Annotated in this window: 51 protein-coding genes and 3 pseudogenes (1 of these 54 only partly in view); 17 read left to right on the top strand and 37 right to left on the bottom strand. The window is 51.9% G+C overall.

The window, feature by feature from the left end; all coding sequences use genetic code 11:
- The 5 genes in view from OGX95_RS16625 to OGX95_RS16610 are tightly spaced (at most 24 nt apart) and all read right to left on the bottom strand, a layout consistent with a single transcriptional unit that may run on beyond the window.
- A protein-coding gene (locus tag OGX95_RS16625) for a GNAT family N-acetyltransferase (RefSeq protein WP_286630234.1) crosses the window boundary here: on the bottom strand, positions 1-471 show its 5' portion. 39 nt of this gene lie to the left of the window's left edge; only the first 471 of its 510 coding nucleotides appear in the window; it begins with the start codon at positions 469-471; its stop codon lies off the left edge, out of view.
- Between the two features lie 10 nt (positions 472-481).
- Positions 482-1414 carry an ABC transporter substrate-binding protein gene (locus tag OGX95_RS23030; RefSeq protein ID WP_502872782.1) on the bottom strand — a complete coding sequence of 311 codons (933 nt, stop codon included), beginning with the start codon at positions 1412-1414 and terminating at the stop codon, positions 482-484.
- Positions 1415-1426: 12 nt separating this feature from the next.
- Positions 1427-2740: an LLM class flavin-dependent oxidoreductase gene (locus OGX95_RS23025; RefSeq protein ID WP_502872781.1), complete on the bottom strand. Its 1314-nt coding sequence runs from the start codon at positions 2738-2740 to the stop codon at positions 1427-1429.
- Between the two features lie 24 nt (positions 2741-2764).
- A complete protein-coding gene (locus OGX95_RS16615; protein WP_286630233.1) occupies positions 2765-3886 on the bottom strand; it encodes an amidohydrolase in 1122 nt (373 codons plus the stop codon).
- The gene (locus tag OGX95_RS16610) at positions 3886-4884 is read right to left on the bottom strand and encodes an MsnO8 family LLM class oxidoreductase (protein ID WP_286630232.1); all 999 of its coding nucleotides are present in this window, start codon (positions 4882-4884) and stop codon (positions 3886-3888) included. The genes OGX95_RS16615 and OGX95_RS16610 overlap by 1 nt, the downstream gene beginning before the upstream one ends.
- 531 nt (positions 4885-5415) lie before the next feature.
- Here OGX95_RS16610 and OGX95_RS16605 point away from each other — a divergent pair.
- Both OGX95_RS16605 and ansP read left to right on the top strand, forming a co-directional pair.
- Positions 5416-6957, top strand: coding sequence for a methyl-accepting chemotaxis protein (locus tag OGX95_RS16605; protein ID WP_286630231.1), 1542 nt, complete (start codon positions 5416-5418; stop codon positions 6955-6957).
- Positions 6958-7233: 276 nt separating this feature from the next.
- Positions 7234-8676, top strand: coding sequence for an L-asparagine permease (gene ansP / locus OGX95_RS16600; RefSeq protein WP_137381821.1), 1443 nt, complete (start codon positions 7234-7236; stop codon positions 8674-8676).
- Positions 8677-8720: 44 nt separating this feature from the next.
- On the opposite strand, the gene OGX95_RS16595 is transcribed toward ansP, so the two are convergent.
- The 4 genes from OGX95_RS16595 to OGX95_RS16580 form a co-directional block, all read right to left on the bottom strand.
- Positions 8721-8942, bottom strand: a complete 222-nt coding sequence (locus tag OGX95_RS16595) for a YgdI/YgdR family lipoprotein (protein WP_043016274.1) — start codon at positions 8940-8942, stop codon at positions 8721-8723.
- 136 nt (positions 8943-9078) lie between these two features.
- Positions 9079-10140 (bottom strand): 7-bladed beta-propeller protein YncE, encoded by a 1062-nt coding sequence (gene yncE / locus OGX95_RS16590; protein ID WP_286630230.1) that lies wholly within the window; start codon positions 10138-10140, stop codon positions 9079-9081.
- A gap of 300 nt (positions 10141-10440) precedes the next feature.
- The gene (gene curA / locus OGX95_RS16585) at positions 10441-11475 is read right to left on the bottom strand and encodes an NADPH-dependent curcumin/dihydrocurcumin reductase (protein WP_286630229.1); all 1035 of its coding nucleotides are present in this window, start codon (positions 11473-11475) and stop codon (positions 10441-10443) included.
- A gap of 69 nt (positions 11476-11544) precedes the next feature.
- The gene (locus OGX95_RS16580) at positions 11545-12120 is read right to left on the bottom strand and encodes a helix-turn-helix domain-containing protein (RefSeq protein ID WP_286630227.1); all 576 of its coding nucleotides are present in this window, start codon (positions 12118-12120) and stop codon (positions 11545-11547) included.
- 37 nt (positions 12121-12157) lie between these two features.
- Between OGX95_RS16580 and OGX95_RS16575 the strand changes: the two genes are divergently transcribed.
- Together OGX95_RS16575 and OGX95_RS16570 are read left to right on the top strand one after the other, a co-directional pair.
- On the top strand, positions 12158-12676 hold the full coding sequence (locus tag OGX95_RS16575) for a GNAT family N-acetyltransferase (protein ID WP_286630226.1): 519 nt from the start codon (positions 12158-12160) through the stop codon (positions 12674-12676).
- The gene (locus tag OGX95_RS16570; RefSeq protein WP_286630225.1) at positions 12673-13122 is read left to right on the top strand and encodes a DMT family transporter; all 450 of its coding nucleotides are present in this window, start codon (positions 12673-12675) and stop codon (positions 13120-13122) included. Before OGX95_RS16575 ends, OGX95_RS16570 begins: the two co-directional genes overlap by 4 nt.
- Positions 13123-13203: 81 nt before the next feature.
- Here the strand turns inward: OGX95_RS16570 and OGX95_RS16565 are convergent, their stop codons facing one another.
- Both OGX95_RS16565 and OGX95_RS16560 read right to left on the bottom strand, forming a co-directional pair.
- A complete protein-coding gene (locus OGX95_RS16565) occupies positions 13204-13437 on the bottom strand; it encodes a YdcY family protein (RefSeq protein ID WP_286630224.1) in 234 nt (77 codons plus the stop codon).
- Between the two features lie 17 nt (positions 13438-13454).
- Positions 13455-15053: an ABC transporter substrate-binding protein gene (locus tag OGX95_RS16560; protein WP_286630223.1), complete on the bottom strand. Its 1599-nt coding sequence runs from the start codon at positions 15051-15053 to the stop codon at positions 13455-13457.
- 282 nt (positions 15054-15335) lie between these two features.
- Between OGX95_RS16560 and OGX95_RS16555 the strand changes: the two genes are divergently transcribed.
- Genes OGX95_RS16555 through OGX95_RS16545 form a run of 3 tightly spaced genes read left to right on the top strand, consistent with a single transcriptional unit; the run spans position 15336 to position 21785 of the window.
- Positions 15336-16646 (top strand): SrfA family protein, encoded by a 1311-nt coding sequence (locus OGX95_RS16555; protein WP_286630222.1) that lies wholly within the window; start codon positions 15336-15338, stop codon positions 16644-16646.
- 4 nt (positions 16647-16650) lie between these two features.
- Positions 16651-19629, top strand: a complete 2979-nt coding sequence (locus OGX95_RS16550; RefSeq protein WP_286630221.1) for a virulence factor SrfB — start codon at positions 16651-16653, stop codon at positions 19627-19629.
- Positions 19626-21785, top strand: coding sequence for a virulence factor SrfC family protein (locus OGX95_RS16545; protein WP_286630220.1), 2160 nt, complete (start codon positions 19626-19628; stop codon positions 21783-21785). Before OGX95_RS16550 ends, OGX95_RS16545 begins: the two co-directional genes overlap by 4 nt.
- Positions 21786-21804: 19 nt before the next feature.
- Here the strand turns inward: OGX95_RS16545 and OGX95_RS16540 are convergent, their stop codons facing one another.
- On the bottom strand, positions 21805-21978 hold the full coding sequence (locus OGX95_RS16540; protein ID WP_286630219.1) for a GhoT/OrtT family toxin: 174 nt from the start codon (positions 21976-21978) through the stop codon (positions 21805-21807).
- 192 nt (positions 21979-22170) lie between these two features.
- Here OGX95_RS16540 and yncL point away from each other — a divergent pair, with 192 nt between their 5' ends.
- A complete protein-coding gene (gene yncL / locus OGX95_RS16535) occupies positions 22171-22266 on the top strand; it encodes a stress response membrane protein YncL (RefSeq protein ID WP_071828932.1) in 96 nt (31 codons plus the stop codon).
- 178 nt (positions 22267-22444) lie between these two features.
- Here the strand turns inward: yncL and OGX95_RS22950 are convergent.
- The 9 genes and pseudogenes from OGX95_RS22950 to OGX95_RS16495 all read right to left on the bottom strand — a co-directional run.
- Positions 22445-22649: pseudogene (locus OGX95_RS22950) on the bottom strand (helix-turn-helix domain-containing protein); the annotation flags it as partial.
- A 324-nt stretch (positions 22650-22973) separates the two neighbouring features.
- Positions 22974-24401 carry an aminobutyraldehyde dehydrogenase gene (patD, locus tag OGX95_RS16530; RefSeq protein ID WP_286630218.1) on the bottom strand — a complete coding sequence of 476 codons (1428 nt, stop codon included), beginning with the start codon at positions 24399-24401 and terminating at the stop codon, positions 22974-22976.
- Between the two features lie 21 nt (positions 24402-24422).
- A complete protein-coding gene (locus tag OGX95_RS16525; protein ID WP_005126751.1) occupies positions 24423-25229 on the bottom strand; it encodes an ABC transporter permease in 807 nt (268 codons plus the stop codon).
- Positions 25219-26163, bottom strand: coding sequence for an ABC transporter permease (locus OGX95_RS16520; protein WP_286630217.1), 945 nt, complete (start codon positions 26161-26163; stop codon positions 25219-25221). Before OGX95_RS16520 ends, OGX95_RS16525 begins: the two co-directional genes overlap by 11 nt.
- On the bottom strand, positions 26164-27180 hold the full coding sequence (locus OGX95_RS16515) for an ABC transporter ATP-binding protein (RefSeq protein ID WP_286630216.1): 1017 nt from the start codon (positions 27178-27180) through the stop codon (positions 26164-26166).
- Positions 27181-27196: 16 nt separating this feature from the next.
- The gene (gene ydcS / locus OGX95_RS16510; RefSeq protein WP_286630215.1) at positions 27197-28342 is read right to left on the bottom strand and encodes a putative ABC transporter substrate-binding protein YdcS; all 1146 of its coding nucleotides are present in this window, start codon (positions 28340-28342) and stop codon (positions 27197-27199) included.
- Positions 28343-28671: 329 nt separating this feature from the next.
- A complete protein-coding gene (locus OGX95_RS16505; protein WP_286630214.1) occupies positions 28672-30081 on the bottom strand; it encodes an aminotransferase-like domain-containing protein in 1410 nt (469 codons plus the stop codon).
- Positions 30082-30174: 93 nt separating this feature from the next.
- Complete coding sequence (locus tag OGX95_RS16500; protein WP_286630421.1) at positions 30175-30591, bottom strand: type II toxin-antitoxin system HicB family antitoxin; 417 nt, start codon at positions 30589-30591, stop codon at positions 30175-30177.
- Positions 30592-30637: 46 nt separating this feature from the next.
- Positions 30638-30813 (bottom strand): annotated as a pseudogene (locus tag OGX95_RS16495) (type II toxin-antitoxin system HicA family toxin).
- Positions 30814-31076: 263 nt separating this feature from the next.
- On the opposite strand from OGX95_RS16495, the gene OGX95_RS16490 reads away from it, so the two are divergent.
- From OGX95_RS16490 to OGX95_RS16475, 4 genes are all read left to right on the top strand, one after another.
- On the top strand, positions 31077-32480 hold the full coding sequence (locus tag OGX95_RS16490) for a cytochrome ubiquinol oxidase subunit I (protein ID WP_286630213.1): 1404 nt from the start codon (positions 31077-31079) through the stop codon (positions 32478-32480).
- Positions 32480-33490 (top strand): cytochrome d ubiquinol oxidase subunit II, encoded by a 1011-nt coding sequence (gene cydB, locus OGX95_RS16485; protein WP_286630212.1) that lies wholly within the window; start codon positions 32480-32482, stop codon positions 33488-33490. The genes OGX95_RS16490 and cydB overlap by 1 nt, the downstream gene beginning before the upstream one ends.
- A complete protein-coding gene (locus tag OGX95_RS16480; RefSeq protein WP_124021191.1) occupies positions 33490-33615 on the top strand; it encodes a DUF2474 domain-containing protein in 126 nt (41 codons plus the stop codon). The genes cydB and OGX95_RS16480 overlap by 1 nt, the downstream gene beginning before the upstream one ends.
- A gap of 188 nt (positions 33616-33803) precedes the next feature.
- A complete protein-coding gene (locus OGX95_RS16475; RefSeq protein WP_286630420.1) occupies positions 33804-34034 on the top strand; it encodes a DUF2554 family protein in 231 nt (76 codons plus the stop codon).
- Here the strand turns inward: OGX95_RS16475 and OGX95_RS16470 are convergent.
- Entirely contained in the window at positions 34031-35992 is a 1962-nt protein-coding gene (locus OGX95_RS16470) for a peptidase U32 family protein (protein WP_286630211.1), read from the bottom strand. The two genes, OGX95_RS16475 and OGX95_RS16470, sit on opposite strands and share 4 nt — an antisense overlap.
- A gap of 78 nt (positions 35993-36070) precedes the next feature.
- Positions 36071-36607 carry a helix-turn-helix domain-containing protein gene (locus OGX95_RS16465; RefSeq protein WP_286630210.1) on the bottom strand — a complete coding sequence of 179 codons (537 nt, stop codon included), beginning with the start codon at positions 36605-36607 and terminating at the stop codon, positions 36071-36073.
- 104 nt (positions 36608-36711) lie between these two features.
- On the opposite strand from OGX95_RS16465, the gene OGX95_RS16460 reads away from it, so the two are divergent.
- Positions 36712-37878 (top strand): benzoate/H(+) symporter BenE family transporter, encoded by a 1167-nt coding sequence (locus OGX95_RS16460; protein WP_286630209.1) that lies wholly within the window; start codon positions 36712-36714, stop codon positions 37876-37878.
- On the opposite strand, the gene OGX95_RS16455 is transcribed toward OGX95_RS16460, so the two are convergent.
- Positions 37861-38730: a helix-turn-helix domain-containing protein gene (locus OGX95_RS16455; protein WP_286630208.1), complete on the bottom strand. Its 870-nt coding sequence runs from the start codon at positions 38728-38730 to the stop codon at positions 37861-37863. The genes OGX95_RS16460 and OGX95_RS16455 overlap by 18 nt on opposite strands.
- Before the next feature lie 184 nt (positions 38731-38914).
- Here OGX95_RS16455 and OGX95_RS16450 point away from each other — a divergent pair, with 184 nt between their 5' ends.
- Entirely contained in the window at positions 38915-39823 is a 909-nt protein-coding gene (locus tag OGX95_RS16450) for a DMT family transporter (RefSeq protein WP_286630207.1), read from the top strand.
- Positions 39824-39862: 39 nt separating this feature from the next.
- On the opposite strand, the gene OGX95_RS16445 is transcribed toward OGX95_RS16450, so the two are convergent.
- From OGX95_RS16445 to tehA, 3 genes are all read right to left on the bottom strand, one after another.
- A complete protein-coding gene (locus OGX95_RS16445; RefSeq protein WP_286630206.1) occupies positions 39863-40531 on the bottom strand; it encodes a DUF3313 domain-containing protein in 669 nt (222 codons plus the stop codon).
- A gap of 156 nt (positions 40532-40687) precedes the next feature.
- On the bottom strand, positions 40688-41284 hold the full coding sequence (gene tehB, locus OGX95_RS16440) for a tellurite resistance methyltransferase TehB (protein ID WP_286630205.1): 597 nt from the start codon (positions 41282-41284) through the stop codon (positions 40688-40690).
- On the bottom strand, positions 41284-42285 hold the full coding sequence (gene tehA / locus OGX95_RS16435; protein WP_286630204.1) for a dicarboxylate transporter/tellurite-resistance protein TehA: 1002 nt from the start codon (positions 42283-42285) through the stop codon (positions 41284-41286). Before tehA ends, tehB begins: the two co-directional genes overlap by 1 nt.
- A gap of 113 nt (positions 42286-42398) precedes the next feature.
- On the opposite strand from tehA, the gene ydcK reads away from it, so the two are divergent.
- Positions 42399-43379, top strand: coding sequence for a YdcK family protein (gene ydcK, locus OGX95_RS16430; protein WP_286630203.1), 981 nt, complete (start codon positions 42399-42401; stop codon positions 43377-43379).
- Here the strand turns inward: ydcK and rimL are convergent.
- Positions 43371-43916 carry a 50S ribosomal protein L7/L12-serine acetyltransferase gene (rimL, locus tag OGX95_RS16425; protein ID WP_286630202.1) on the bottom strand — a complete coding sequence of 182 codons (546 nt, stop codon included), beginning with the start codon at positions 43914-43916 and terminating at the stop codon, positions 43371-43373. The two genes, ydcK and rimL, sit on opposite strands and share 9 nt — an antisense overlap.
- 219 nt (positions 43917-44135) lie before the next feature.
- On the opposite strand from rimL, the gene alr reads away from it, so the two are divergent.
- The gene (gene alr / locus OGX95_RS16420) at positions 44136-45362 is read left to right on the top strand and encodes an alanine racemase (protein WP_286630201.1); all 1227 of its coding nucleotides are present in this window, start codon (positions 44136-44138) and stop codon (positions 45360-45362) included.
- Between the two features lie 66 nt (positions 45363-45428).
- Here the strand turns inward: alr and OGX95_RS16415 are convergent, their stop codons facing one another.
- The 4 genes from OGX95_RS16415 to OGX95_RS16400 all read right to left on the bottom strand — a co-directional run bounded on the left by OGX95_RS16415 (position 45429) and on the right by OGX95_RS16400 (position 50038).
- Positions 45429-45653, bottom strand: a complete 225-nt coding sequence (locus OGX95_RS16415) for an HP1242/YdcH family protein (protein WP_003020276.1) — start codon at positions 45651-45653, stop codon at positions 45429-45431.
- A 166-nt stretch (positions 45654-45819) separates the two neighbouring features.
- On the bottom strand, positions 45820-47475 hold the full coding sequence (locus OGX95_RS16410) for a glucan biosynthesis protein D (RefSeq protein WP_137381794.1): 1656 nt from the start codon (positions 47473-47475) through the stop codon (positions 45820-45822).
- Between the two features lie 193 nt (positions 47476-47668).
- Entirely contained in the window at positions 47669-49012 is a 1344-nt protein-coding gene (gene hglS, locus OGX95_RS16405) for a 2-oxoadipate dioxygenase/decarboxylase HglS (RefSeq protein ID WP_286630200.1), read from the bottom strand.
- A 123-nt stretch (positions 49013-49135) separates the two neighbouring features.
- Positions 49136-50038: a manganese-dependent inorganic pyrophosphatase gene (locus tag OGX95_RS16400; protein ID WP_286630199.1), complete on the bottom strand. Its 903-nt coding sequence runs from the start codon at positions 50036-50038 to the stop codon at positions 49136-49138.
- A 231-nt stretch (positions 50039-50269) separates the two neighbouring features.
- Here OGX95_RS16400 and OGX95_RS16395 point away from each other — a divergent pair, with 231 nt between their 5' ends.
- Complete coding sequence (locus OGX95_RS16395; RefSeq protein ID WP_286630198.1) at positions 50270-51193, top strand: LysR substrate-binding domain-containing protein; 924 nt, start codon at positions 50270-50272, stop codon at positions 51191-51193.
- A gap of 36 nt (positions 51194-51229) precedes the next feature.
- On the opposite strand, the gene OGX95_RS16390 is transcribed toward OGX95_RS16395, so the two are convergent.
- The 5 genes and pseudogenes from OGX95_RS16390 to tibA form a co-directional block, all read right to left on the bottom strand.
- The gene (locus tag OGX95_RS16390; RefSeq protein ID WP_286630197.1) at positions 51230-52918 is read right to left on the bottom strand and encodes a methyl-accepting chemotaxis protein; all 1689 of its coding nucleotides are present in this window, start codon (positions 52916-52918) and stop codon (positions 51230-51232) included.
- A gap of 169 nt (positions 52919-53087) precedes the next feature.
- On the bottom strand, positions 53088-54206 hold the full coding sequence (locus tag OGX95_RS16385; protein ID WP_286630196.1) for an S-(hydroxymethyl)glutathione dehydrogenase/class III alcohol dehydrogenase: 1119 nt from the start codon (positions 54204-54206) through the stop codon (positions 53088-53090).
- Positions 54207-54238: 32 nt separating this feature from the next.
- Positions 54239-54514 carry a metal/formaldehyde-sensitive transcriptional repressor gene (locus OGX95_RS16380; RefSeq protein WP_012132328.1) on the bottom strand — a complete coding sequence of 92 codons (276 nt, stop codon included), beginning with the start codon at positions 54512-54514 and terminating at the stop codon, positions 54239-54241.
- Between the two features lie 466 nt (positions 54515-54980).
- Complete coding sequence (locus OGX95_RS16375; protein WP_286630195.1) at positions 54981-55457, bottom strand: hypothetical protein; 477 nt, start codon at positions 55455-55457, stop codon at positions 54981-54983.
- A gap of 127 nt (positions 55458-55584) precedes the next feature.
- Positions 55585-57324 (bottom strand): annotated as a pseudogene (gene tibA / locus OGX95_RS16370) (autotransporter adhesin/invasin glycoprotein TibA); the annotation flags it as partial.

Here is a 57324-nt window from a genome sequence, read left to right as displayed (position 1 = left end):
GGTGAAGCGCAGCCGTCCATCAAAGGGCGGCTGGCTATACTCTTCTGGATTACGTGTTGTATCGAACTGCGGATCGTACCCCTGACTCAAATAAAGCCGGACGGCCTCTGGCTGGCGAAAGCCCGTGGTCAGATAGATACGGCTATAGCCTGCCAGTAATGCCCGGCGCTCCAGTTCCTGCACCACGTGTGCTGCCAGTCCCTGCTTACGCAGGCCGCTTTTAGTCCAGATACGCTTAATTTCAGCAGTGTCTTTGTCATAGGGTTTGTAGGCCCCGGTGGCGATAATTTCGCCGTCGCGCTCCAGCACCACAAAGATCCCCTGTGGGGCCAGATACCATTCGGTTAGCTCCACTTCCGCATCACGAGAAAAATAATCACCATAACGGGCGGCATATTCACCAAATAGTCCGTTGAGGATCGGCTGTAGCTCAATGGCTTCGGGCGAGACAACACGGAATTGATCGCTCACATTGACCTCCTTAGTCGCCTAAACCGGCCGGGTTAACTTCAGATTGTGGGATACGTTCTACCCCTTCCCCCCAGCGATTCAGCACCTTGTCATAGTCGCCATTGCCGATCACACCGTTAAGGGCAGTTTGTACCGGCAGCACCAGGCCACTGTCTTTTTTCAGCGTGACGGCAATATGTGCGGCTTTCGGCCATCCGCCATCGACGCTGCCCACCAATTGCGTTTTACCATTGAGCGCTGCTTTCCAGGCCCCAATGACATTCGGACCAAAGTAAGCATCTGCACGACCTGACTGTAGCGCCAGCGTCTGAGCCGCATCATCTTTGGTATACACTGGCGTAAACGGTTTTAATCCTTTCTTCAGGTTCTCTTCGTTCCACGCCAACAGAATGGCTTCCTGGTTAGTCCCTGAACCGACAATAATGCGCAGTCCGGCAATATCTTCCGCCTGGTTAATTTTCGTCAGCGTGCTGCCGGTTTTGACATAAAAACCAAGGGAGTCCTTACGATAAGTGGCGAAATCGAACTTCTCTTTACGCGCTTTAGTCACAGTGATATTGCTGATCGCCGCATCGTATTTCCCGGACGCCACGCCCAGTGGCCAGTCTTCCCATGAAGTGGGTACGACATTCAGCTCCAGCCCCAGGCTATCGGCAACCAGGCGAGCGATATCGGCCTCACTGCCGATGAGCGTTTTATTATCATCGGCAAATACCGTCAGCGGTGGCTGGCTCAGTCCGGCGATAGCGACCGTGAATTTACCCGGTACAGCCAGGTTCAGGTTAGCGGGTAACTGTGCAATCGCCTGTGGATTTTTGGCCGTGTGAATCGGTGTTTTATTGGCCTCCAGGCTCACGCCGGTACCGTTGATGGTGACGTCATTTGCCCAGACAGTCGCGCTGAAAGCCAGTGACAGCGCAAGAAGTAGTGATTTTTTCTGCATAGCGTTTTTCTCTTATTGTGTGAATTGATTTGCAGGTGTTGCCAACCCCAGGCTTGCGCGCAGCGTCGTGCCAGGATAGTCGTGGCGAAATAAACCGCGTGCCTGAAGCACGGGAATAACCTGTTCGACAAACCGTGGAAAGGTATCTGGCGTTCCCCCCTGAATGATGAAACCGTCGGCGGCTTTCTCCTCGAACCACTGCTGCAGCCCATCAGCTACCTGCGCCGGCGTTCCGCTAAAACGTGGACGTGGACTGGCCGCTTCCAGCGCCACCTGACGCAGGGTTAATTCCCGTTCCCGCGCATTGCGCTTGATCTCGTCAGTCGTACTGCGAAAACTGTTTTCTCCGAGGGTGCCAAGATCCGGGAACGGTGCGTCCAGCGGGTACTGGCTAAAATCGTGATGTTCAAAATAGCGTCCCAGGTAATTCAGCGCATCGGTAATCGACACCAGTGCTGCGGTATCCTGATACTGTTGCTCTACGTCAGTGTCACTGTCGCCAACAATAATGCTGACGCCCTGGAAAATATGCAGCTCATCGGCATGACGTCCGACAGCTTCAAGCTGACTTTTCACATCCTGATAAAATGCTTTGGCTTCAGACAGCGATTCCTGATGGGTGAAAATAGCGTCCGCATGCTGCGCCGCCAATTTTTTCCCATCATGTGATGCCCCTGCCTGAAATATAATCGGACGACCTTGCGGGGTTCGGCCAATATTTAATGGCCCTGCCACCTGGAAATAATCGCCATGATGGTTCAGGGTGTGCAATTTCTGCGGATTAAAGAACTCGCCACTTGTTTTATTGCGGACAAACGCATCATCTTCCCAGGAATCCCACAGACCTTTCACTACCTGTAAATATTCATCGGCAATGCGATAACGTTGAGCATGCTCAGGATGCTGGGCACGGGAATAGTTTTTAGCCGAACCCTCCAGTGGGGATGTCACCACATTCCATCCAGCCCTGCCCTGGCTAAGATGGTCCAGGCTGGCAAACTGTCGCGCGGTAGTAAACGGCTCGCTATAGGAAGTAGAAACCGTACCCACCAGACCAAGATGACGGGTGACGCTTGCCAGCGCAGATAATACCGTCAGCGGCTCAAAGCGATTTAAAAAATGTGGAATCGATTTTTCATTAATATACAGGCCGTCAGCGACAAAAATAAAATCCAGTTTCCCTTTTTCCGCAATATGCGCAGTCTCTTTTACAAAATCAAAATTAATACTGGCATCAGCACGCGCTGCCGGATGACGCCATGCTGACATATTCCCGGAGGCGCCATGCAAAATAGTGCCCAGACGTAGTTGCCGATTTTCAGCCATAGTAACCCCTACCCAACAGGTAAATTAAAGGTGTGTGAATGCCGTTTTTGCTAAATGTGCAAAGTAGTGGGCGGCAGGTTCAATTAACCGTTCATCCGGATTAAACCCCGGATGATGTAATCCATATTCACTGGCACTACCGATGCTAACAAACGCACCAGGCGTATTTTGCAAATAAACGGCAAAATCCTCCCCGCCCATGTGCAGGTCGGCATGATGCGTCGTGTAACCGGACTGTCTGGCGACTTTGGTCGCAATATCGGCCCAGTGCGCGTCATTGACCAGAGCCGTAGGCCCCGCGTGCCAGATAACATCGATCTGTGCGCCAAAGGCGTGGGCAAACCCAGCGGCAATATCACTGACCCGTGATTTGACCTGTTGTTGCACCTCAGCGCGATGTGTCCGCAGCGTCCCTTCCAGCTCAACGGATTCCGGTAGTACGTTCCATGTATTTCCCCCCTGAATTCTGGTTACGCTAAGCACCACCGAATCCAGCGTATTGACCTCACGGCTGGCGACACTTTGTAATACCGTCACCAGTTGACTGGCGAGCAGGATGGCATCTTTTCCCTCGTGTGGACGTGCTGCATGCGCGCCTTTTCCGGTAATACGCAGCACAAAGCGATCCACATTGGCGTAAAACGCCCCACCTCGGGTGGCAAAATCGCCTACCGCCAGTCCAGGCTCGTTGTGCATGCCAAAAATCGCGGCCACATTTTGCAGGGCTCCGGCACGGATCAGTGTTTTAGCACCCCCAAAACTTTCTTCTGCCGGCTGAAACAAAATACGCACACGTCCCGGTAGTGTGTTTTCCTCCTGCTTGAGTAACAGTGCGGCGCCGAGCATCACGCTGGTGTGAATATCATGTCCGCAGGCATGCATCACCCCCGGTGTGACGGAGCGAAACGGTACATCGGTGTTTTCTTCTATCGGTAAAGCATCGATATCCGCCCGCAGAGCGATGACATCATCTCCCTGACCAATTTCGGCAACGACACCTGTTTTCAGATTGAACGGCAATAGCGTGACATCTGCAGCATGCAACCAGTCACGAATACGTGCTGTTGTCGCGACTTCCTGGAGGGACAGCTCCGGGTGCTGATGTAACTCGCGACGCCAGTCGATAAGCTGTGAGGCTAATGACATCAGACAACCTCCATCGTACTGTGGGCCTGTGCCAACAGGCGTAACGATGTCAGGCGCGCATGACCTTCGGCCACCGGAGTATCGATAATGAATTCATCAATACCGTATTGCACCTGCCATGAACGCAGTGTTGCCACCACCTCCTGGGCACTCCCCTGCAGTAAGGCCTGCTCACGCCGGGCAATTGTTCGTGGTGCGCTGCCCGCCTGCGCGGCGAAAGCCAGCGCCTGCTCTTCGCTGGCAACGGTGACGCGTTGTCCATCCTCCAGTTCGACGCCCCAGATTTGTACATCTTCCGCCAGTTGCGCAGCCATATCACTGCTGTCAGCCACAATAACCTGCACTGCAACAATCGTTGGACGTGAACTGTTGGCCTGCCAGAAGCTCAACACCTCATGCAGTAACGCTTTATCTCCGTTCAGGTGCGCCGCGAAAATAAAGTTCCAGTCAGACTCTGCCGCCAGGCGTGCACTTTCTACGCTCGCGCCCAGCACAAATCTTTGCGGCGGCGCAGGCGGGAGCGGTGTCGGGAATACTGTCTGCCCGCTTTCTGTCCCGGTCAGCGTCAGCCAGGCGTTCAGTTGAGTAAGCTGGTCGGTAAAACTGCCTTTTTCTTCCTGATGAAGACCCAGCTGCAATGCCTGCGTTGACAGCGGTAAGCCGCCTGGCGCTTTCCCGACCCCAAGATCGACACGCCCCGGCGCCAGTGAGGCCAGAAGATTAAAGTTTTCCGCGACTTTGTAGGGGCTATAGTGTTGCAGCATGACGCCACCGGAACCCACACGAATGCGCTGGGTTTGTCCCAGTATCCAGGCGATCACCAGTTCCGGTGATGGGCTGGCAAGTTGCGGCGTATTGTGATGCTCAGCTATCCAAAAACGATGATATCCCCACTCTTCAGCATGTTGTGCCAGGCGCAGCGTGCGGGCCAGTGCGGTGACGGCAGTTTCACCTTCCCCGATGGGGCTTTTGTCCAGAATACTCAGGCGGTATGACATGTTGCAGGCCTATATTTGTTAACATGTCAGTATTATTAAATTATCAAATAACCATATAGAAACATTTAATTCACATTTGCTCAGCTAAAAAACAGATAACCAACCCCGCAGCTATCAGGGATAACGTTCGTACCAACAGGAGTCAAACTTCCGGTTTTGAATGCGGCACTATGCAGAAAAAATGGCTTGTATTTACATACTACAAAATATAATAGGTTTTTTATTGATACTGGAAAGACGGCAACATCCTTTTCCGTTTGAGTTATTTTTACGCACCCGTTCAGCAATGAATTTAATTTAAGTCAGACTAAACACCTGTCCGTGTTATGCGCTTGTATTGATTGTTTCATTTTTATGAAAGGGACATGGGTTCCACACCTTAATTTTTTTATTTTAAATACTTTCACAGAACTGATGATTAGTAGAGAATGCAGCGTTTCTTATTAAAATGGTTTAAAACAGCTTTTTAATATCCCCTGACATTATTACGGGGATCTTTGTATGAATTATACATACCATCATGGGGCCTTTATGAAAAGTAACATGCCCGTTACACAAATTGAGCACACACTTAACGGTAAAGCGACGCTGCTATCGACGACAGATAAAGAGAGTCATATTACCTATGCAAACTCCGCGTTTATCGATGCCAGTGGTTTTAACGAAAGTCAATTAATGGGTGAACCACATAATATTATTCGCCATCCGGATATGCCGCCTGCCGCGTTTGCTGACATGTGGTACACGTTGCAGCAAGGTGACAGCTGGACGGGAATGGTGAAAAACCGGCGTCAAAACGGTGATCACTACTGGGTACGTGCCAACGTCACACCTGTTTGGCACAATGAAAAGTTAACGGGTTACATCTCCGTGCGTACGGTTCCTTCGCGAGACGAAATATCTCAGAGTGAGCAGTTGTATGAAAAAATAAATAATCAACAACTTAGCGGGTTCCGTCTTTTTAAGGGTATTATCATTCGCCGTGGCATATTGGCATGGACTTCAATGTTTAAATGGTTGAGCATTAGTCAACGCGTCAATTATGCTTTGGGAGTCGTTGCCCTGCTCTCTTTGTTATTAATCTTCGCCCCCATAAATCACTTTATTCAATCCGGTGGTTTGCTGGCGTTATTTCTGTTATTTGCCATTTACCTTAAGTGCCAAATTTGTCAGCCAGTTAATACACTATTGACTCAAATGAAGAAAGTCGTATCCGGACGAAAACCCGATAACTGCCATTTAAATCGCGTAGATGAAATTGGCATGTTAATGCGACTGGTTAATCAATCTGGACTTAATCTAAATTCACTGGTTGATGACGTCAGTACGCAAATATCCGGAATTCGTGCCATCAGTCAACGCGTTTCAAAAGAAGGTAGCGCGCTACATACACGTTCTGAAGAAACATCCGCAGACCTTCAGCAAACAGCTGCCGCCATTGAAGAAATTGGTAGTGCAGTGCAGCAAACTGCAGAAACTGCGGCACATACCATGACGATGGCCGATAAAACCAGCACCAATGCCGCTGAAGGCGGCGATATTATGAAACAAACTATCGCCATGATGCAGGCAATCTCTCGTGATAATGGTCAGATTGTCGACATCATTGGCGTAATTGATAGCATCGCCTTCCAGACAAATATTCTGGCGCTCAACGCGGCTGTTGAGGCGGCGCGTGCCGGAGAATCTGGGCGAGGTTTTGCCGTCGTGGCAGCGGAGGTGCGCAATCTTGCACAACACTCGGCATCAGCGGCAAAAGAGATCAAACAGCTTATCGAGAAGAACGTCGCTAACGTCAATACCGGCGTAAAAATGGTTGAACAGACAGAAACGCATCTCACCGGGATGATCAGCGATGTGTTACAGATGTCGATGATGATTAAAGACATTAGTCTGGCAACGCGGGAGCAAACTCAGGCGCTGGATCTGATTAATGATTCAATTTCGCGTGTCGGTACCATGACGCACAATAATGCCGAGATGGTAGAGCGTGTCACTGACGCGACTGCCGATTTAACGCAACGCTCATCGCGATTGCAGCAGGCCGTACAGGTCTTTGGCGTGTCGGCATAAAGCAAACTGCGCTCATTCTGCTGACGATCAGGATGAGCGCATACCTTCACATTGCCCCCCTCATCTATTTTTACTGAATCGAGTTCACATCCCGTCAATTCAGGCCACAGAAAAAACCACTTCCCCGTGTCCAGGCTTTGCGTCACTTCTCAATTGAATGTAGGATGCTCGGCCGACAGTTTTCCCGCGGTAACACCATGAAGGGTAACGCTGTTTTCGCCGCAGCTGCTGCGGCAAAAAGGATTTTGTAAATTCGTCAGGTTAACAGGAAACGTAATGAACACACACAACACGCAAGCCGCGGAACAACACGCGGCGAAACGACGCTGGTTGAATGCTCACGAAGAGGGGTATCACAAAGCGATGGGTAACCGGCAGGTACAAATGATCGCCATTGGCGGTGCTATTGGTACCGGGTTATTTTTAGGGGCCGGCGCACGTTTACAAATGGCCGGACCCGCTTTAGCACTGGTCTATCTGGTCTGCGGTATTTTTTCATTCTTCATTCTGCGGGCACTCGGGGAACTGGTTTTACACCGCCCTTCCAGCGGCAGCTTTGTCTCTTATGCCCGCGAATTTTTAGGTGAGAAAGCGGCCTATGTGGCTGGCTGGATGTACTTCATCAACTGGGCGATGACCGGAATCGTGGATATCACGGCCGTAGCATTGTATATGCACTACTGGGGCGCATTTGGTGATGTACCGCAATGGGTGTTTGCCCTCGGCGCGTTGGCCATTGTCGGCACCATGAACATGATCGGCGTAAAGTGGTTTGCGGAGATGGAGTTTTGGTTTGCGCTGGTCAAAGTACTGGCTATCGTTATCTTCCTGGTCGTCGGGACGGTTTTTTTGGGAACGGGAAAACCGCTGGATGGTAACACCACGGGCTTTCATTTGATCACCGATAATGGTGGTTTTTTCCCACATGGGCTGCTGCCAGCGCTGGTACTGGTTCAGGGCGTCGTCTTTGCATTTGCCTCCATTGAGCTGGTAGGCACTGCGGCTGGCGAGTGCAAAGATCCACAAACGATGGTGCCAAAAGCGATTAACAGCGTTATCTGGCGAATTGGCCTGTTCTATGTGGGTTCAGTGGTGTTGCTGGTCATGCTGCTGCCGTGGAATGCCTATCAGGCAGGTCAAAGTCCGTTTGTTACCTTCTTTTCCAAACTCGGCGTTCCCTATATTGGCAGTATTATGAATATCGTGGTGCTTACCGCTGCGCTTTCCAGCCTCAACTCGGGCTTGTACTGCACCGGTCGTATTTTGCGCTCAATGTCGATGGGCGGTTCCGCGCCAAAATTTATGGCCAAAATGAGCCGTCAACACGTACCTTATGCCGGGATACTTGCCACGCTTGTCGTGTACGTCGTCGGGGTTTTCCTCAACTATCTGGTGCCTTCGCAGGTGTTCGAGATCGTGCTTAACTTTGCCTCGCTGGGCATCATTGCATCGTGGGCATTCATTATGGTGTGTCAGATGCGTCTGCGTCGGGCCATTAAAGATGGCAAAGCGGCAGACGTTCACTTCAAACTGCCTGGTGCGCCGTTTACGTCCTGGTTAACACTGTTGTTTTTACTGGCTGTGTTGGTGCTGATGGCGTTTGACTATCCGAATGGGACCTACACTATCGCCTCATTACCGCTGATTGCCATTCTGCTGGTCGCTGGCTGGTTTGGTGTACGTAAACGCGTCGCGGAAATCCACCGTACCGCGCCGTAACGCTTTAAGGTAGGTCAGATTTCTGGCCTACCCGTTTGAGCGACTTAGTTTGCTTCAATTAGCTGAGCAACATCATTGCTGTTAATTTCCCGCGCATTCCCGTCCTGATCGGTATAGCTGGTCATTCCCGTATCTTTATCCAGTTTCGGTTTGCCCTGGGTGGTAATAGTTTGCCCGCTTTTCGTCGTCATGACGTAATCGGTGGTACAGCCAGCCAGCGTAAACAACATTACGCCCGCACAAAGACAGATTAATGGCTTTTTCATGGTATTCCCGTGTTATTCAGTTAGCCGTTGAGGGCGTAGTGTAAGTCTCTGAAGTTTGTCAGGCTACCGATGGGGTGTAACGAGGCGTATCGTGGGGTATAGAGAAATGACAGGAGGGGTTGCCCCCTCCGAATAATTACAGGGCGATACGAATAACATCGTCCGGTTGCGTCGCTTCCTGCTCGCGTGTGGATTTCTGTTTCACACTCACGTACAGGGTTTTGCCATCGGCAGAGAGCGCCAGGCTGTTTGGGAACGTCGGGGTATCGAAGGTTTTAACCACTTTATAGCTTTTCGCGTCGATCACGCTGACTTTACCGGCCTGACGGTGGGTTACATAGGCTTCATTGCGTGTCGGGTTGAACAGTACGGCCAGAGATTCCGGCGCGGCAACTTTTGCCAGCACGTTGCCGTTACGGGTATCGATAACCAGCACTTCCGCTGCTTTGGAGTCAGTGACAAACGCACGATGACCTGCCGTATCAAGGCTCAGGTTAATGAAAAAGTGCTCTTTGCCATCGTCCAGCAATTTTTTGCGGCTGAGAATTTTGTTGGTGGCGGTATCGATGGTAATGAATTCACCATCGGCATTGGCGGTATACAGGCGTTTAGCTTTGCTGTCGACGGCCAGTGCAGTGCTCATTTTACCGGTATTTTGAATCGTGTCCTGAAGTGTGACAGTCTCACCGTCCACGACCCAAATCACGCTATCCTTACCAATTCCGCTGATGTATACCTTATTGGTGGCGTCATCGGCGACCAGTTCACGAGGTTGCAGCGGACGGACGTCTTCAGAACGTTTACGCGCATCCAGTACCAGACGCCCTTTCACCTCACCGGTTTTCGCATCAATCGCCGTCACCGCGCTATTCACGGTATTACCAAACCACAGCGTTTGCGTCGCGTTATTGATGGTCGCGCCAAACGGCTTGAGATCGTTATGAATAACCTGAGTCACTTCAAGCGTAACCGGATCAAGACGGTAAACTATCCCACCTTTATCCAGCTTACGACTCTGCGAGGTGGCCAGCCACAGTGCGTTTTCCTGCTGGCTGTACGCCATTTCGTAGGCGCCTTTACCTACGCCTTTGCGCAGCAGTTCTTCCGCAGCCTGCGTGCTAAATGATGATGCAACCAGCAGTGAACCTAACAGTAAAGAACCACGCAGGCGCGGTGAAAACAGATGACGTAAAGACATGACGACTCCCTTTGATAAATTCAGTTGTTACTGCTTCACAGTGCTTCAATGAGCAAAATCATGGTTTTGCTTTTTAAGAATGAGAATAGTAATCATTATTTATCGCAAAGTGGAGTGTTTATTCACTTTCGGTGAAAACCTTCTTATTTTCTCCATGAATACTCGTTTGCGGCGAACAGATTGGTTCTAAATCTCGTACCGGATGGCGGCATTGACGCCAAATCTGGCCTACATTGACGCACTATGCAGGCCAGATAAGCGAAGCGCCATCAGGCTGTTACCGTCTTTACCCCCTCGGTATCACTCTTCAGCAAGACGAATGACGACCTTGCCAAAGTTTTTACCAGTCAGCAGACCGATAAAGGTCTCCGGTGCATTTTCCAGACCCTCAGTGACCTGCTCGCGATAGTGGATCTTGCCTTCCTGAACCCAGCGCCCCATTTCTCTCTGAAATTCATAAATGCGGTGACCATAATCCTGACCAATGATAAAGCCCTGCAAGCGGATACGTTTTTTCAGTAACGTGGCCATAAGCAGCGGTAAACGGTCCGGGCCCGTCGGCAGTGATGTGGCGTTATAACCGCTCACCAGACCACACAGAGGAATACGGGCAGAGGTGTTGAGTAACGGCAAAACGGCATCAAAAACTTTACCGCCAACGTTTTCATAATAGATATCAATACCCTGCGGACAGGCTTGTGCCAGTTGGAGTGCGAAATCAGGGGCATGATGATCGAGGCAGATATCAAAGCCCAACACGTCGGTAGCATGACGACATTTCTCTGCCCCACCTGCCACACCAACGACCCGACAGCCTTTCAACTTGCCGATCTGGCCCACGGTTGCGCCAACAGGTCCGGTTGCCGCAGCGACAACCAGTGTCTCGCCGGCTTTTGGCTGGCCAATATCCAGCAGCCCCATATACGCCGTAAAGCCTGGCATACCCAACAGACCAAGCGCCCAGGAAGGATGCTCAGGGTGATCACCTAACGTTACCAAATCAGAACCATTAGAGATGGCGAAATCCTGCCAACCGCTATAGCTCAACACCCATTCACCGGGTTTAAAATCCGTATGATTCGATGCCACGACCCGACTGACCGTGCCGCCCACCATCACTGCACCAATCTCAACCGGGGGCGAATAAGACGGCTCGTCGCTCATACGTCCACGCATATAGGGATCGAGTGAGAGGTAGACGTTACGCAGTAATACCTCTCCGTCACCGGGGATCGCGATGGCCTCTTCTTCAAGACGGAAGTTACCGGGCACCGGTGCGCCATGCGGACGTGACGCCAGAACCCAGCGACGATTGCGTTGCATTTGTTGACCCATTGATGTTCTCCTCTGCTTTTAGCATGAATCCATCAATAGTAGACGCGCTATCTCTGTGATGCTTTCACATTAATTGCCGGCGTGATTTAACCGCACAACCAGATAAACGCAGGACTGTGCGGTTTCATTGATAAACCGACAGTCATTTGGCGGCCCCAGCTCCAGGCAGTCCCCGGCTTTCATTTCGTGGCGGGTATCACCTTCCACAAACACCAATTCTCCCTGCTGCAACCAGAGAAGCTGTCGGGCCTGCACGTAAGAAGAGGCGGGCATCGGGATATCACTGCCAGCCGGTAATTCGATTTGCACCAGATCGATAGGCAGATCGCTGCGCGGAGAAACGTGGCGGCGCAAATAGTGGCTTTGCGGATCGTGCCAGACCGGCTGGTCGGCGAAACGCAGCAGTTTACCCTCCTGCATTTCGGCTCGGGCAATCAGCGTGGACATGCTGATACCAAACGCACCGGAAAGCCGTCCCAGTAGCGTCGCCGTTGGACTGCTCTCTGTGCGTTCTATTTTATGGATCATCGCCCGCGACACCCCTGCACGCTCGGCAAGCTCCGTCAGCGACCAGCCGCGAGATTCCCGCTCAATGCGAATTCTTGCACTGATCCGTTGATTTATGCTGTCTTCAATAGTATTCATATTGTAATACTATAGTGAACAACCCCTGAGGTTCAACATGTCAATTCGATTTGCCAACAAAGACGACTGCGCCGCCATCGCAGAAATCTACAATCACGCCGTACTGCATACGGCTGCAATCTGGAACGATCAAACGGTCGATGCTGAAAACCGTATCTCCTGGTATGAAGCTCGCCAACTGATGGGGTATCCGGTGCTGGTAAGTGAAGAGAAGGGTGTCGTTACGGGGTACGCCTCTTTTGGCGACTGGCGCAACTTTGACGGTTTCCGTCATACCGTCGAACATTCAGTGTATGTGCACCCGGAACATCAGGGACAAGGACTGGGACGCAGGCTGCTCAGCAGACTCATTGAAGAAGCGCGCGCGTGTGGTAAGCATGTCATGGTAGCAGGTATCGAGTCACAAAATCAGGCATCGCTCCACCTGCACAGCACGCTGGGCTTCACTATTACCGCGCAGATGCCCCAGGTTGGGACGAAATTTGGTCGTTGGCTGGATCTGACTTTTATGCAGTTGCAGTTAGATGACCGCAGCGAACCGGATGCGCGTGGATGAACCAGACGCTGACCCTCTCCTTTCTGATTGCCGCAGGTATTGGTCTGGTGGTGCAAAATACCTTGATGGTGCGCATTACCCAGACGTCTTCGACAATCCTCATTGCTATGTTGCTCAACTCACTGGTCGGGATCGTCCTGTTTGTCAGCATACTGTGGTTTAAACAAGGTGCGGCGGGGTTTGGCGAACTGGTTTCCAGCGTTCGCTGGTGGACATTGATCCCGGGTTTACTGGGATCGTTCTTTGTTTTTGCCAGTATCAGCGGATACCAAAACGTAGGCGCCGCCACCACCATCGCGGTGCTGGTCGCCAGCCAGCTTATTGGCGGTCTGGTGCTGGATATTCTGCGTAGCCATGGTGTACCGCTTCGCGCGCTAGTGGGTCCGGTATGTGGTGCGATATTGCTGGTAGTGGGTGCCTGGCTGGTGGCAAGACGTTCGTTTTAATTGCTGCGTTTATCCGGCCTACAGATAACCTGCCCGTAGGCCGGATAAGGTGTTTACACCGTCATCGGGCAACGAAAAAAATCAGAGGATCGTGCCGCCCTGGGTCAGTTGCTCACGACGAGCGTCCATATCTTCTTTATGCTGGCGCCCATGATGTGCAATTGCCGTACGCAAACGTTGTTGCTGGGTGTATCGTTCTTCCCGGCTCAGCGCAACATCATCGCTCAGTTCAATCAGCAATTCATTCATATGCGTAATGACGCTGTCTTCAATGGCGGCATCAACACGTGCACTGACCTCATCCAGATGCGACATACTCCCTCCTTAACTCATTAATTTAATTTCGCTTTTGAAAAATCACTGCCCATCAGGCTAACGCTGTATCCGCTGACGTTGCTGCGTGTGGCATAGAAGGTTTTGCCATTCGCCAGCGCAATCCACGGAGCCTGCTGATAGAAAATTTCCTGCGACTGCTGGTAAAGCGCGGCGCGTTCTTGCGGTTTGCTCACCAGTTTCGCCTTTTGAACCAGCGAATTATACTCTTTATCACACCAGCGCGCGGCGTTTGATCCGGTTTTAATGCTGTCGCAACCCAGCAGAACATCGGCAAAGTTATCCGGATCACCGTTATCTGACATCCAGCCAAACAACGCAGTATCGTGCTCGCCTTTACGCATCCCGGAGAGATATTCCCCCCATTCCCAGGAGACGATTTTCGCCTTCACACCGACTTTTGCCCAGTCGCTTTGAATCATCTCAGCAATACGACGAGAGTTCGGGTTATATGGGCGCTGCACTGGCATAGACCACAATGTCGCTTCAAAACCGTTTTCCAGCCCCGCTTTCTTCAGCAGTTCTTTCGCTTTCTGTGGGTCGTAATCATAATCTTTCAGGTCTTTATTGAAGCCCATCATATTCGGCGGGATTGGCGATTTCGCCACCGTTCCGGAACCTAAAAAGACCGCATTAATAATGGCTTTTTTATCTGTCGCATAGTTCAGCGCCTGGCGCACCAGTACGTTATCAAACGGCTTTTTCTCCGTATTAAACGCCAGATAACCGACGTTCAGCGCGTCAACCGAATGCAGCGTCAGATCCTTGTTCTTTTTGATTTCATCAAACTGCACCGGTGCTGGCGCAGGAATAATCTGGCATTCGTTGGTTTGCAGTTTCGCCAGTCGTGTCTGTACGTTTGGTGTGATGGAGAAAATCAGATGTTTCGTTGGCACCGCTCCATCCCAGTAGTTCGGGTTTGCCAGATAGCGGATTTGTGAATCCTGCTTGTACTGTTGCAAGACATAAGGCCCGGTACCAATCGGCCAGTTATCGACGTTTTCCGGCGTGCCTTTTTTCAGCATCTCATCGGCATATTCTGCCGAAAGAATGGAGGCAAAATCCATCCCCCAGTCAGCAAGAAATGCAGCGTTGGGCTCGTTCAGGACAAACTGAACGTGATAATCATCAACCTTCTTAACCTCTTTAATCAGTTTGTCAAGGCCAACATCGTTGAAGTATTCATAGCTACCCTGTGAAACCTTATGGTACGGATGATCGGCATCTTTCTGGCGTAATACCGAGAAAACGACGTCATCGGCATTGAAATCACGGGTAGGTTTAAAGAACTTATTACTATTGAATTTCACGCCCTGACGCAGGGTAAACGTGTAGGTCTTGCCGTCTGGGGAAATTGTCCACTCCGTTGCCAGAGACGGGACCGGGGTATTTTTGACCGGATCGAAGTTGATCAATCGGTTGTACAACACCTGTGAACTGGCGACAAACGACGGACCTGAACTGGCAATTTGGGGGTTAAATGATTCCGGTGATGCTTCAGAGCAGTAAACAATGGTATCAGTACTGGCGGCATATGCCGCACCTGTTGGTAAAACGGCGCTGAGTGCCAGCGCGAGCAGCGTTTTCCTTGCAATCATGGTTATAAGCCTTCTTCTTTTATTATTTACTCGTCTATCAGAGCATAGCTGGCAAAGACGCACTAATAACAAATCTCTATCAGGTTATTCTAATCTGGTGGTTTTCGCTGATTAATTCATCATCGCAGGCGAAATAATTTACCTTAAGTCTTTTTCAAAACGTCAAGATTTTTCCCGATACTCTATGCCATGAAAATTCGCCCCTTTTTGCCTCTCTTCCGACGTTTGCTTACTTTTATTCCCCGTAAAGTAGATGTGTGAAGAAGTCTAAGGGGCAATTACGTGGCAAAAACTCTCTTGCGCAGCGGCAATTTGGATGACTATCAGGCCGTGGGTGGCGGTGGTCAGGCCGTGTTTGATTCAGCACTACAAATTCGTGAAACGCTTCGTCTGCGTAAACAACAGGCGATGGCGGATTGTCTGGCAATCCCACAAGTTAACGACAGTGGCGATCGGGTGGACTGGTATTCCCCGGTTGAAGGAAAGGCTGTCGCGTGGAAAGCCGCTGATGACGATGCGCGTTTTCGGGCTCTGCGCTATCTGTCCAGTACGCTGGAGAATGCCGCAGCTCTGAGTCGAAAAAGCCTGCAATCGGGTAAAACGTCCCTGCAACTGTTTGGTTCACTACTCGACAAAGCCATCCAGTTTCCGGGTGAGAACCACGTGTTCCTGGTTGATGGCAAACCCGTCATTACGTTCTGGGGCTTCGTCAATCTGAATGAAAACACCCGTGACGATGTACTTGATTGCCTGCGCCATACCGATGTTCCGCCGGTTGTATTGGCACCTGAACCGGAGCCGCAAGCCGAAGAAATCCCGGCGGAAATCACTTTCGCCGAGGCCGATACCCCGCTGCTGACAACGGCTATCGAGCTACCGAAACTCGCTGAACCCGAACTCCCTCCCCCGGTCATCGTGAGTGAGCCAGAGATCGCGCCGCCGCCAGTACAGCGTAAGCCCACGCGTCGCCTGCCGCTGTGGAGTCTGCCCGTTGCTGCGGCAGTGATTGCCGCCATTGCTGGGCCGCTATTGTGGAAACAGTACTCAGAATCTCCCGCACCTGCGGTTGCCCCCATTGAAGTGGCAAAGGTAGAGAGTAAACAACTGCCTGAACTAACACCTTCACTGCCGCTGCATCGGGCTGAAGTTATTCCACCGGTGAAAAAAGAGAAGCCCGTAGAAGGGCCGGTGGTGATTGCCGCCATCCCGAAAGATGCACTGGTAATGGATGCTAACCAGATGAAGGCAGGTACAACACGTTTTCTTAACGGCAACTGGCGTGTGCTGGTCGATATAAAAGATCCCGTCAGTGGTAAAGCCCCGTCGCTGCGTTATCAAATCCAGGCCAATAAGGGCACTGCCCGCGTCGTGCATGGCGACAATATCGTTTGCCGCGCCGAAATTTTCTCTGGTCTGCATCAATCGGGCGAATTAATGATTAAGAGTCGCGGGAATGCTCGTTGCACGGACGGTTCGCGGTACCCAATGCCCGAAATCACCTGTAAAGCAGGAACAAACGACGTCGCAGCTTGTACCGCGCGTTATGACGAACACGCGGAAGTCCCTTTGACGATCAAAAAGATAGGTGCCTGATTTTATGTTGGTGAATCTGTGTGATTACAAACAGAGCGTAACGCTCATCGCCAATAGCGGTGTGCAATTTCTGGATTTTGGGCTGACACCACAGGAATCTGCGCACCACGGTCGTTTTGTTCGTAAAACGGCAAACGGTCCCCTACTGCGTCTGGATTTCGATCTGGCGTCGGGACGCTATACCCTGCCGGGCAATACCGGTGGTCAACCCGAAGTAGTGAAACCGGAAAGCACGCAGACGCTGCATTATTCTCTGGACGTACTTGACGGTGTCTGGTTGCCCCTGCCGTTCCTGCGTTTTAACCCGCCGCGCACATTTGTTGAAGGCCCGGATAACTGGGCGCGCGTCCAGGTGCGAAAACTCGCGCAACCGGACAGTGCCGGCAATACTCACCGTGTCACAGTGGCGCTGGACAGTCAGTTGACTGAAGCCCCGGCAGCATTGACGCCAAATGAGAACGATCTGCTGAATGGCACGCGATTTGCGCTGGCCTGGCACGATAATGAGATCGCAGATTTCCTCGACCAGACGTGGATTGATGGTTGGCTACGCGAGTCCTTTTTGCAGCACGTCACGCAGCAAGAAAACCGTTCTGAGCAGGAGATCCAACAAGCTCTACGAAATTTTGAATACCAGGCGCACTGGCTGAATGTGTTGACCCTGTTAGGCGAACAACTTTCCGTCCCGGAAGTGAAGTTGGTGACCCATACGCTCAGCACCCCCGCTATTCCTGTCGATCTGATTCTGGATATTGGCAATACGCATACCTGCGGCGTGTTGATTGAAGATCATGGCGATGCCAATGACGGTCTGCGTCAGACGGCAGAATTGCAGGTGCGTTCATTAAGCGAACCCCAGTTCCTCAACGATCCACTGTTCACCAGCCGACTGGAGTTTTCCGAGGCGCGCTTTGGTAAGCAACATTTCTCCGTTGAGAGCGGTCGCGATGATGCCTTTATCTGGCCGTCGATTGTCCGCGTTGGGGATGAAGCCCGTAAGCTGGCGATGCAGCGTATGGGAACGGAAGGCAGCAGTGGGATCTCCAGCCCACGTCGGTACTTATGGGATGAAACCCCCGTGTTACACGACTGGCGCTTTAGCCAGATGAACAGTAAAACGCAGCGTGAGCCGCTGGCTACCGCCTTCCCGCTGATGAATCTGATGAACGATGACGGTCAACCGCTGTTCAGCCTGCCACAAGATGATCGGCTGCCGGTGTTCTCACCACAATACAGCCGCAGCACGCTGATGACACATATGTTGTGCGAGATTCTGGCCCAGGCGCTGGGACAAATTAACAGCGTAGCGACGCGGCTGCGTCTCGGTTTCCCGGCCTCTCCACGCCAGTTGCGCACGCTGATCCTCACTCTGCCGTCAGCCATGCCAAAACAGGAACGTGAGATCTTCCGTCTGCGGATGTTTGAAGCCATTGCTCTGGTCTGGAAAGCAATGGGCTGGCACCCGCAGGACGAAGACTTTACCACCCGCAAACAGCAGGAAAAAAGCGTCGTTCCCGTACCTGAGATCCAGATGGAGTGGGATGAGGCCAGCTGCGGACAGTTGGTTTGGCTGTACAACGAAGCGATTTCACACTATGACGGGCACACAGAATCGTTCTTTAACGCCCTCGCCCGTCCTGACCGCCAGCCAGAGCCCGGTGAAGTTAGAGGTCGTGCACTGCGCGTCGCCTCCATCGATATTGGCGGCGGCACAACGGATATGGCCGTGGTCCATTATCAACTGGATGACGGCGTTGGGGCGAATGTCAAAATTACTCCGCATCTGCTGTTTCGAGAAGGCTTCAAAGTCGCCGGGGATGACATGTTGTTGGATGTCATACAACGCTGCATACTGCCCGCCCTGCAAACCCGCTTACAACAGGCTGGCGTGACCGATGCCGCCGCCCTGCTGGCCACACTGTTTGGTGATTCCGGGCGGATCGATACTCAGGCTATTTTGCGGCAACAAACCGCATTGCAACTCTTCATGCCACTGGGTCATGCGGTGCTAAGTGCCTGGGAGCAAAGCGATATTAACGATCCCGTCGCGGGGTTACACGCCACCTTTGGCGAACTGCTTTCACAGCGTCCGACACGCAATGTGATGAACTATATCCAACAGGCTATCGATCATGCATTACCGTCTGGTTCACCGGCTTTTGATGTACTGAGCGTTCCGTTGCAGGTGCAGTTCAGACAGTTGCAAGAAGCGCTGCTGGCAGGGCAATTTACCCTGACCTCCCCTCTGCACGCCGTTTGTGAAGCGATTTCCCACTATCGTTGCGATATTTTGTTAGTCACTGGCAGACCCGCCTGTTTGCCGGGGGTTCAGGCGCTAATCCGCCATCTGCAACCCGTTCCGGTCAACCGCATGATCTGGATGGACAGCTATCGCGTACATGAGTGGTATCCGTTCAGCCAGCAAGGGCGTATTGGCAATCCAAAATCTACCGCTGCCGTTGGCGCGATGCTGTGTAGCCTGGCGTTGGATTTACGCCTGCCGCGCTTTAACTTTAAAGCTGCGGATATCGGCGCGTACTCGACGGTCCGCTACCTCGGTGTACTGGATAATACGGTTAATACGTTGCGCGATGAAAACATCTGGTATCACGACATCGATCTGGATAAACCTGGCGCAAAACTGGATACCCGTCTGCACTTCCCGCTGCGCGGGAACGTGACACTGGGCTTTCGCCAGTTAGCAAACAGCCGCTGGCCAGCCACCCCGCTGTATACGCTGAGTATCAATTCTGCTGAGCTGGCAAAAACGATTGCCGGTGACGGTGTATTAAATGTGCGGCTGCAACTGCGCGGCGGCAGCAAAGAGACGGGACCGGAATTTTTCGTTCTCAGCGATGCCTGGCTACAGGATGGCACGCCCGTTGCCGCCAATGCCCTGACGTTAAAACTGAATACGCTGGCAGATCGTCGCCATAGCGGCAGCCATTACTGGATTGATAGCGGGAGTGTGTACCTGAAATGAGTAAGATGTTTAACACAGCACAAGCCGCCACCAAATGGGTGAATGACACACGCCAGCGCGCAGCGCGTCTTGATGATGAAGCGGATTCTCTGCTCGCTCAGCTCACCATCGCCGCAGTGACTGAGTCTGCGCTGAACACGGCGTTTTCATCGCGTGGCTGTGTGGGGCTGTACGGTCATTCACAGCCAGCAAAAGCACATCTGTTGTCCGCACTGTGCAACAACACCAGTGGGAAATTGACTATTACCACACCGGATCGCAGCTTTGATTACTTTTCGCATATCAATCCGGGCCATGCGCCAACCAATATGGCGCTCCGTTTTACGCGTGAAGACAATTCCGTTGATAGCGAGTGGCCTCTGCGTCTGCGCTTACTGAGTGAAGCGGAACTGGTACAGCTGTTTATCACGCAGTTTTGCGCAATGCCTGACAACCGCCAGGTGGAAAAATCGATTATTGAAGCCCGGTTAGAAAAATGGCAAACGCTGCGTCAACGTCATCCAGTTCAGGGCATCACGGCACATGACGTAGCCGCCATCGGCCGTTTCTGGCGCTCTTGTGTTCCTGCAAACCAGCAGCAAATTGATGATGCGCTATGGCATCAATTTGCTACGTTGCTGCCGGCGCTGGATCTGACCACTCGCGCTCACGCCTGGGCGCTGTTGTGGGGAGAACAACCAGAGTTAACGCAGCAATGGCTGGCATTAGCGCACACTTTGCAACAAACCGGACAGGCACACGAGCTAGCCGCGCCGCTGAGTTTGCTGGTCGATCATTTTGGCTTGCCTGCCGAAAGCTTCCTGACCCAGGTCGCATTAACCGGGAACGACGCGCAAAGCGATGTGGTGGTTCATCCTGTTGAAAACCATCAGTTGCTTAACGCGGTCAGTCTGTCGCTGGAATCGCTGGCGCTGCTGACGCGTGAACTGGTGCTGACTGTTGAAGACTCAGTTTTGGAAGACGTCGACCTGCTCGATATTCCCCTCGCACCGGATGCCCACCCCAACCCGCTGTGGCGGGCCAAATTAGGCTGGATGTTGGAACATTACCGCCAGCATCTGCAACCCGACGTCCTGCTGATCTGCAACGCAGTGTCTTCACGCTCGCAGACACCAGCCATCACGCGTAAACTGATGAGCTGGGCCAGCGATACCCAACCCGTACATGATGCGGCATTACCGGGGGTTGTGTGGGCCATTACGCCACAAGATGCACGTTTTAGCACACAGCAAAACCTCGATGAGGCCGTGCAGCAATTAATGGGCAAGCCCGGGTTGCGCTGGGGGACATTACAGGCACTGGATAAACACAGCCTGTTGCGCCTTGCTGAATGGTTGTCGCAGGCGACATCAGCGCAACAACGCCAGTCACGGTTAACGTCCCTGCATGAACAGCATCAACAGCATGTTCGTGAGACGCTGATGAGTTGGCTTAACGATAGCGAAAGCGTGCCCGACGCCAGCGAGACAGTGATCCGCCAGCTTCAGGCCCAGGCAGCAAAACATGGTGAACTCCTGGAGGGGTTACTACCACCGATGCGCTGCTTTGAGTCGTTGCTGCGTATTCAGCAGCCACGCGAAGAACAAGTCAGTGGACTCTTTAATGAAGAGATTGACCTGTTTGCCGACGTCCGGGAGCCATCGCACTCATCCGAAAGCAAAGAGACCGGGTACCAGGCACACAAAATGTGGATCAACCATGTGCGTCAGTGGTGTCGTGATGACAATAACGCGCGCCGATTGCGGCTTGATCCGCGAACGCTTAGACAGGTAGCCGATATTCTTATCACGACCAGCTATCGGCTTGAGATGCCTCAACGACTTCAGCAGATTATGCAGCGAGAGAATGTCTGCGGGGCACAGTTACACGCCGATATTGGTGATTTTATTACCTGGCTTGGCTACGCCAACGTTGCAGAGGATCAACGGCCTGCCAGCAGGGTCCTCAAGGGTGCGGCTATTTTCAGTGCGCCAGCACAACAACCGATGTCGCGCCTGACTCAGCTGGATGAGCAGCCGCAGCACGGTGCAAGCCGACATGTTTACGACTGGCTGGTTGCTTTGTACACTCGTGCGAAAGAAAACGTGGGATACCAGCATCCTCTGGACGTAACCAAAGACGACAGACTGCGATTAGTCGCTCTGCTGACCCCCTGATACGGCATTGACAGCGCCATCAGAAAAGAGAAAACAGGAGTGCGACAGGAAAGCTCATCGGCCATGTCGCCCCGACTAATATCGCGCTCAGAAAGCGAATACGTTTTTTATCACGCGACAGAAACCAGGTGATGATTGCCGCAATAGCGGCCATCACCGCATAAAAAACCAACATTTTTTGGTACAGAGACATTTAGGGCTTCCAGGCCAGAAGGGAAAAACGCGCGCAATATGCTCTCTTTTATGATCCACATCAAGTTTTATTCACTTCTTTAAGAAAAACGCCTGAAAAACAGCCCACTTTCAATATGTTCAGATTTCGTACTATTGCGGATAGTTATAAGCCGTACTATACCCAAAGGGGTTAAAATGAAAGGTGGCAAAAATGAATGTTTCCAGTAAGACTGTGGTGCTGATAAATATATTTGCTGCTGTAGGACTTTTCAGCCTGATATCCGTAAGGTTCGGCTGGTTTGCTTGATGTGACTCTTTTTGATGAATTGCAGCGCCTGCTGGCAGAGAGAAAATCTTCTCTCTGCCATTAGTAAACGATCTTCCCACTCCGCCAGTGCCCGGTAAATTATCCTTAATATGTACCCCCCCTAATCCTTCCGCAGCATTATTTCTCCGTGATAGCGGGTCGGTGTTGTACCTGTTAGCTACCGAAAAAACACGATGAAAGCACTGTCGCTAACAAATTCCAGCTGTTGCGCCACCTGGCTGACTGAGTCCCCCCTCCGCCAGCATCTCCATAGCGTTTAATACCCGGAATTGCTGCCGCCAGGTCTGATAGTTCATCCCGGTATCTCTGATAAAAATGCGGCTGATTGTTCGTTCGCAGGCACCGACCTGGCGGGATAACTGCTGCGTTCAGATTATGCTACTACCTGTTACCGGGAATGATGTTAGGGTTAGCGGGTATCGTGCAACAACCGGGACGGGTTCTGACTGTCTGTGCGTTCATCGGCTGGCTATGTCGCCTGTGTCGTCGTCGTTTGAACAATCACCTAAATAATCAGGCCCCGACATTGTGCCGGGGCCTGATTGTGTGCAAATTAGCCTGACCTCGCGGATATTTCCAACTTACCGCCGTCCGATGGCGACGAGGCCAGTGGCGCGCATAGTATAGAGACACGTTTGCTGATATTTAGCTATCCGTGCTCCTTTTACCGTCCGCGGGTTACGATATTACTCATGCTTGATCATGACATGGCGAATCACCGTGTAATCTTCCAGTCCGTAGACCGACATGTCTTTGCCATAGCCGGATTGTTTTTGTCCCCCGTGCGGCATTTCACTCACCAGCGTGAAGTGGGTGTTGACCCAGGTACAGCCATACTGCAGGCGAGCGCTCAGTCGGTGCGCGCGACCAACATCCCGCGTCCAGACTGACGATGCCAGTCCATACTTCGAATCATTGGCCCACGCCAGGACCTGATCTTCATCATCAAAAACGGTAACACTGACCACCGGACCAAAGACCTCACGCTGCACAATAGCATCTTCCTGTTTCGCTCCCGCCAGCAACGTTGGCGCAAAATAGTAGCCTGAACCCTCCACTTTTTTGCCGCCGGTGATAACCTTGATGTGTCCGAGCGCTTTCGCGTCATCGACCGCTTTTGCTACCCTGTCAAGATGCGCCTGTGAGCTTAACGGTCCCAGTTCTGTCGTTTCATCATTCGGTGCGCCAATTTTCAGGCTGGCAACTGCGGCGCCGAGTTTTTCGACCAACGCATCATAGATGCCTTTTTGCGCGTAGATTCGACACGCAGCAGTGCAATCCTGCCCGGCGTTGTAGTACCCAAAGGTCCGTACACCACTGACCACCGCATCAAGATCGGCATCATCAAAAATAATCACCGGGGCTTTCCCACCCAGCTCCATATGCGTGCGTTTAATCGAAGGCGCAGTATGCTGGATAATATGTTCCCCGGTCACAATTGAACCGGTCAGTGAAACCATGCGTACTTTTTCATGCCCGGTCAGCGGATCGCCCACCGTTTTACCACGGCCAAACAGGACGTTAATCACGCCTGCCGGGTAAATATCTTTCGCATATTCCGCCAGTTTAAGTGCCGTCAGCGGGGTAATTTCTGAAGGTTTAATCACCACACAGTTGCCGGCGGCCAGTGCAGGAGCCAGCTTCCATGCGGCCATCATTAGCGGATAGTTCCAGGGCGCGATGGAGGCCACCACACCCAGCGGATCGCGACGAATCATGGAAGTATGCCCTTCCAGATATTCCCCGGCAGCCTGTCCTTGCAGGGTGCGCGCTGCCCCCGCGAAGAAACGGAAAACATCCACGATGGCCGGAATTTCATCATTAAGCACACAATGAAGTGGTTTACCGCAGTTGAGCGATTCCAGCTCCGCGAAGGTCTGTGCGTTATCGGCAATGGTATCCGCCAGCTTTAACAACAGCTCCGAACGCACTTTCGGCGTGGTTTGGCCCCAGGAGGAAAACGCGTGGTCTGCCGCGCGCACTGCGGCATCAACCTGCATGGCTGACGCCTCAGCAATCTCCAGAATAAGTTCACCAGTAGCAGGGTTATAAACTGGTTGCTTTTCACCTTCACCGCTGACCAGCTCACCGTTAATCAGTAATTGATGTTGCATAGCAATTTCCCATATCGTCGTTTATTTACCGTTTCCGGCGACGGTGTCGCCTTCACGCGTTAGCCACCAGGCCCCTAAAATTGGCAGTGTTGTTACCAGCATTACCAGCAATGCCACAACGTTGGTAACAGGCACATCTCGTGGACGGCCCAGTTGATTGAGCAGCCACAGAGGAAGTGTTCTTTCATGTCCGGCGGTGAACGTTGTCACGATGATTTCATCGAATGACAAGGCAAACGCCAGCATGCCTCCCGCCAGCAGTGCTGATGCCAGATTGGGCAGCACGACATAACGAAAGGTTTGCCAGCCGTTGGCGCCAAGATCCATAGACGCTTCAACCAGACTCCATGAGGTGCGGCGAAAACGCGCCACGACGTTGTTAAAGACAACCACCACGCAAAACGTCGCATGGCCCACCACGATCGTGAGAAAACCCGGTTCCAGGTTGATGGTTTTAAATGCCGTCAGCAGTGCCAGGCCGGTAATAATGCCCGGCAGCGCAATCGGCAATAGCAGCAACAGCGATATTGCGCTTTTACCGAAAAAGTCCCTGCGCCACAGCGCAGCCGCCGCCAGCGTACCCAGTACCAGAGCTATTGCTGTCGACAACGCGGCGATCTTAAGTGACAACGTCACTGATTCAAGAATATCGCTACGCTGCGCCGCCACGCTAAACCAACGCAATGTCAGTCCCTGAGGCGGAAAACTAAAAGCAGCCTCCTCTGTATTAAAAGCATAGGTGCCGATGATGAGGATGGGAAAGTGCAGAAAAAGAACCCCGCCCCATGCGGCCAGTTTGAGTAACCAGGGTGCGCGTTCAGAGTGCATCAAAAGCTCCCAGACGCTTCACGAACGCCAGATACAGTGCAATTAAGACAATTGGCACCAGAGTGAATGCCGCCGCCATTGGCATATTGCCGATAGCCCCCTGTTGCGAATACACCATGTTGCCGATGAAATATCCCGGCGGTCCCACCAGTTGCGGCACAATAAAGTCACCCAGCGTCAGTGAGAAAGTAAAGATAGAACCAGCGGCTATACCGGGTATTGCCAGCGGGAAAACCACATAGCGGAAGGTTTGGCGAGGACGCGCCCCCAAATCAGCCGATGCCTGCAAAAGCGAAGGTGGAAGCCGTTCCAGAGCAGCCTGAACCGGCAGGATCATAAAGGGAAGCCAGATGTAGACAAAAACCAGAAAGCGCCCTAATCCCGATGTTGACAACGTATTACCGCCGACAGCGGGCAAGGTGAGGAAAGCGGTCAACAGTGGCTCCAGCCCGAGATGGGTTAAAAACCACTGCGCCACGCCGTCTTTCGCTAACAGCAGCGTCCACGCATAGGCTTTGACGATATAGCTCGCCCACATCGGCAACATGACGGCAATGTAAAAAAAGGCTTTCATTTTGCCACGGGTATAACGTGCCATATACCATGCCATCGGGAACGCCAGAATGGCGCTGGCAATCGTCACCGCCACCGCCATTGTCAACGTTCGCACAATGATGTCGTAATTGGCCGGATTAAACAGCGCCTGCAGATTCGCCAGCGTCAGGTCTGGCGTCACCGACATAGTGAAATCGTCGAAGGTGTAAAAACCTTGCCACAACAGCGTCAGCAACGATCCAAAGTAGACGATGCCAAACCACATCAACGGCCCGAGCAGCAGTAAAAACAGCCCAAGCCCTGGATTACGCCAGAAGAACCCCGAGATACGGTTAAGCTTTGTCGGCTGTGCGGGCGAATGTATGACGTTCATAGCCATTCACCTCTCCTCTACCAACGGAACCATGACATCGCGTGACCACGATGCCATCACCTGCTGACCCGGTGACAGCGTCGACGGCAGCATTTCTCCCGTCAGGTTCGCCTGGCTAACCAGCAATTTTTCACCGCCAGCAAGTTTCAGCTCAAAACGCGTCGCCGCCCCCTGGTACTGCACCGCCTGAATGACACCCCGAGCCTGAACCTCGCCCCCCATATCATTTAGCCGAATGTGTTCCGGGCGCAGCGAGAACATACCCTGTAACCCACAGACGTTTGCTGACATCGCTTCGTCAAAGACGTTTGAAGTCCCAACAAAACTCGCCACAAACGGCGTGCGTGGACGCATGTAGAGTTCTCGTGGTGAATCCACCTGCTCAATACGGCCATTGTTAAATACCGCCACACGATCGGACATCGACAGCGCCTCACCCTGATCGTGGGTGACAAAAATAAAGGTGATGCCGAGAGACTGCTGGAGTTTTTTCAGCTCCAGTTGCATCTGTTCGCGTAGCTTGAGATCCAACGCACCGAGTGGCTCATCCAACAGTAAAACGCGAGGCTCATTAACCAACGCACGGGCAATCGCTACACGCTGACGCTGTCCACCAGAGAGTTGTGATGGCTTGCGCTCATGGACAAAACCGAGCGCAACCTTATCTAACGCTTCTCGCGCCCTGGCATGACGCTGCTTTTTATCAATGCCTTTCACCATCAGCCCATAAGCCACGTTGTCGAGAATCGACATATGCGGGAATAGTGCGTAATCCTGAAACACCGTGTTGACGTCCCGTTCCCAGGGCGGTAATTCACTGGCTTGCTTACCAAAAATTTTAATTGAACCGCCAGAAAGCTGCTCAAACCCTGCAATCATGCGCAGACAGGTCGTTTTGCCGGAGCCGGATGGCCCCAGCATTGAGAAAAACTCACCATCATTAATTGCAATACTTACCCCATCAACTGCACGAACATCCCCGTACAGACGCGAGACATTATGAAACTCCACTGCGTACGTCATAAAACCCCCAGCGGAATTAACGACCGCCCATAATGGCGATGTAATCCTGCGTCCAGCGACTGTAAGGAACGAATTTTCCACCTTCTGCGATTGGCGTTTTCCAGAAAGCAATCTTGTCAAAATAACTATAGCCGTTGGTTTCACAGCCTTTCTCACCCAGCAGCGGGCTGGCTTTACAGCCTTCAGGGACTACCGGCAGAGATCCAAACCAGGCAGCGACGTCGCCCTGAACTTTCGGGGTTAATGACCAGTTCATCCATTTGTAAGCACAGACAGGATGCTTCGCTTCGCTATGCAGCATGGTCGTGTCAGCCCAACCGGTAACGCCCTCTTTCGGGAAAACCGTGGCAATTGGCTGGCCTTCTGCTTTCAGGGCGTTAGCCTGATAAGGCCAGGCACTTGATGCCACCACACCTTCGTTTTTGAAGTCACTCATTTGCACAGTGGTGTCATGCCAGTAGCGATGGATCAATGCGTGCTGATCGCTCAGGACTTTGATGACCGCCTGATACTGTTTCTCGGTGAGCTGATAAGGATCGGTGATACCCAACTGCGGTTGAGTGGCTTTGACGAACAGCGCCGCATCGGCGATATAGATCGGGCCATCGTACGCCTGGACTCGCCCTTTATTGCTTTTTCCGTCCTCAAGTTTCTGCTCGACAAACACCACGTTCCAACTATCTGGCGGCGTTGGGAAAGTTTTGGTGTTATACATCAGCAAGTTGGGCCCCCATTGATACGGAGTACCGTAAACTTTCCCCCCGACGTTAAACCATTCCCCTTTGACGACTCGCGGATCGATAGTTTTCCAGTTTGGAATAAGCGCAGGATTAATAGGCTGGACACGTTTGCCCATAATCAGGCGCAGTGACGCATCGCCAGAAGCCGTCACCAGGTCATAGCCGCCTTTCGCCATCAGGCTCACCATTTCGTCTGATGTGGCCGCTGTTTTAACATTGACGGCACAACCGGTTTCCTTCTCAAACTGCGAAACCCAGTCATATTGTTTATCGGTTTGGCCGCGTTCGATATAACCCGGCCAGGCAATAATGTCCAAGCGCCCTTCCGGTTTATCTAATGATGTTGGGGGTTCGGCTGCCTGTGCTGTCATCAGCGTCATACTGAGTGCACACAAGCTACTGAGGGCAAATTGCTTGCTCATAACGTCTTACTCCTGTCGAAAAAATATTGAGCGGCAGCCTTGCCGTAAATATATGTCCTTTCCTAAAAATAGTCGGGGTGTTGAAAGCGTTCCTGCTGGCGCAAGGAAATTTAATCAGGTTGTGAGCTAACGCTCATTACGCCACGGGTTATAGCAAGGTGATTTAATCTTCTGGAGTATAGACAAGGAGTTAGGTGCCAGGGTGGCACCAGGAAGAACTATTGATATTTCGTATGGTGGCACCTGATATAAATAACATCAGGATTTAACATTTACTATTTCTAAAATAAGAATGCGCTATTCTTTTATATTGAATAGCACATTCAGTTTTATTTCATCATCTCGCGAATTAATTTTCCAAGCTGTTTAACCGCCAGTTCTTCACGTTCTCCCCAGTGCCATGCGGTATTAAAACGAAAGAAACGTGACCATGCCCCTGAGGTTGAAAACATCTTACCGGGTGCAATGCTGATGTGGTGCGCCAGCGCCTGGGTGCTGAGCTCCCCCGCATCCAACGGTTCTGGCAGTTCGAGCCACAGAAAATAGCCGCTGTCGTTATGGTGTATTTTGACCTCCGCCGGAAGATGACGCAGCAGCGTTTGCCAGGCCTGCTGTTTGCGTTCCGCCAGTTGACGACGCAGCCGTCGCAAATGCGCGTCATAACGCCGGGTCGACAGGTAGTCCACCAGCGCAAGCTGCATTGGGGAACTGGTGGATAAGGTGCTCATCAACTGGAGTCGCTGAATACGACGGGCATGTTTCCCGGCAGCAACCCAGCCGATGCGAAAGCCGGGGACCAGACATTTCGAGAAAGATGAACAGTGCAACACCCTGTCCCCTCGATCCCAGGCTTTAGCCGGCAGTGGTTTCTCCCGGCCAAAATAGAGTTCGCTGTAAACATCATCTTCAATCAGCATCACATTGTATTTTTCCAGTAATGCGACCAGATGGGCTTTTTTCTGTGCGCTGAGCGTAAAACCCAGCGGATTTTGGCTGTTGGTCATCAGCCAGCAGGCTTTGACCGGGTACTCCTGGAGTGCCTGCTCCAGTGCGACAAGGTCGATTCCTTCCTTCACGTCGGTGGCAACGGACAACGCCTTCAGGCGCAATCGCTCCAGAGCCTGCAATGCGCCGTAAAAACACGGGTTCTCGACAATCACCCAGTCCCCCGGCTCGGTGACGGCCTGCAGGCTCAGGTTAAGCGCTTCAAGTGCGCCGGTGGTGATTACAATTTCATCCGGGGAAAGGGTCATTCCCTGTTGCGCATAACGACGGGCAATAGCATGACGCAGTTCATCATTCCCTGGCGGCAGGTTTTCGATAACACTCATGGCGGTAGCTGTTTTACTCACCTGAGCCAGCGAACGATTAAGCTGCTGAAGCGGAAATAAACGTGGATCGGGGAAAGCGGATGCAAACGGCATCACTGAAGCATCACGACTGGCCTGCAGCATGTCAAAGATGTAGGTGTTGATATCCACGGCTTCATCGCGCATGACCTGTACCTGCGGCACGACGTTTTCGCGCTCGGGACGCGCAGCAACATAATAACCCGACTGTGGCCGGGCAATGATCCGCCCCTGGCTTTCCAGCAGTTGGTAGGCATGCCCCACGGTCATAAAACTCATCCCGCTGCTTGCCACCTGCTCGCGCAAAGAGGGCAACCGATCGCCCGGTTGCCATACGCCAGACGCGATTTGATCGCGAATTTGCTCCGCCAGTCGCTGGTACTTCTTCATTTTTTTGTCCTGATAACCGGTGTAGGCAATAGCCTCTGTGTATATCAGTTTACATAAATCATAAATTTTTGATAACTGTTATAGTTAACAGCTTTACAACATAGTCAACGAGAGTGCTTTCCCTAGCGCCCGTGCCGCTACCTGAACAGCATCAATTTTCGTTGCATGCTTTAAATCGAATAAACGCGTGATTTCCTGCTTTGGCCTGCCGATTCTGCTCGCCAGTTCCTGTTGCGTGATATTTGATTCGAGGAAGGCATTTAACAGAAGAACCTTGGACGCAACGCTAAGGGGAATTTCGACATAGTCATCAGCGGGATCAACCGCCGAAGGCAACGGGATGGGTTCATTGTCATCGAAGTAAAATTCAAATGCAGTGACCAGTGCCTCCTGTGCGGCCAGCAGCGCTTCATGGCGGGTATCGCCCTGAGTTAATGCTTCAGGAACATCAGGAAACGAAACCACAAAGCCACCTTCTTCCGCAGGGGTGATATTGACGGGATAGCGCATAATTTCTGTAAAATCTCTCATGTAATTAGCCTTATAACAGTGATGTTTAATACAAACCAAACTGCTTAAGAATGGCTTTTCGCAAGGCTTCTTTTATTTCATCACCAGGATGTCTGGGCATAACGCTTCGCTTTCCCTGTATCTCAGCTTCAAGTGATTTGCACCCTGCGTTACTTCAACGCCCTGAGATTCAAGCCAGCATCTGAACTCACTTTGCTTCACTGCGCCTCCCTATTGACCAGGATACATAAAAAGTAAACATTTATGTTTACTTTTCCGTTGTTTTGTTATTCATAGCGAAAAATCGATGTCATGGGGAGGATGGTGTGTCCGGATCGGAATGCACATTCCAGATCCCATATCAGGTCTGTTAACTGACACTATTGATGCAACTGTTATGGGTAAAAAGAACTGTTCTGTTTCTGCCCCCTTATGCTCCTCAGGCTTAGAATTGCGCTAAATCAATTTTGCCTGCGGAGTTAAGCATGTTCGGTCTTGACGCGTTTCACCTGGCGAGGATCCAGTTCGCGTTTACGGTATCCTTTCACATCATCTTTCCTGCCATAACTATCGGTCTTGCCAGCTATCTGGCGGTACTTGAAGGACTGTGGCTGAAAACCAAAAATCCGACCTGGCGTTCGCTGTATCATTTCTGGTCCAAAATCTTTGCCGTTAACTTTGGTATGGGTGTGGTATCAGGTCTCGTCATGGCCTACCAGTTTGGCACCAACTGGAGTGGTTTCTCCGAGTTTGCCGGGAGCATCACCGGGCCACTGCTGACCTATGAAGTGTTAACCGCCTTCTTCCTCGAAGCAGGCTTCCTCGGCGTAATGCTGTTTGGCTGGAACCGTGTGGGGCCGGGCCTGCACTTCTTCGCGACTTGCATGGTTGCGCTGGGGACAATTATTTCTACCTTCTGGATACTGGCCTCCAACAGCTGGATGCAAACCCCACAGGGCTATGAAATAGTCAATGGACAGGTCGTTCCTGTGGACTGGTTTGCCGTTATTTTCAACCCGTCATTCCCTTATCGCCTGCTGCATATGTCGGTCGCCGCCTTCCTGAGCAGCGCGCTGTTTGTCGCAGCGTCAGGGGCATGGCATTTATTACGCGGGAATAACACCCCGGCTATTCGCGCCATGTTTTCTATGGCGCTGTGGATGACGTTAATCGTCGCCCCGTTGCAGGCGTTGATTGGCGATATGCACGGGTTGAATACGCTTGAGCATCAGCCTGCCAAAATTGCCGCCATCGAGGGGCACTGGGAAAACCCGCCCGGCGAACCCACTCCGCTGCTATTGTTCGGTTGGCCAGATATGGCGCAAGAGCGTACCCGCTATGGGCTGGAAATTCCGGCGCTGGGAAGCCTAATCCTGACTCACAGCCTGGATAAACAGGTCCCGGCGCTAAAAGAGTTTCCTAAAGAAGACCGGCCCAATTCCACCATGGTGTTTTGGTCGTTCCGCATCATGGCGGGGCTTGGCATGCTGATGATCCTGTTGGGCACATTCGCCTTGTGGTTACGTTACAAGCAACGCCTGTATACCTCACGTCCCTTCCTGCGTTTCGCGCTGTGGATGGGGCCGTCTGGTCTGATCGCTATTCTGGCCGGTTGGGTCACCACCGAAGTTGGTCGTCAGCCGTGGGTGGTTTACGGTTTGCAACGCACAGCGGATGCGGTTTCCGCACATGGTGATTTGCATATGAGCATCAGCCTGCTGGCTTTCTTTGTGGTTTACAGTTCGGTCTTCGGCGTGGGTTATAGCTACATGATTCGCCTGATCCGTAAAGGGCCACAGGAAGATGATCCGACCCTTCCGCCAACCGGCACACCTGCACGGCCGCTTTCCGCTGCCGTCCTCGATTCTCAAGCTGAGGCTCATCGCTAATGGGTATTGATTTATCAGTTATCTGGTTCGTTATTATCGTGTTCGCCACGCTGATGTATATCGTGATGGACGGCTTTGATCTCGGGATCGGTATCTTATTCCCCGCCATTCAGGATGCTGATGACCGTGACGTGATGGTCAACAGCGTCGCACCAGTATGGGATGGGAATGAAACCTGGCTGGTACTGGGCGGCGCAGGATTGTTTGGCGCATTTCCTCTGGCCTATGCGGTCATTGTCGATGCCCTGACGATCCCACTCACCCTGATGCTGATTGGCCTGATTTTTCGTGGCGTGGCCTTTGAGTTTCGTTTCAAAGCCACGCCTGCACACCGACCGTTCTGGGATAAAGCCTTTCTGGGGGGGTCAATTCTTGCCACGTTTACCCAGGGCGTGGTTGTGGGTGCGGTTCTCAATGGATTTTCCGTTACTGGCCGCAGCTACAGCGGCGGTCCGTTTGACTGGCTAACGCCTTTCACGCTGTTTTGCGGGCTGGGGCTCGTCGTGGCCTACGCGCTGCTTGGCGCAACATGGCTGGTAATGAAAAGCGAAAACCCGCTACAGGATAAAATGCGCAGTGTGGCAATAAAACTGCTGCTGGCGCTGCTGGTCGTCATTGTCATTATCAGTTTGTGGACACCGCTGGCACACAGTGCGATTGCCGATCGTTGGTTTAGCCTGCCAAATCTGTGGTTCCTGATGCCGGTTCCGCTGCTGGTCGCACTCATCAGCCTGTGGCTGTGGCGTTCTCTGGGCCAGCAACATAGTCATGCCCTGCCATTTATGTTGACGCTGGGTTTAATTTTCCTCGGTTTCAGCGGGCTGGGGATCAGTATCTGGCCACATATTATTCCGCCGTCTATTACCCTTTGGCAGGCCGCGGCGCCAACACAAAGCCAGGGCTTTATGTTGGTGGGCGCGCTACTGATTATCCCGATCATTCTGGTGTACACCTTCTGGAGCTACTACGTCTTTCGCGGCAAAGTTCAACATGGTGAGGGGTATCATTGATGGAACAATCAATCTGGAAACGTCTGATGTGGTTGGTGATCCTGTGGGGGGGAAGCGTATTGGCTCTGGCCGCCGTCGGTATGTTCTTTCGCCTACTGATGACCGCAGCAGGCTTTAAGTCCTGATAAACATGAATAAAAGCCGGGCGGGGCCTGCACTTCCCGGCGAACTCACTGCCCACACTTATTAAACAAATGCGCAATAACTCTCGATTTTACGCAACGGACGATTGCCTTTACAGCGATTAAATTATTGAATAGTCACCCGGCGAAATTATCGCCACGTCCACAGCTAACGTGCCAGAGGGTGCATGATGTTTAAGAAAGGGTTAACGGTGTTATTGCTGGTCAGCGCGCTTTTCTCCGGCCAGCTTTTCGCTACTCATCAGGGACATGAATATCTTCAGGTACAGGATGCCGATCATTTATTACGCCATACGGCTGACAGCGATGAGCTGAGAGTGACGGCGGAAGAATCCGCCGCCGATCTTCGCGAACACCATCACTGGCAAAAATCACGCAAGCCAGATACACACCTGAGTTAGCCTTTCCGCTTCGGCAGTGTTTTCATCAGCTCATCAGGGCTGACAGAAGCCACTACGCTGCCCGGCAATGGCATTTTCAGAATGTGGTGTTTCATCTTGCCGATAACGTGCATTTCGCACGGTCGGCAATCAAATTTCAGCGTCAGCACTTCATCGCCATTCACCAATTGCATCGGTGTGGCTTTCCAGCTTTTGATATTCCCTTTTGCCTGTTTCGGACACAAATTGAATGCAAAACGCAGGCAGTGCTTGGTAATCATCACCGGAACATCGCCCTTTTCTTCATGCGCTTCATATGCTGCATCAATCAACTGGACACCATAACGGTGGTAAAACTCACGCGCTTTATGGTTATAGACGTTTGCCAGAAAACTCAGATGCGTCTGCGGATAGACCGGCGCCGGCTGGGCAACGGGTTTACGACTGCCACGCGGGTAGTTTTCCAGACGCGCAGTATCCAGCATGTCGATAGCTTCGCGGCGAAGTTGATTGAGTTGACCATTCGGAACAAACAGCGCACCCGGCAGATTCACCTGAATATCGCGGGCGTAGTACAGCGTCTGGCCAAGTTTTGCCAGACCCTCCTGCAAGTTACTCAACGCTTTTTCGGCATTGTTCGCTTCTGCAAACTGGCCATCCAGCGTATGGGTGATACTCACGCCATCTTCACTGGTCAACGTCAGGATCAATTGTTCCTGCCAGCCGCCCAATTCAATATCAACCGCGACACGGCGTTCGCTGGATGTCCTGGTTAACGCCTGCTGCCAGTTATGATCGAGATTGCGATTGAGCGGATGGTGCGGCCGCACTTTGTGCAGGTCCGTTGGCATTTCATTTGGCCATACCCGATAACGATTATTCCCCGTTTTCTCTACCGTATTGGCACGGAATCCAACCACATCACGCTTAATCAATACGTTCAGGCCATCCCCGTTTGCCAGTGGTTCCGTCACCTCGACATCAAGATAATCCTTCGCCACCTTCAGTACTTCACCCACTGGTAAGCCAATGAATTTAGGTGAGTCGAATGCCCCGATGTCGCCTTTACGGGCATTTACAAAATAGTCAGTGCTGCCGCGGTGGAACGTTTTCTCTGTAGATGGCGTGAAGAAATGCTCAGTGCGACCTGCAGATGAACGAGCCAGATCGCCGCGTTCTTCGATGATGGCATCCAGCATCTGCCGATAATGTGCAGTGATGTTTTTCACATAGCTCATGTCTTTGTAGCGTCCTTCAATTTTGAAGGAACGTACTCCGGCATCAATCAACGCACCGAGGTTGGCGGTCTGATCATTATCTTTCATCGACAGCAGGTGTTTTTCATACGACACCACCCGACCCTGATCGTCTTTCAGGGTATACGGTAGTCGGCAGGCTTGTGAACAGTCGCCGCGGTTAGCGCTGCGCCCGGTTTGCGCATGAGAGATATAACACTGGCCTGAATAGGCAACGCATAACGCACCGTGGATGAAAAACTCGATCGTCGCGTCCGTCGCCTGATGAATCGCGTGAATTTGCTCAAGGCTCAGTTCGCGCGCCAGCACAATCTGTGTGAATCCGACGTCAGAAAGAAACTTCGCCTTCTCGACGCTGCGAATATCACACTGGGTGCTGGCATGCAGTTCAATCGGCGGGATATCCAGCTCCATAATCCCCATATCCTGCACAATCAGCGCATCCACGCCAGTCTGATACAAGTCGGTAATTAACCGCTGAGCAGGTTCCAGCTCATCATCATGCAAAATCGTGTTCAACGTCACAAAGATTTTCGCCCCATATCGATGAGCGAATGGCACCAGTTCAGCGATGTCTTTCAGGCTGTTACTGGCGTTGTGACGCGCACCAAAACCGGGACCGCCAATATATACGGCATCCGCGCCGTGCAAAATGGCTTCGCGCGCAATGGCGGTATCACGAGCCGGGCTTAACAATTCAAGGTGATGAGGTTGCTGGCGCATACAGTTGTTACCATCCACAAGCGGTAAAATGGCGGCTATTGTAGTCAGAAGCGCGGCATTTCGGAATAGTTTTCCCGATTAACCGCGTGGGTAATGGATCAGGGAATGAAAGTGAACTGTCTGTTCGCTGCTGTTACGGTAACTATGTGCAGTATCACCCGCAAAACGGACACCCTCGCCTGATTTGATGGTTCGCCACTGCCCATCAATGCACATATCCAGCAGGCCACTAATCACCACGACGTGCTCAATCACACCGGTTTCATGCGGTGTAGATTCACTCAACGCCCCCGGTGCCAGCAATATTGAAAAATGGTCAAAGCAGAGTTGTGGATCCCATGGAAACAAGGGTGTCACTATCATTGCCTGCTGCTCGGGATCAAAAGTCGCTGTGCCTTCTGACTCTGGTGGTGAAATAAACGTCGAAAACGGCACGTTCAGTCCGGTGGCAATTTTCCATAGCGTCGCCACTGTTGGACTGGATTCATTGCGTTCTATCTGCCCCAACATGGCCTTGGATACGCCGGTTTCCTCTGCCAGACGCGACAGACTCCATTCCCGCTGGTGACGTAATGTCCGGAGCGTGGTAGCCAGATGGTGGGTTAAATTGTCCATTGTCGCCTTCCTCTATCTCCTGTTTCTGTCCATCAGCTTATCACTTGTACGCTATAACGCACAGTGCTACAGTGAATGACCGTTATAACGCACGCGGAGTCACTATGCGCACAGTATCAATCCCTTTGCCCACCGTTTTATCCGGTTTTGTTGCCGTGCTGGTCGGCTATGCAAGCTCAGCAGCCATCATCTGGCAAGCGGCGATAGCCGCAGGCGCAACGACCGGGCAGATTGCGGGCTGGATGACCGCACTGGGAATCGCAATGGGCGTGAGTACGCTGGCATTGTCAGTGTGGTATCGTGCTCCCATCCTGACCGCCTGGTCTACGCCCGGTGCTGCGCTGCTGGTTACGGGTCTGCAAGGCGTGACCGTTCAGGATGCTATCGGCGTTTTTATTGTTGCTAACGCGCTGATAGTCCTGTGTGGTGTGACGGGGTTGTTTGCACGTCTGATGCAGATAATCCCACACTCACTGGCGTCGGCAATGCTGGCCGGGATCCTGCTGCGTTTTGGTTTGCAGGCATTCAATAGCCTTAATAATGCGCTTCTCCTGTGCGGCAGCATGCTGCTGGCGTGGCTGATGTTAAAAGTTGTCGCACCCAGATACGCCGTCATTGCTGCAATGCTGGTGGGTATCGCCATCGCACGACTAAAAGGTGACATTGTCACCTATAACATTAATTTATCTCCGGTGATGCCTGAATTCATTGCACCCCACTTTTCTCTTGCACACAGTATAAGCATCGCATTGCCGCTCTTCCTGGTGACCATGGCGTCACAAAATGCCCCAGGCATTGCCACCATGAAAGCGTCAGGTTATTCCTTGCCCGTTTCACCGCTGATTATTTTCACGGGGCTGCTGGCGTTACTGTTTTCTCCCTTTGGCGTCTACTCCATCTGTATTGCTGCCATCACCGCCGCAATTTGCCAAAGTCCGGATGCGCATCCAGATCCCCAGCGACGCTGGTTAGCCGCTGCCGCTGCCGGGATGTTTTACCTTCTGGCCGGGGTGTTTGGTGGGTCGGTAACCGGATTGATGGCCGCTCTGCCGGCAAGCTGGATCCAGATGCTGGCTGGCCTCGCCTTGCTCGGTACGATTAGCGGTAGTCTGTATCAGGCATTGCTTCATGAAGCTGAGCGAGATGCTGCCATCGTCACCTTTCTGGTTACTGCCAGTGGTTTGACGTTATTGGGGGTTGGTTCTGCGTTCTGGGGATTAATCGCCGGAGGGATATGTTATGCCGTGCTGAGGTTATCGCGACGCACGTAATTGCGTTGGCGTCTTGCCCGTCACCTGTTTAAACCGATTGCTAAAATGGCTTGCTGAACTGAATCCGCAAGCCATCGCGATATCCGACAAACTACGTGAAGAATAACAGACCAGTTGCTGCGCCAGCGCCATACGACGTTGCATAACATACTGATGCGGGGCCATATTCATCGACTGGCGAAACATTCTGGCAAAGTGGAAATCGCTCAGTGCCGCTTCACCTGCCAAATCGCTGAGGGTCATTGGGTAGGCCAGATGCGCGTCAATATAGGCCAGCACGTTGCGCAATGTCGCTGGCGCAAGCCCACCGGTTACCACCGGCGGCCGCCATTGAACATTGCTGTAATGTTGAATCAGGTGCGTCAGCAACAGCGACGATGCCGCGCTGAGCGTTAGGTGATTAGCCGGTTGTTGCCAGTCATTACCCAGTAAAAACTGGCGATAAACCGCCGTGATCCCCGGATCGCTGCCGAACGTATGTTCGTCCAGCGTGAAGCGATAAGGGCTTTTGTCCCAAACTTTCTCACCCACTTCCCGTAGATGCGCGTCGGTACAATAAAGATGTACAAAGGAGAGATCGTCACGAATATCCCAACTGGATTCGCTCTCTTTCGGCATCAGGCAGAAGCGATCCGGGCCGCCGCCGTTTTTCCAGCCCCCAGCCGTCTTGTGATAGCTCTCGTAGCCATCCGCGACATATAAGCTGAGCGTGTGGTGATCGCAATATTGGGTAATGGTGTCGCGTTTGTTTGACCACGCCGCCAGTTGGATCCCTGAATGTAACGCAACCGACTCATGCAGCACGGCATTATGTTTGCGTAAGTTTTCAAAGGCGCCATAGGGCTGAGACATACCATCACATTCAGAATAAGTTAGCAGGCTTTCAGTCTATATCAGCTACATGTTGTTAACAGCCTCCTTTTCATGTTTGCGAGAAAAAAGCGCAAGATTTTGCAAGTCGACCGCAATCAGATGAAAGCCAACCCCGGCCAGCCATGACACTGTGTGCAATTAAATACCAAAATGAGAGAGATGTATGAACGCATTGTTGTACTGCCTGGTGGTCGTGATATGGGGAACGACATGGATTGCCATTTACCTGCAGCAAGGGCCTGTTGCTGCCCCGGTCTCTATCTTTTGGCGCTTTGCGGTCGCCAGCTCGGTGATGATCCTTCTCCTGCTGTTCAGCGGCAAATTGCGTAAACTCTCCGGACGCGACCATCTGTTTTGTCTGTTACAGGGCGGATGTGTTTTTTGCTTCAATTTCTGGTGTTTCTACACGGCAGCGGCCTGGATTAACACCGGTCTGGAGTCAGTAATTTTCTCGATGGCCGTGCTGTTCAATGCGGTGAATAGTTTTGTATTTTTTGGTCAAAAACCACCGCTACGCTTTTATTTCGCCGCGGCGCTGGGGTTGACGGGTATCATCACCCTGTTCTGGCAGGATTTGGCTAATAGCGGCCTGAATCACTCGCTTCTGCTGGGTATTGGTTTAAGCGCTCTGGGAACGTTTGGTTTTTCCCTGGGCAATATGATAAGCCTGCGTCATCAGAAAAAAGGGCTGGAGGTGATGACCACCAACAGCTGGGCCATGCTATACGGTACCTTGCTGATTGCCACCATTGCACTGGTTCGTGGTGATGACTTCACGCCACAGTGGACTTTTAGCTACCTTAGCGCGCTGTTGTATCTGGCTATTTTTGGCTCTGTGATTGCCTTCGGCGCTTATTTCACACTGGTAGGACGCATCGGTCCGAGTAAGGCCGCTTACAGTACGTTGCTTTTCCCTCTGGTGGCGCTCACGCTGTCAACACTGTATGAAGGGTATGTTTGGCAGGCTAACGCGATTGCCGGTTTAGTGCTGATTTTGCTGGGAAATCTGGTGATGTTTGCGCGACCGGAAGGCTTGATGGGAAAACTGTTGTACCGTCGGAGAGTGGCATAAAAAAAAACGCACCATCCGCAGATGGTGCGTCCTTCATTATTATTTTTTGTTCACATCAAACATGGAGGCATCTGTCGCCATGTCATCAACAACTTTCTTCAACGTTTCGAACGCCATCGGCGTACTTTCGTTGTTCAGGTCCTTGCCTTCACCCTGACGTACCACTTTAATCACAGGCTTATTGGTTGCCGCATCGATCAACTCACCTTCAAAATAGAGGTGAGTATCCATGGTACGGTGGCCTGTCGCCATTTGTGTGCCCGCTACGAGCAACGCAACCGGGACGACTTCATAGAATTGCAAACCTTCTTTACTGGTCGCAACACCGGTGATTGCCCCGCGGAAAATCAGACTGCGTGGCCCTGGCGTTGCCACCAGAGGTTTACGCTTGCTGATGGCGGTTTTCATCTGCGTATTGGTATAGATCAACAGTTTATCCAGCACCTGTTGACCAACCTGAGTCGTTGGTTTAGGGATCGGATAATAGGTTATAGGGTTATACACAATACTGTCATATTTGGACTCACTGAAGTTGGGGTCAACCCAACGCAGCACAGGCTGTCCTGTTGCCGATTTCGTTTCCTTCAGGCCAGAATAATCTTTTAAAAACCCAGAATATTTATCCGGCTGCGTCACTTTTGACGCACAGCCCGATAATGCCAACAGACCAGTAAGCACTGCAACTTTAAATAAAGTTTGAGTACGCATGAAACGATCCCTTTAGTTTTCGCAATGATGCCTATAAAGGATAGCAAAACAGTTTCATTTTGGATGTACGAAAAATGGTAACGACCGCACAATTCTTTCTCTGCGCTCAGCACCAAAAAATGCTGAACGCAGAACGAGTTAAGCCAGGCGGGATGTTCAGGCAGTTTTACGCGCCAGCATGGTGGCAAAGCGCAGTTTAATGCGGTTGCCATTTTCATCTGTACGATGAAGTTCACCCACATCCTCATTGTATTTCAGCAGATCCCATCCACTGTAATAGTGACGTAATTCACCTGCTTTAAATGCAAACGGGAAACCGACAGTGCACGGGAAATCTTCGGTATCCATTGCCGCTACGATTAAATTATATCCACCCGGTTTCGTGCAACGTTGCATATTTTCGATAAGCCCCGGGATCGTTTTCGCTTCCAGGAACATCAGCACCACGGTAGAAAGAATAAAGTCATATTCGCCGTCAAAGCTGAGTGCATTCAGGTCTGCGACGTTCGTGTGTAAATTGGTCAGTCCCTCAGCCGCTTTGATGCGCTCAAGATTAGCGATGCTCATGGGGTTTTTATCCCACGCGGTGACGTCATAGCCGTTTGCCGCCAGATACAAACTGTTACGGCCATTGCCACAGCCCAGATCCAGTGTTTTACCTGGCGGGACAATGTTGGCCGCTTCAACAACCTCGGAATGGGTCCGGGTGAGATCGTATTTTTCAGTAAAGTAGTTTTCGTCGCAAAGGGTCATTATTTATCCTCAGATTTCAGTAATGCAGCACGCTCCGTGCGGATGAGCAGTTTCCCCTGCATCAGCAATGCAAACGTACGTACCAGTAATAACGCAATGATAACATTGGTAAAAATAAACAGTGGAATCGACAGCGTATGGAAAAATCCCGATTCACTGGCATGTCCCAGATGTAGCCCTGTGGTTGCCAGTGCCGACACGCCGAACGAGAAACTCCAGAAAGACGCATTAAACGGCTGGGACAGATACCACGGCATCAGCCGAAGCATAAACAGCAGTTGCAGCAGGCCATAGCCGAACAGCATTTTCGCCAGCGTATCGCCCTCTCCGCCGTTGACGCTAAGCCATGCGCTACAGGCCACTAACGCGGGTGCCAATTGAATACCCAGCGACGTGCGTAATACCGCGGGCAACTCACCAGAACTGCGTAAACGCTGCAGGATCACGGGTTCAAGACTAAGCCAGGAGAAAACCCCGGCCCCGAGAAATACCAGTCCGGCATCGTTATAGCCGAGTGCACCACAGGCCATCGCGCTGATAAAGTTATTGGCGACGGTCGGCAGATACAACCCCGGCGTGGTGGCCTCCTCGGGATGCGAACCTCGCCACAGGCCTGCCGTTTGCCAGGCCGCATACGATAGCTGTATCACCACGCCAATGCTAAATAGCCCGACGGCTAACGGGCGGTACCAGGGAACAAAACCAATCGCCACCAGCATGGTTGTTGCCGGAAAAAGGCTGACAAAACTACTCATCACCGGGTGGCGAATCTCGGCCAGCACACTCTGGGGAAAACGCACTAAACGGGTCAGAAAAGCCAACGTTAACAGACCCCAAATAACCATCGCCAGGATGACTAACCCATCGCCAATCCAGTGGCTCACCGGCCACACCTGACTGGCATATCGCCAGGCGAATCCCATGCCGATGGTGCCCAGTACCATGCCAAAATAACCGGCCGGAAGATTAAGGACCCGATCACTATGCTTGTTATTACTCATTTTGTTTATTTTTTAAAGTATATTTGAAATGCATTTTATGGAAATTATGGCGATTTAGCCAGTACGGAAAACTTTGCTACGTTTAACTAAGGTGCGCAACACGGAAATGAGCTATGACCAAATACCGTCTGAGCGACGAACCCCGGTCCTTCAGTTATCAGGATAATGGCAACAAAAGGAGCGTATTACTACGCCAGATCATTGCACTGATTGATTTTAATGATGTTCCGGCTGGCACGTCTGGAGGCTGGATTGATGATGAAGCCGTACTGGCGCAGTGCGGTGATTGCTGGATTTACGATGAGAATGCGATGGCATTTGCTGGGGCAACCATCTCAGGAAATGCCCGTATTACGCAGGCCAGCGTGGTCAGAGATGGCGCACGGATTGACGGTGCCGTATGGATAGATCGGGCTGAAATTAGCCATGGCGCACAAATACGTGACAACGTCACCATCCAGGATTCTGTTGTGCGTGGCGAGTGTCTTCTGTCGGGTGATGCACGTGTTCTGGGAGGCTCTGAAGTCATCGCCGCCAAAGGGTTAACCTGTGAAAGCGACCAGTCCCTGCAAATATATGATCGCGCAACCGTAAACCATTCGCGCATTGTGCATCAGGTGCAGATCTATGGCGATGCGACCATTGACTACGCCTTTATTGAACACCGCGCCGAGGTTTTTGATTGTGCTCGCATCGAAGGTAATGAGGAAAATAACGTTTGGATCTGCGATTGTGCGAAGGTATACGGCAACGCCCGCATCATTGCTGGCACCGATGAAGATGCGATACCAACCCTGCGCTATAGCTCTCAGGTGGCTGAGCATGCGGTAGTTGAAGGTAACTGTGTCCTGAAACACCATGTGCTGGTCGGGGGGCATGCAAAATTACGCGGCGGGCCACTCCTGCTGGATGATCACATCCTGATTGAAGGCCACGCCTGTATTCTGGGTGAAGTGCTGATCGAGCATCATATTGAGATAACCGGTCAGGCCCACGTTGAAGCCTTTGATGGTGATGAGATCCATCTGCGCGGGCCAAAAGTTATCAACGGCGAACAACGTATTACGCGTACCCCCCTCGCCGGCTTATTCTGAAACGCTATCAATGATACGGGCATAGAGATTCACATCATGATAGCCATCATTGAGAAACTCGGCCTGCTTTAAGCATCCTTCCAGCTGAAAACCGTTGCGCAGCGCCACCTGGTTGCTTTCCTGGTTATCCACGCGGCATTTAATAATGAACCGACGGATCTCGCCACGCTGTGCATAATGATGAATCAATGCCTGTAGTGACCGGGACATAATGCCCTGTCCCTGATGCGCCTCATCCAGCCAATAGCCGATGTAGGCCGCTTTGTTCAACGGTTCTATTTGGTTAAACGAGATAACACCAACCACTTCACCTTGTTTGAAAATAAGGAACATTTTGGCGTAGCCACGCTGGTGCAACATCATATTCCCCTGCACATTCTTACGCGTATCGTCCTCAGATTCGACAAACTGCGGCCAGTTCAGCGACCGCTGGAGCCAAACTTTATTTTTGAGCACCAGCTGATGCAAAGGCGTGACGTGTTGTTCTTCCACTGCCCGCAGTTCCAGCGTGTTACTGACGGTAATAATTTCTGACATGTTTATCTCCTTTGCGATTGTAAACGGGGGATTTCTGACTGGCAGTAGCCGATATTAATCTGTTTATGGCCGGGGATGTCATATTTTTATGCTGTAACAGCAATCACTTAGAAACAATCTCTGGCGCGGAAGCCGTTACTCTGGATGTCCGGTTATCCCTGGCAGGGATAGGCCGTACTGATGACAACAACACTTTCATTTTATTGCTAAGGAGCAAGCATGGCAGCACCTTTGGGTCGTTTAGCACTTATTCCGCTTTTACTGATTACCGCCTGTCACCAACCCGTCCCCACCACGCAAGCGGGGCCTGTTCCCTTTGCCGTTAACAAACAACAGGTTGTGGATAATACTACGCTGGAAATTTCCCGTAGCGCGCTGGAATATAACATTCATAAAGTTCAGCAACTGCTGGGAGACAAAACCCGGATGTGCGCCATTCTTAAAGGCGATGCGTATGGCCACGATCTCTCACTGGTTACGCCGGTGATGATGCAAAACGGTGTGCAGTGTATTGGCATCGCCAGCAACGAGGAAATTAGCACTGTTCGTCAGTCAGGTTATACATCGCAGCTAATGCGCGTTCGCAACGCGACGGAAAAAGAGATGCGCCAGGCGGCGGATTTTGATACCGAAGAGCTGATTGGTAATCTGGATATGGCTAAACGACTGAATGCGATTGCCCTGGAGAAAGGGAAAACGATTCGTATCCATCTGGCTCTCAACTCTGGCGGTATGTCACGAAACGGTCTGGAAGTCAGCACGGCGGCAGGTCTGGAAGAGGCCCGCGCCATTTCCACATTACCCGGTCTGAAAATTGTTGGCATCATGTCGCATTTCCCGGAAGAAGATGCGGCGGTGGTTAAACGCGATCTGGCCCGTTTCAATACGCAATCGGCCCAGGTACTCAACATTACCGGGCTTAAGCGCGAAGAGGTAACCCTGCATGTCGCGAATACGTTTGCCACCCTGACCGTTCCTGAATCCTGGCTCGACATGGTGCGTGTTGGCGGTATTTTTTATGGCGATACGATCGCCAGCACCGAATACAAACGCGTCATGACGTTTAAATCGGCCATCGCGTCGGTAAACCATTACCCCAAAGGAAATACCGTCGGGTATGACAGAACCTATACCCTTAAACGTAATTCCGTTCTTGCCAATATTCCGACGGGTTATGCTGATGGATATCGCCGTGTGTTCAGTAACGTGGGGCACGTATTGATCCGCGGCCAGCGGGTTCCTGTGCTGGGTAAAACATCCATGAATACCGTGATCGTTGATGTGACCGATCTGCCGCAGGTTGCCTCCGGCGATGAAGTGGTGTTATTCGGTAAACAGGGAAATGCACAGGTGAGCGCAGAAGAAGTCGAAGAAATTAGCGGTGCGCTGTTCACTGAAATGTCGATCCTCTGGGGGGCAACAAACAAACGCGTGATGGTCGATTAACGCCTAAAACAGGAAGGGCTTCCTTTTCTCGCTGGAAGCCCTTTTACACAGTGAGCACAGTACTATTTAGCTCTCACTGACACTCTCTCTTTGCAAAATTTTGAGCAAATCTTCCTTCAGGTGGAGTTTCTGTTTCTTAAGACGAACAATGTCCAAACTGTATCCCCGACCATCCGAACCTTCCAGTCTGGAAATCTCATGATCAAGGCTGTTGTGTTTTTCGAATAAGGACAGAAAACGAGGATTCTCGGATTTCAGTCGGGAAATAAGGTCTCTGTATTCTGGAAACATACTTTCTCCCTGTTAGTGGTAAAGAATGTGTATATGAAATACACATGATCAGCTTACCCGGTTAGGTCAGGGAAAAATGCGAACAGGATCGAGTAAATAGTGTACAGATTGTTGCGATAGAGGTTTCAGCAATGGCTCCCCAGAAGGAGAGCCATCAGAAGATCAATTAACGCATTTCACGGTCGTCAACGTACTGACGTTTATCCGGTGCAGGCGGGAAATACTGATACAGCCAGGTTTCACTGATAGCATCGCCCTGGCAGCGCAGGAACATGCGCATATCGACCGGGTCGGTTGAATCAGACGTTGGATACCAGTCAAACTGGATACGGTAGCCGTCGATAGGCTCCACGTAGAGAATTTCAATCTGCTTCGCTTCGCCGCTGGAAAGCGTAATGACCGGTTCAATTCCCTTCGGCGCAGCCGCTTTCAGGTCCCCCCCCACGAAATCAACGGCAAAACGACGTGCCCATTTTTCCGGGTAATGCTCGCCCGGTGCCCATCCTTCCGGGAAGCCACCCATACCGGTGCGGGTTGCCATGACGCGTGCCAGCGGCGAACGTACCGGTGGTTGTGCGCTCCAGTACAGGCGATATTTGAATTCCAGATCGTCACCGGCTTTGATTGCTTTATCCGGCTGCCAGAAGCAGACGACGTTATCCAGCGTTTCGCCAGTCGTCGGGATCTCCATCAGGCCGATGGTCCCCTTGCCCCACTGGTTACGCGGCTCGACCCACAGGCTTGGCCGCTTGTTGTACCAGCCCATGATGTCCTGATAGTGGGAGAAGTCACGATCCAACTGCAGCAGGCCAAACCCGCGCGGGTTGTTATCGGTATAGGCATTAAACTGCAGTTTTTGCGGGTTGTTCAGCGGACGACAGATCCACTCGCCGTTGCCACGCCACATTGCCAGGCGATCGGAGTCGTGAATTTGCGGGTGAATGGTGTCGCACATCCGGCGTTCATTATTGCCACAGCTGAACATGCTGGTCATCGGCGCAATACCGAGTTGCTTGATGTCTTTGCGGGCGTAGACATGGTTCTGCACATCCATGATCACCTGCGTTTTCTCACAGTGGATCACAAATTTAAACGCGCCGGTTACGCTTGGGCTATCGAGCAGTGCATAAACCGTAAATGAAGTGGCGCCCGGTTTAACCGTTTCGAACCAGAATGCAGTGAAGTCAGGAAACTCTTCTTTGCTATCGGTATACGTATCAACCGCCAGACCACGCGCCGACAAACCGTACTGATAGGTGTCATCTACAGCGCGAAAATAGCTGGCTCCCAGGAAGGACACGACATCACGACGGGCCAGTTCAGGCGCTTTGAACACGCGGAAACCGGCAAAACCGAGGTCAGTTTGCCCTTCCAGTTGTTTGGTATCCACACCGGCATCGTTGTACTTGAAAAGCTCCGGGCGGAAATGGATCTCACGCGCCATATGCGTACTGTCATCAACCGAGAACATGCGTACGCGGCGACGGAAGCCCATTCCCACATGGAAGAACTGCGCGTCAAGCTGACGATTTTCAACGTTGTTCCACAGTGACTGTTCTGCGTCGTACTGAATACTGTTGTAAGCCTGCGGCGTCAGTTTAGCCAGCGTATCCGGCAATGCACGCGGTGCACCGCCCCACGGCTTCTGTGCTAAATCATGGGCCATCGATTGCAGAACGGAAAAATCAAAACGTACCGTTTTTCCGTCTGCAATGTCAGACTCTGCCGCATAGGCGGCGCGGGAAAAGAGTGATGCAATACCACTGGTTCCGCACACGGCGGCCACTGCCATTGAACCTTTAATAAATCGTCTGCGATTCATGCCTGAAAGTGAATCCTTCTGGTCGTGTAAATGGTCCCGCGCCGGTCAACATCTGCGGCAAGAGAGTGCACATTTCTGACCGCTCACTCTAGACAAAATTGATTAATAATCCAATTGTTGGTCGCCGATTATCTGTACAATATCGAAAATATTTTATGTCGATGAGAACAGGCCGAATCCCGTGTAAATTCAGTTAAAGTAAACCACACCGCCGTTTACTGCGTTCTTCTGCCTCCTGATACAACGCAAACTCATCATATACCGCGCAACCCAGCGCCTGTTCAAAGGCATCGCGGCTGGAATTACCGTGGCTGCGCGCCTGTGTTTCATTACCCAGATTAGACTGGAAAATCCCTGCGGCGCTCACCGGCAAGAAATCTTCATAGGTGATAGGTTGAGCAACCAGCCAGCCCCGCTCGATGAGCGGTTGTGGATCGTCATCCGGGCGAATAGCCTGGCGATGCGCTTCGCCCGACGGCGTCAGGCGATAACGGAACCAGGCCAGTCCCTGTTGGCGCAGCAGAAACTCGCTGTCCGGGAACGACTTAAACACGTCCTGAAGATGCAGCTGGTGTGTCAGGTTGTCTTTCCCTGTTCCCGCTATACTCAACAGTTCGTCGTACAACGCCCGTCCCTTTGGCGTCAGCGCCACACCACGTTGCTCGATTTCGCCAAAACGCGCAGTGTGAGTTCCACGCATTTCGCCGGCAAACAACACCGGCTCTTCCAGCGCCTTAAAGCTGGTCTGGCGCAGCAAGATGGGCACCTCTCGCCGTGGTGGGCCTTCAATGAGAATTTTCGGTGCAATACCGCACTCCGGCATCATCGACTGTACCCGATCAATATCCAGCGTGCGCGGCGTCAGGTGGTTGATATGGCAACCGGGAAAACAGACCACATCGGCAATCAGTCGATGCTCGTTATGCAAGGCATGATACGTTTGCTCATCAACAGTGGCGTGTTGATGCCAACGGAAGGTTTCCAGTGCTTCATGCACAAATTCCTGGGCCTGTGCGGGTGTGAAACTGCCCTGTGCATCAAACTCATCCAGCAATTCGTGACAACGACGCGTGAAAATATCACGCTTTGCGAGGATCTCCGCTGCCTGCTGGCGCAACACTACGTTCTCGATTAATTCGAGGCGTAATAGTGAAGTAAATACCCGAAACGGGTTGCGCGAAAGCGAGGCATCGTCGATGGGGCGAAACGCCGTGGAATGGACGGGGACGCCCGCCTGGGAGAGATCGTAATAGCTGACCGGATACATGCCCATAATGGCAAACATCCGCCGCAGTGTAGACAACTCCTGCGCAGTACCGACCCGGATTGCCCCATGGCGTTCAACATTGAGCCGTGCCAGTTCATCCGCATTGGCCAGTTTTTCATGCAGTGTCGGATTATTTTCCAGTACCGCCAGATTCACATCAGCGACAAGTTCCAGCAACGTGCCATACTGCGGGACTTCCTGCTGGTACATTGCTGACATTGCCTGCGAAAATTGTTCCCGAATCTCATCTGCCGTGATGGTGTTCGCCATAATGTCATGCCTCCAGTGAATATTACCTGGAGTGTAGAAAACACCGCTGAGTCCGGTGGGAAGAATTTACAAACTGTGATCCCGCATAAATTCCCCCCACCCACCAGGACAGTGAACTGAAACTTACTGACGTGGTTTTAAATGACTTTCCAGCCATGGCAGCATCTGTTTTTTACGACTGAGCATGCCTTCGACCTTGCAGGGTTGCGGGATATCTGACAACGCCGATCCAGCGAACCACAGACTGGTGTCGCCAAGATTGATGTCCGTCAGCATCAGTACCACCAGCGCGGCCTGATTTTCCTCAGCATAACGGGTCATCTCCTCGCGGAGATCGTCCAGCACACCGTCAACCTGGCGCAGTGCATACAGCTCGAGTTGCGCCACGCAGACTTTATGCCCATGAATAGTGAACGTTTTAATGTCTTTATGCAGCAGCTCACGGGCACTCATACCTTCGACGCTGGTTTTGGCCGACAGCAGATCACGGCTGAAAGCGTCCAGATCCACACCCGTTTTTTGAACCAGAGCCCCCACCGCCTGGCTGTCATCCGACGTAGTAGTGGGCGAACGAAGCGTGACGGTGTCACTTAGAATAGCCCCCAGGAGCAAAACAGCTTCCGCAGACGACAACTGACTGCGCTCGTCATCCGTCATCAGTTGCCACAACAGCGTTGCGCTGCTGCCAACAGGCTTAACCCAGACCTCTGGAGGAAGACGAGTCACTAATCCGCCGAGTCGATGATGGTCGATGATACCGACGACATTGCTCTCAGACAGCGATTCCGGTCCTTGTGTCGGTTCGGTGAAATCGACCACCCAAACATCCAGATCGGTCAGCGGAAACGTGAGTCGTTCGGGCATATCCAGTCCTGCATGCGCAAAGATAAATTGCGTTTCGCGGTTAGGTTCCCCCGCGCGCCATGCCGTCGCCTGCTGGCCTCGTAACGTAAGCCAGCGCGCTGTCATTGCCGCGGTGCAAATGGCATCGCTATCGGGGTTAAGGTGCCCTATTACATGGATCATTGGTCAGTGCCTTGTGATGATGAATGATGAAAAAGCGAACAATTGTCAGAGTATAACGACTGGCTACATTCCCTTCCATGATCCCACCACGCAGTCACACTGTACAAAACATAAGCAAAATAAATCAGTTGTAAGTAAAACGCGTTAAATGTTAATAATATTTTGCTATCAAGTTATCAAAAACAAACAACTTCACTTGTCACCGATACGGCTCTGTTTTTAACATCGCTTATGGAAAAAAATGTTCTGTTCAATCAGCGCATTCGCTTGCGCCATCTTCATACTTTTGTCGCCGTTGCCCAACAGGGAACGTTGGGGCGCGCGGCCGAAACCCTTAACCTGAGTCAACCAGCCCTCTCCAAAACCCTGAACGAACTGGAGCAATTGACCGGAACCCGACTCTTTGAACGCGGTCGTCTTGGTGCGCAGTTAACGTTGCCCGGCGAACAGTTTCTTACCCATGCAGTAAGAGTGCTTGATGCACTCAACACCGCCGGTCAGGCATTAAATCATCGTGAAGAATCTCAGAATGATGTCGTTCGTATTGGTGCCTTGCCAACAGCTGCATTAGGTATTCTGCCTGCAGTAATTGGTCAGTATCACAAGCAGCAAATGGAAACAACGTTGCAGGTTGCCACCATGAGTAATCCCATGATTCTGGCTGGCTTAAAATCCGGGGAGATCGACCTCGGTATTGGCCGTATGGCCGATCCGGAATTGATGGTTGGTCTGAACTACGAACTGTTATTTCTTGAATCGCTCAAGCTGGTTGTGCGACCTAATCATCCGTTGTTGCAAGAGACCATCACGCTGAGTCGGGTAATGGAATGGCCTGTCGTGGTGTCCCCCAAAGGGACCGCGCCACGACAGCACGCGGAAGCCTTGCTGCAAAGCCAGGGCTGTAAAATGCCCTCTGGATGTATCGAAACGTTGTCAGCTTCGCTTTCCCGCCAACTGACGGTGGATTACGACTATGTTTGGTTTGTGCCTTCAGGCGCAGTGCGGGAAGATTTACGCCAGGCAACGCTGGTGTCATTACCGGTACCTACGCATGGCGCGGGAGAGCCCATTGGGATACTTACCCGCGTGGACGTGCCATTGCCCTCAGCAGCGCAAGTTCTCATTGCCGCAATACGCAAAACCGTACCATTCTGAGGTAAAAAATAAGGGACCATTCGGTCCCTTATCTCATTAAAATGTTTCCCAGTTATCACCGCTGGTTCCCGCTGTCTTCGGCAGCGTATGTCCCGAGTTTTTGGCAAATGGCACACGCTTTACAGCACTTGCACCCTGTAAGCGGAATATACCGACCGCCTCCGTTAAGCGCGCAGCCTGTTCTTCCAGGGAGGCCGCTGCAGCCGAGGCTTCTTCGACCAGTGAGGCGTTCTGCTGCGTCACTTTATCCATCTCTGAAATCGCCTGGCTTACCTGCACGATACCCCGGCTCTGTTCATCAGAGGCCGCTGCAATTTCCAGCATAATATCGGTGACACGTTTTACCGCATCGACAATGTCCGTCATGGTATTACCCGCAGCCACAACCTCACCAGACCCCTGGTCAATCAACCGCACTGACTCACTGATCAATCCTTCAATCTCTTTCGCTGCCTGGGCGCTGCGGCTTGCCAACGTGCGAACTTCACTGGCGACGACGGCAAATCCACGCCCTTGTTCTCCTGCCCGCGCCGCTTCCACCGCCGCATTCAGCGCCAGAATATTGGTCTGGAAGGCAATGCTGTTGATGACAGCGGTAATTTCAGAGATTTTTTTCGAGCTGGTCGAGATATTGCCCATGGTTTTCACCACGCCAGAAACCATCTGCCCACCGCGACTGGCTTTGCCGGAGGCATCTTCCGCCAGTTTACTGGCATGGTGTGCGTTGTCCGCGTTTTGTTTCACCGTAGCAGTCAGTTCTTCCATGCTGGCCGCCGTTTGTTCAATCGCCGCGGCCTGTTCTTCAGTACGTGATGACAGATCGGTATTGCCCGCCGAGATTTCACTGGTGCCGCGATAGATTTCTTCCGCCCCCTGGCGTACCGTGCCTACGGTTTTCTGCAGTGAATGTTGCATCGTCTGAAGATGATGACTCAGACGACCAATCTCACTGCGTCCGGTTGGTTCATCCTGCATGGTCAGATCGCCTGCAGAAATTTGCTCAATACGCTGGGCCGCGCGCAACAGTGGATGAATCACGGTACGACGCAGGACAACAAACGTCATCATGGTTAACACCAGTGCCAGAATAAATGCACCCAGCATAAAGGCCATGCCGAGTTGCGTGCGCTGGTGAGCCTGCTCGCTGAGATGATTCGCCCTTGCAGTACGAATTTCAATGGCTTTCAGTAGCGCCTTGTTGTAGGCAGAATCCAGCGACCTGGCCTGTTCATTTTCATGGTTGATGATCGCTTCAAACATGCCGTTTTTGGCGTACTTGAGCATCGGTTGTAAACCGTCGACATATGCCTTAAAGCTTGCGCTCAGTTCAGCGTCTAAGGCTTCGTCCTCCGACGTTTTCACCACGCGAGACATATAAGCAGTAAAACCATCCTGAGATTGTTTAATGCGTTTTTCCGCCTCTGCGATATTGGCTTTCATATCGTCCATTTCGGCAATGCGACTCGCTGCGCCGGCGTGGATCATATTGATACGGGCTGTACGTAGGTGATTAGAACTGTTAGATAACCCCATCCTGACCTGAATCTCATCGGTCACGTCGCGCTGATCGCGATCGGCCTGCATAAGAAAATAGCCTGCCAGCCCGGAACTCAAAGCAAACAGCAGAAGGATGCCACCGAGAATGGAGGAAAACAGCGGAACCAGTCTGATTTGATGCAGAAAGCCCAGTTTATTCTGGGCTTGCATCGATATTGTATTGTCCATGACCGTCGACTCTCTTGTAGGGGTTATGCGTGAAAACACGCCCATTAGATAGTCATCGGCAATTCATAACGTTTGCTTACCGTGAAAAGCGCAAGATTCGTCACACTTTCACAACATCATTCAAAGAAATTCAGGAAAGTGCCAGCGGTGAATTCCGCTGGCCAATGAATCAGTTATCGCCAAAGTGGATAACGGTACGAATGGACTTACCCTGATGCATTAAATCAAACGCTTCGTTGATCTGCTCCAGCGGTAAGCGATGGGTAATAAACGGGTCCAACTGGATTTTCCCGCTCATTGCATCTTCAACCATTCCAGGCAACTGGGTGCGCCCTTTCACGCCACCAAACGCAGACCCGCGCCACACGCGTCCGGTTACCAGTTGGAACGGACGGGTTTTTATTTCCTGTCCGGCACCGGCCACACCAATGATGATGCTTTCACCCCATCCTTTATGGCAGCATTCCAGCGCCGCACGCATGACATTTACGTTACCAATGCATTCAAAGCTGAAGTCCACGCCACCGTCGGTAAGCTCGACAATCACATCCTGAACCGGTTTATCATAATCGGTCGGGTTGATGAAATCGGTCGCCCCCATTTCAGCCGCCAGCTTGAATTTTTCCGGGTTAGTATCAACCGCCAGAATACGCCCTGCTTTCGCCTGTACTGCCCCCTGGATCACTGCCAGACCAATGCCGCCCAGTCCAAATACGGCCACGGTATCGCCTTCTTTCACTTTCGCCGTATTATGTACTGCACCGATCCCGGTGGTTACGCCACAGCCCAACAGACACACTTTATCCAGCGGTGCTTGCGGGTTAACCTTTGCCAGCGAGATCTCTGCACAAACGGTGTATTCGCTGAAAGTACTGGTACCCATATAGTGATAGATGGGTTCGCCGTTATAAGAGAAACGCGTAGTGCCATCCGGCATCAGGCCTTTACCCTGGGTAGCACGTACGGCCTGACACAAGTTAGTTTTGCCAGACTTACAGAACTTACACTCACCACATTCTGCCGTGTACAGCGGGATCACATGGTCACCCGGTTTCAGACTGGTGACGCCCTCACCCACTTCAACCACGATACCACCGCCTTCATGACCGAGTACCGCCGGAAACACACCTTCCGGATCGTCGCCAGAGAGCGTAAAAGCGTCAGTATGGCACACGCCTGTGTGGGTAATTTTAACCAGCACTTCACCTTTCTTTGGCGGTGCGACGTCGATCTCGACAATTTTTAACGGCTGGCCGGGGCCGAATGCAACTGCTGCACGTGATTTCATTTGTCTCTTCCCATTATTGCGAGGTGATAGTGTTATTTTAGATAAGCGCGCAGAAGATGGCCGATTTCAGCCATGCGCACAGCACGCTGGTCTGGGGTTGTATCCCCGCTGACCAGTTCATCTTTCAGGTGGATCTCAACCATTTCGCCCATCAGGCCATTGGATGCGCCGCGCACGGCGGCAATTTGTTGCAGGATAGCCAGACACGGCTCGCCGGACTCCAGCGCGCGCTCAAGCGCATCAACCTGGCCGCGAATACGCCGTACACGGGTGAGAATGCGTTTCTTATCTTCAGGTGAATGCGGCATACGCCCTCCATATACTATAGGGGGGTATGGTATCAGTTTCTTTAACTAATTGTAAAATAAATAACTTGTTATTATTTAATGAGTTGTACAAACAGCACATATAGACATATGTGGGCATACACAGCCTTTTTCATGCCCCAAAATCTGCCTCCAAAGCAATTTTGCCCCCAATATGCCCCCAGACTTTATCTTCTTTAGCTATCGGTTTTGACTGAATCAGGAGTTTAAAATTAGGATTTCATCAATTAACAAAGCCGCTTACGCTTAGGGAGGCGAAATAGCCCAACTCCAAGCCAGCACAACACCGTAGAACCCCGTCCTTCAGGACGGGGAGGATGCCAATCTAAAAAGTGTCCTTAATCATTACACAGTATGTTGTTAGTTTATTGATGAATAACCTTCTTGCACAACCATTTGATATATCACTTTCGTGCCGAATTAGTATTCTCCAGACGAGCAATATGTATTATTTCAAGTATGAAAACATGCTCGCTATAACGCTCGCTATAACGAAAAATACAAGATAACAAATAATCGTCACCAACAAAGCATACCCGTAACGTGCTATAACTGAGCCCTGGCCACGAATAATACTGGCATTGATCATTGCCCCAACTAAACCTACGAAACCGCCTATCGCACCGCCAATGAATATGAGAAGAAATGGAAGACATAATAATACATATTCATACCAAGCCATTGGAGGAGCCAGCGGTATTTTTTCCCCGTCAATGACAATAGTTGGGATAGGATCGATGACTGACTTAATTTCTACTATGGCTGGTGATCCATTATCGTCTTCCAACAGATACCGTTTTTTTAGACCTTTCATCTTCTTTTGCTCTATACCATCTATCAGTAGAGAGGGGTTTTTAAATATTGTCCTGGTACTAACGCTGAGTTTTTTACCCTGAAAACGTGGATGTTTGATTGCTATTTCCATGATAACTCCTCTATTTTCCATAATAAAAAATATTTTTTATATAAAGCTTTGTATTCAACGCGGACGGCAGCCTTTCGACTTCCGCCCGCAGCGCAGGGTTTAATCCCTGCGGTGTTCTGGACACGGCTCAGAAATTAAAACGGAACCCGACACTGCCCGTGACCGGAGACTCGGTCTGCTTACCATTTTCATAACGGGCTTCAGCCCAGACGCCAGCATTTGGGGTCAGCTGCGCACTGACGCCCAGTCCGTATTTCCCGGTCGTCCCGGAGATGTCATTCCTGAAGTCGTAGGTGTCATTAATACGGACTTTGTTGTTGTCCGAAAATTCATGACTCACCGCCGCCGACAGGTACGGCTTGACTTCTTTTCCTGCAACGTCAAGGGTCATCCCCAGCTTCACGCCAGCTTCAGTCTGCAGGGATTTGGTCGCACCGATACTGGCTTTCATGCCGTTATTCAGGCTGATATCTTTCGCATCGGCCCGGAACGCCGTTGTCCGCACGTATGGCTGCGCCCATGCATTCTCATTCAGACTGAAGGTCCTGCCCGCTTCGAGACTGCCGCCGAAACCGTTCTGGCTGTAATCCCCTTTCACCGCCGAGCCGTCGCTCATCCAGGTACGCAGCTCATTACTGAAGCGGTTGAATTTGATAACCCCGTCCACGTAGTAGCCGTCATTATCAAACCAGGTCGCGTACAGACCACCACCGGTGCTGTCGACCGTGCTCTTTCCGCCACGCGCATGCTTAATGCTGTTGTCGCTGTAAGAGAAGAAAGTGCCTGCAGCTAGACGGCTCTCACCCAGGTCAAAGACCTTGTCGGCGCCGGTTTCGAAACCGTTCTGCGTCAGGGTATAGCCTGAGCTGGCCCCACCGCTGATGCGCTTGTCTGACCCGGTATAACGGCCCCATACGCCCCCTGGTGCACGGGTATTCTGCATCACATCACCGTGACGGAAACGCAGGTTATCCAGCTCGCTGTTGAAAACGTATGCCGGCGCTGTCGCCATGCCCAGTACCGCGTCGGCTGATTTTGTTGTGCGGCGCACCGGAGACGACGATGTACCTGCATCTGGTTTACCTGCATCCGGGTCAGCCGGCGGAGTAACCGGAGGTGGGGTGTCAGCCTGCAGATACCAGTCGGTATTTTCCTTACTCAGGGTGTATTCCCAGGTACCGGCATCGACTTTCCCGCCTTTCAGGGTAAACGCGGCATCACCGCCGCCGGTCTGCACCACCTGAAGCGGCGCACCAGCAGATACTGGCTCCAGGCCGGTGTTTTTGATATCCAGCACAAAGTTACCGCTGGCATTACCCGTTACCTTCAGCATATCCCCGGTATGTGCTGCGATATCCGTGTTCATCCGGAACGTCCCGCTACCCGACAGGCTCCCGAGCGCCAGCGACACCGCCTGGAAGGCTGGCGTCAGACGCGTGGTTGTTGGCGGACGGAAATCAACGCTCCCGTTATCCAGCGTTAATGCGCCGACAGTGGAGTCACCATCGAGATGCCAGACAGACGCACCTTTAACCGTCATATCACCTGCGCCGGTGTTGTCTCCCTCAACGCTCCCCGTCAGGATGCTCCCGTTATCCAGCGTCAGGGTGGTGCCTGACTGGGTCGTCACATTAGCTTTCGCCTGAAGGGCATCCATCGTCATGGCACCGCCACTCTGAAGGATAATCCCGCCGTCCTGAGACAACAGACCGCTGAAGCGGGTGCTCCCGCCTTCCTGTGTCAGGATACCGCTACCTGTCAGGCTGCCTGTGAAGGTCGCAGCACTGTTGTTGAGGTAATACAGGTTCCCTTCATTTGTGACTACGTCACCGACGAGCGTCCCTTTATCAGTCAGGGTGGTGGTGCC

The organism is Citrobacter sp. Cu233, from assembly GCF_030332225.1.
GTDB lineage: Bacteria > Pseudomonadota > Gammaproteobacteria > Enterobacterales > Enterobacteriaceae > Citrobacter.
The sequence above is the reverse complement of the archived record's forward strand: the minus strand, read 5'-3'. Positions and strand labels throughout refer to the sequence as shown.

What these genes read in the sequence shown, in the direction of transcription:
- OGX95_RS23030 (WP_502872782.1), bottom strand. Translation starts at nt 1,414, where the DNA reads ATGCAGAAAAAATCACTACTTCTTGCGCTGTCACTGGCTTTCAGCGCG.
- OGX95_RS23025 (WP_502872781.1), bottom strand. Translation starts at nt 2,740, where the DNA reads ATGGCTGAAAATCGGCAACTACGTCTGGGCACTATTTTGCATGGCGCC.
- OGX95_RS16615 (WP_286630233.1), bottom strand. Translation starts at nt 3,886, where the DNA reads ATGTCATTAGCCTCACAGCTTATCGACTGGCGTCGCGAGTTACATCAG.
- OGX95_RS16610 (WP_286630232.1), bottom strand. Translation starts at nt 4,884, where the DNA reads ATGTCATACCGCCTGAGTATTCTGGACAAAAGCCCCATCGGGGAAGGT.
- OGX95_RS16605 (WP_286630231.1), top strand. Translation starts at nt 5,416, where the DNA reads ATGAAAAGTAACATGCCCGTTACACAAATTGAGCACACACTTAACGGT.
- ansP (WP_137381821.1), top strand. Translation starts at nt 7,234, where the DNA reads ATGAACACACACAACACGCAAGCCGCGGAACAACACGCGGCGAAACGA.
- OGX95_RS16595 (WP_043016274.1), bottom strand. Translation starts at nt 8,942, where the DNA reads ATGAAAAAGCCATTAATCTGTCTTTGTGCGGGCGTAATGTTGTTTACG.
- yncE (WP_286630230.1), bottom strand. Translation starts at nt 10,140, where the DNA reads ATGTCTTTACGTCATCTGTTTTCACCGCGCCTGCGTGGTTCTTTACTG.
- curA (WP_286630229.1), bottom strand. Translation starts at nt 11,475, where the DNA reads ATGGGTCAACAAATGCAACGCAATCGTCGCTGGGTTCTGGCGTCACGT.
- OGX95_RS16580 (WP_286630227.1), bottom strand. Translation starts at nt 12,120, where the DNA reads ATGAATACTATTGAAGACAGCATAAATCAACGGATCAGTGCAAGAATT.
- OGX95_RS16575 (WP_286630226.1), top strand. Translation starts at nt 12,158, where the DNA reads ATGTCAATTCGATTTGCCAACAAAGACGACTGCGCCGCCATCGCAGAA.
- OGX95_RS16570 (WP_286630225.1), top strand. Translation starts at nt 12,673, where the DNA reads ATGAACCAGACGCTGACCCTCTCCTTTCTGATTGCCGCAGGTATTGGT.
- OGX95_RS16565 (WP_286630224.1), bottom strand. Translation starts at nt 13,437, where the DNA reads ATGTCGCATCTGGATGAGGTCAGTGCACGTGTTGATGCCGCCATTGAA.
- OGX95_RS16560 (WP_286630223.1), bottom strand. Translation starts at nt 15,053, where the DNA reads ATGATTGCAAGGAAAACGCTGCTCGCGCTGGCACTCAGCGCCGTTTTA.
- OGX95_RS16550 (WP_286630221.1), top strand. Translation starts at nt 16,651, where the DNA reads ATGTTGGTGAATCTGTGTGATTACAAACAGAGCGTAACGCTCATCGCC.
- OGX95_RS16545 (WP_286630220.1), top strand. Translation starts at nt 19,626, where the DNA reads ATGAGTAAGATGTTTAACACAGCACAAGCCGCCACCAAATGGGTGAAT.
- OGX95_RS16540 (WP_286630219.1), bottom strand. Translation starts at nt 21,978, where the DNA reads ATGTCTCTGTACCAAAAAATGTTGGTTTTTTATGCGGTGATGGCCGCT.
- yncL (WP_071828932.1), top strand. Translation starts at nt 22,171, where the DNA reads ATGAATGTTTCCAGTAAGACTGTGGTGCTGATAAATATATTTGCTGCT.
- patD (WP_286630218.1), bottom strand. Translation starts at nt 24,401, where the DNA reads ATGCAACATCAATTACTGATTAACGGTGAGCTGGTCAGCGGTGAAGGT.
- OGX95_RS16525 (WP_005126751.1), bottom strand. Translation starts at nt 25,229, where the DNA reads ATGCACTCTGAACGCGCACCCTGGTTACTCAAACTGGCCGCATGGGGC.
- OGX95_RS16520 (WP_286630217.1), bottom strand. Translation starts at nt 26,163, where the DNA reads ATGGCTATGAACGTCATACATTCGCCCGCACAGCCGACAAAGCTTAAC.
- OGX95_RS16515 (WP_286630216.1), bottom strand. Translation starts at nt 27,180, where the DNA reads ATGACGTACGCAGTGGAGTTTCATAATGTCTCGCGTCTGTACGGGGAT.
- ydcS (WP_286630215.1), bottom strand. Translation starts at nt 28,342, where the DNA reads ATGAGCAAGCAATTTGCCCTCAGTAGCTTGTGTGCACTCAGTATGACG.
- OGX95_RS16505 (WP_286630214.1), bottom strand. Translation starts at nt 30,081, where the DNA reads ATGAAGAAGTACCAGCGACTGGCGGAGCAAATTCGCGATCAAATCGCG.
- OGX95_RS16500 (WP_286630421.1), bottom strand. Translation starts at nt 30,591, where the DNA reads ATGCGCTATCCCGTCAATATCACCCCTGCGGAAGAAGGTGGCTTTGTG.
- OGX95_RS16490 (WP_286630213.1), top strand. Translation starts at nt 31,077, where the DNA reads ATGTTCGGTCTTGACGCGTTTCACCTGGCGAGGATCCAGTTCGCGTTT.
- cydB (WP_286630212.1), top strand. Translation starts at nt 32,480, where the DNA reads ATGGGTATTGATTTATCAGTTATCTGGTTCGTTATTATCGTGTTCGCC.
- OGX95_RS16480 (WP_124021191.1), top strand. Translation starts at nt 33,490, where the DNA reads ATGGAACAATCAATCTGGAAACGTCTGATGTGGTTGGTGATCCTGTGG.
- OGX95_RS16475 (WP_286630420.1), top strand. Translation starts at nt 33,804, where the DNA reads ATGTTTAAGAAAGGGTTAACGGTGTTATTGCTGGTCAGCGCGCTTTTC.
- OGX95_RS16470 (WP_286630211.1), bottom strand. Translation starts at nt 35,992, where the DNA reads ATGCGCCAGCAACCTCATCACCTTGAATTGTTAAGCCCGGCTCGTGAT.
- OGX95_RS16465 (WP_286630210.1), bottom strand. Translation starts at nt 36,607, where the DNA reads ATGGACAATTTAACCCACCATCTGGCTACCACGCTCCGGACATTACGT.
- OGX95_RS16460 (WP_286630209.1), top strand. Translation starts at nt 36,712, where the DNA reads ATGCGCACAGTATCAATCCCTTTGCCCACCGTTTTATCCGGTTTTGTT.
- OGX95_RS16455 (WP_286630208.1), bottom strand. Translation starts at nt 38,730, where the DNA reads ATGTCTCAGCCCTATGGCGCCTTTGAAAACTTACGCAAACATAATGCC.
- OGX95_RS16450 (WP_286630207.1), top strand. Translation starts at nt 38,915, where the DNA reads ATGAACGCATTGTTGTACTGCCTGGTGGTCGTGATATGGGGAACGACA.
- OGX95_RS16445 (WP_286630206.1), bottom strand. Translation starts at nt 40,531, where the DNA reads ATGCGTACTCAAACTTTATTTAAAGTTGCAGTGCTTACTGGTCTGTTG.
- tehB (WP_286630205.1), bottom strand. Translation starts at nt 41,284, where the DNA reads ATGACCCTTTGCGACGAAAACTACTTTACTGAAAAATACGATCTCACC.
- tehA (WP_286630204.1), bottom strand. Translation starts at nt 42,285, where the DNA reads ATGAGTAATAACAAGCATAGTGATCGGGTCCTTAATCTTCCGGCCGGT.
- ydcK (WP_286630203.1), top strand. Translation starts at nt 42,399, where the DNA reads ATGACCAAATACCGTCTGAGCGACGAACCCCGGTCCTTCAGTTATCAG.
- rimL (WP_286630202.1), bottom strand. Translation starts at nt 43,916, where the DNA reads ATGTCAGAAATTATTACCGTCAGTAACACGCTGGAACTGCGGGCAGTG.
- alr (WP_286630201.1), top strand. Translation starts at nt 44,136, where the DNA reads ATGGCAGCACCTTTGGGTCGTTTAGCACTTATTCCGCTTTTACTGATT.
- OGX95_RS16415 (WP_003020276.1), bottom strand. Translation starts at nt 45,653, where the DNA reads ATGTTTCCAGAATACAGAGACCTTATTTCCCGACTGAAATCCGAGAAT.
- OGX95_RS16410 (WP_137381794.1), bottom strand. Translation starts at nt 47,475, where the DNA reads ATGAATCGCAGACGATTTATTAAAGGTTCAATGGCAGTGGCCGCCGTG.
- hglS (WP_286630200.1), bottom strand. Translation starts at nt 49,012, where the DNA reads ATGGCGAACACCATCACGGCAGATGAGATTCGGGAACAATTTTCGCAG.
- OGX95_RS16400 (WP_286630199.1), bottom strand. Translation starts at nt 50,038, where the DNA reads ATGATCCATGTAATAGGGCACCTTAACCCCGATAGCGATGCCATTTGC.
- OGX95_RS16395 (WP_286630198.1), top strand. Translation starts at nt 50,270, where the DNA reads ATGGAAAAAAATGTTCTGTTCAATCAGCGCATTCGCTTGCGCCATCTT.
- OGX95_RS16390 (WP_286630197.1), bottom strand. Translation starts at nt 52,918, where the DNA reads ATGGACAATACAATATCGATGCAAGCCCAGAATAAACTGGGCTTTCTG.
- OGX95_RS16385 (WP_286630196.1), bottom strand. Translation starts at nt 54,206, where the DNA reads ATGAAATCACGTGCAGCAGTTGCATTCGGCCCCGGCCAGCCGTTAAAA.
- OGX95_RS16380 (WP_012132328.1), bottom strand. Translation starts at nt 54,514, where the DNA reads ATGCCGCATTCACCTGAAGATAAGAAACGCATTCTCACCCGTGTACGG.
- OGX95_RS16375 (WP_286630195.1), bottom strand. Translation starts at nt 55,457, where the DNA reads ATGGAAATAGCAATCAAACATCCACGTTTTCAGGGTAAAAAACTCAGC.